Source organism: Microvirga sp. GN3 (assembly GCF_055792825.1).
The window spans coordinates 1-56,276 of sequence record NZ_JBVVAK010000028.1 but is presented as its reverse complement, the minus strand read 5'-3'; the positions used below and the strand labels follow the sequence as shown (position 1 = coordinate 56,276).

At 62.9% G+C, this 56,276-nt stretch carries 54 protein-coding genes and 3 tRNA genes; 28 read left to right on the top strand and 29 right to left on the bottom strand.

All coding sequences use genetic code 11. The features are described 5' to 3' along the window. Positions 1 to 233 precede the first annotated feature (233 nt). The 6 genes from ACS5Q1_RS15525 (at position 234) to ACS5Q1_RS15500 (ending at position 2,163) form a co-directional block, all read left to right on the top strand. Entirely contained in the window at positions 234 to 473 is a 240-nt protein-coding gene (locus ACS5Q1_RS15525; protein WP_473099053.1) for a hypothetical protein, read from the top strand. A 42-nt stretch (positions 474 to 515) separates the two neighbouring features. Then, positions 516 to 716 (top strand): hypothetical protein, encoded by a 201-nt coding sequence (locus ACS5Q1_RS15520; protein ID WP_473099052.1) that lies wholly within the window; start codon positions 516 to 518, stop codon positions 714 to 716. A gap of 90 nt (positions 717 to 806) precedes the next feature. Next, positions 807 to 1,034 (top strand): hypothetical protein, encoded by a 228-nt coding sequence (locus ACS5Q1_RS15515; protein ID WP_473099051.1) that lies wholly within the window; start codon positions 807 to 809, stop codon positions 1,032 to 1,034. 25 nt (positions 1,035 to 1,059) lie between these two features. Continuing rightward, a complete protein-coding gene (locus ACS5Q1_RS15510; protein WP_473099050.1) occupies positions 1,060 to 1,497 on the top strand; it encodes a hypothetical protein in 438 nt (145 codons plus the stop codon). 69 nt (positions 1,498 to 1,566) lie between these two features. Further along, entirely contained in the window at positions 1,567 to 1,863 is a 297-nt protein-coding gene (locus tag ACS5Q1_RS15505) for a hypothetical protein (RefSeq protein WP_473099049.1), read from the top strand. 60 nt (positions 1,864 to 1,923) lie between these two features. Beyond that, entirely contained in the window at positions 1,924 to 2,163 is a 240-nt protein-coding gene (locus ACS5Q1_RS15500) for a hypothetical protein (RefSeq protein WP_473099048.1), read from the top strand. 825 nt (positions 2,164 to 2,988) lie between these two features. Here the strand turns inward: ACS5Q1_RS15500 and ACS5Q1_RS15495 are convergent. Beyond that, complete coding sequence (locus tag ACS5Q1_RS15495) at positions 2,989 to 3,861, bottom strand: MurR/RpiR family transcriptional regulator (protein WP_473099047.1); 873 nt, start codon at positions 3,859 to 3,861, stop codon at positions 2,989 to 2,991. Positions 3,862 to 3,963: 102 nt separating this feature from the next. Here ACS5Q1_RS15495 and ACS5Q1_RS15490 point away from each other — a divergent pair, with 102 nt between their 5' ends. The 8 genes from ACS5Q1_RS15490 to ACS5Q1_RS15455 are packed head-to-tail and all read left to right on the top strand — an operon-like array spanning position 3,964 to position 11,823. Continuing rightward, positions 3,964 to 4,446 carry an ABC transporter substrate-binding protein gene (locus ACS5Q1_RS15490; protein WP_473099046.1) on the top strand — a complete coding sequence of 161 codons (483 nt, stop codon included), beginning with the start codon at positions 3,964 to 3,966 and terminating at the stop codon, positions 4,444 to 4,446. Then, positions 4,386 to 5,576, top strand: a complete 1,191-nt coding sequence (locus ACS5Q1_RS15485; RefSeq protein WP_473099092.1) for an ABC transporter substrate-binding protein — start codon at positions 4,386 to 4,388, stop codon at positions 5,574 to 5,576. The genes ACS5Q1_RS15490 and ACS5Q1_RS15485 overlap by 61 nt, the downstream gene beginning before the upstream one ends. A gap of 42 nt (positions 5,577 to 5,618) precedes the next feature. Further along, positions 5,619 to 6,596, top strand: a complete 978-nt coding sequence (locus ACS5Q1_RS15480) for an ABC transporter permease (protein ID WP_473099044.1) — start codon at positions 5,619 to 5,621, stop codon at positions 6,594 to 6,596. Next, positions 6,593 to 7,507 (top strand): ABC transporter permease, encoded by a 915-nt coding sequence (locus tag ACS5Q1_RS15475; RefSeq protein ID WP_473099043.1) that lies wholly within the window; start codon positions 6,593 to 6,595, stop codon positions 7,505 to 7,507. The genes ACS5Q1_RS15480 and ACS5Q1_RS15475 overlap by 4 nt, the downstream gene beginning before the upstream one ends. Continuing rightward, entirely contained in the window at positions 7,504 to 8,487 is a 984-nt protein-coding gene (locus ACS5Q1_RS15470) for an ABC transporter ATP-binding protein (protein WP_473099042.1), read from the top strand. The genes ACS5Q1_RS15475 and ACS5Q1_RS15470 overlap by 4 nt, the downstream gene beginning before the upstream one ends. Next, positions 8,484 to 9,488, top strand: coding sequence for an ABC transporter ATP-binding protein (locus ACS5Q1_RS15465; protein WP_473099041.1), 1,005 nt, complete (start codon positions 8,484 to 8,486; stop codon positions 9,486 to 9,488). Before ACS5Q1_RS15470 ends, ACS5Q1_RS15465 begins: the two co-directional genes overlap by 4 nt. After that, the gene (locus ACS5Q1_RS15460) at positions 9,485 to 10,357 is read left to right on the top strand and encodes an alpha/beta hydrolase (protein WP_473099040.1); all 873 of its coding nucleotides are present in this window, start codon (positions 9,485 to 9,487) and stop codon (positions 10,355 to 10,357) included. Before ACS5Q1_RS15465 ends, ACS5Q1_RS15460 begins: the two co-directional genes overlap by 4 nt. A 47-nt stretch (positions 10,358 to 10,404) precedes the next feature. Continuing rightward, entirely contained in the window at positions 10,405 to 11,823 is a 1,419-nt protein-coding gene (locus ACS5Q1_RS15455; protein WP_473099039.1) for a M20 family metallopeptidase, read from the top strand. Between the two features lie 91 nt (positions 11,824 to 11,914). On the opposite strand, the gene ACS5Q1_RS15450 is transcribed toward ACS5Q1_RS15455, so the two are convergent. Beyond that, positions 11,915 to 12,223, bottom strand: coding sequence for a hypothetical protein (locus tag ACS5Q1_RS15450; protein ID WP_473099038.1), 309 nt, complete (start codon positions 12,221 to 12,223; stop codon positions 11,915 to 11,917). 330 nt (positions 12,224 to 12,553) lie between these two features. On the opposite strand from ACS5Q1_RS15450, the gene ACS5Q1_RS15445 reads away from it, so the two are divergent. Together ACS5Q1_RS15445 and ACS5Q1_RS15440 are read left to right on the top strand one after the other, a co-directional pair. Next, positions 12,554 to 13,285: a hypothetical protein gene (locus tag ACS5Q1_RS15445; RefSeq protein WP_473099037.1), complete on the top strand. Its 732-nt coding sequence runs from the start codon at positions 12,554 to 12,556 to the stop codon at positions 13,283 to 13,285. 70 nt (positions 13,286 to 13,355) lie between these two features. Beyond that, a complete protein-coding gene (locus ACS5Q1_RS15440) occupies positions 13,356 to 14,759 on the top strand; it encodes an NAD-dependent succinate-semialdehyde dehydrogenase (protein ID WP_473099036.1) in 1,404 nt (467 codons plus the stop codon). A 68-nt stretch (positions 14,760 to 14,827) separates the two neighbouring features. Here ACS5Q1_RS15440 and ACS5Q1_RS15435 read toward each other — a convergent pair whose 3' ends face one another. The 3 genes from ACS5Q1_RS15435 to ACS5Q1_RS15425 form a co-directional block, all read right to left on the bottom strand. Then, a complete protein-coding gene (locus tag ACS5Q1_RS15435; protein ID WP_473099035.1) occupies positions 14,828 to 15,112 on the bottom strand; it encodes a hypothetical protein in 285 nt (94 codons plus the stop codon). 208 nt (positions 15,113 to 15,320) lie between these two features. Then, complete coding sequence (locus tag ACS5Q1_RS15430; protein ID WP_473099034.1) at positions 15,321 to 15,518, bottom strand: hypothetical protein; 198 nt, start codon at positions 15,516 to 15,518, stop codon at positions 15,321 to 15,323. Positions 15,519 to 15,646: 128 nt separating this feature from the next. Beyond that, a complete protein-coding gene (locus ACS5Q1_RS15425; protein WP_473099033.1) occupies positions 15,647 to 16,219 on the bottom strand; it encodes a PRC-barrel domain-containing protein in 573 nt (190 codons plus the stop codon). A 269-nt stretch (positions 16,220 to 16,488) separates the two neighbouring features. Between ACS5Q1_RS15425 and ACS5Q1_RS15420 the strand changes: the two genes are divergently transcribed. Then, on the top strand, positions 16,489 to 16,743 hold the full coding sequence (locus tag ACS5Q1_RS15420) for a hypothetical protein (RefSeq protein WP_473099032.1): 255 nt from the start codon (positions 16,489 to 16,491) through the stop codon (positions 16,741 to 16,743). 38 nt (positions 16,744 to 16,781) lie between these two features. On the opposite strand, the gene ACS5Q1_RS15415 is transcribed toward ACS5Q1_RS15420, so the two are convergent. The 14 genes from ACS5Q1_RS15415 to aceA form a co-directional block, all read right to left on the bottom strand. After that, a complete protein-coding gene (locus tag ACS5Q1_RS15415) occupies positions 16,782 to 17,108 on the bottom strand; it encodes a hypothetical protein (RefSeq protein ID WP_473099031.1) in 327 nt (108 codons plus the stop codon). A gap of 412 nt (positions 17,109 to 17,520) precedes the next feature. Then, positions 17,521 to 17,895, bottom strand: coding sequence for a YbaN family protein (locus ACS5Q1_RS15410; protein WP_473099030.1), 375 nt, complete (start codon positions 17,893 to 17,895; stop codon positions 17,521 to 17,523). Between the two features lie 61 nt (positions 17,896 to 17,956). Then, positions 17,957 to 19,255: an amidase gene (locus ACS5Q1_RS15405; RefSeq protein ID WP_473099029.1), complete on the bottom strand. Its 1,299-nt coding sequence runs from the start codon at positions 19,253 to 19,255 to the stop codon at positions 17,957 to 17,959. Between the two features lie 335 nt (positions 19,256 to 19,590). Further along, on the bottom strand, positions 19,591 to 21,729 hold the full coding sequence (locus tag ACS5Q1_RS15400) for a sensor histidine kinase (RefSeq protein ID WP_473099028.1): 2,139 nt from the start codon (positions 21,727 to 21,729) through the stop codon (positions 19,591 to 19,593). After that, positions 21,730 to 22,779: a sensor histidine kinase gene (locus ACS5Q1_RS15395; RefSeq protein WP_473099027.1), complete on the bottom strand. Its 1,050-nt coding sequence runs from the start codon at positions 22,777 to 22,779 to the stop codon at positions 21,730 to 21,732. An 8-nt stretch (positions 22,780 to 22,787) separates the two neighbouring features. Continuing rightward, entirely contained in the window at positions 22,788 to 23,237 is a 450-nt protein-coding gene (locus tag ACS5Q1_RS15390; RefSeq protein ID WP_473099026.1) for a response regulator, read from the bottom strand. Further along, on the bottom strand, positions 23,238 to 25,481 hold the full coding sequence (locus ACS5Q1_RS15385) for an ATP-binding protein (RefSeq protein WP_473099025.1): 2,244 nt from the start codon (positions 25,479 to 25,481) through the stop codon (positions 23,238 to 23,240). Further along, complete coding sequence (locus ACS5Q1_RS15380) at positions 25,478 to 26,044, bottom strand: biliverdin-producing heme oxygenase (RefSeq protein ID WP_473099024.1); 567 nt, start codon at positions 26,042 to 26,044, stop codon at positions 25,478 to 25,480. Before ACS5Q1_RS15380 ends, ACS5Q1_RS15385 begins: the two co-directional genes overlap by 4 nt. Further along, positions 26,041 to 26,796, bottom strand: coding sequence for an ABC transporter permease (locus tag ACS5Q1_RS15375; RefSeq protein WP_473099022.1), 756 nt, complete (start codon positions 26,794 to 26,796; stop codon positions 26,041 to 26,043). Before ACS5Q1_RS15375 ends, ACS5Q1_RS15380 begins: the two co-directional genes overlap by 4 nt. Beyond that, entirely contained in the window at positions 26,793 to 27,731 is a 939-nt protein-coding gene (locus ACS5Q1_RS15370) for an ABC transporter ATP-binding protein (protein ID WP_473099021.1), read from the bottom strand. Before ACS5Q1_RS15370 ends, ACS5Q1_RS15375 begins: the two co-directional genes overlap by 4 nt. After that, positions 27,728 to 28,894: an ABC transporter permease gene (locus tag ACS5Q1_RS15365; RefSeq protein WP_473099091.1), complete on the bottom strand. Its 1,167-nt coding sequence runs from the start codon at positions 28,892 to 28,894 to the stop codon at positions 27,728 to 27,730. Before ACS5Q1_RS15365 ends, ACS5Q1_RS15370 begins: the two co-directional genes overlap by 4 nt. 89 nt (positions 28,895 to 28,983) lie before the next feature. After that, on the bottom strand, positions 28,984 to 29,898 hold the full coding sequence (osmF, locus tag ACS5Q1_RS15360; protein WP_473099020.1) for a glycine betaine ABC transporter substrate-binding protein OsmF: 915 nt from the start codon (positions 29,896 to 29,898) through the stop codon (positions 28,984 to 28,986). A 180-nt stretch (positions 29,899 to 30,078) separates the two neighbouring features. Beyond that, on the bottom strand, positions 30,079 to 30,288 hold the full coding sequence (locus ACS5Q1_RS15355) for a DUF4170 domain-containing protein (RefSeq protein WP_203442027.1): 210 nt from the start codon (positions 30,286 to 30,288) through the stop codon (positions 30,079 to 30,081). Between the two features lie 42 nt (positions 30,289 to 30,330). Beyond that, on the bottom strand, positions 30,331 to 31,650 hold the full coding sequence (aceA, locus tag ACS5Q1_RS15350) for an isocitrate lyase (RefSeq protein ID WP_473099019.1): 1,320 nt from the start codon (positions 31,648 to 31,650) through the stop codon (positions 30,331 to 30,333). 188 nt (positions 31,651 to 31,838) lie between these two features. On the opposite strand from aceA, the gene ACS5Q1_RS15345 reads away from it, so the two are divergent. Continuing rightward, positions 31,839 to 33,272, top strand: a complete 1,434-nt coding sequence (locus ACS5Q1_RS15345) for a helix-turn-helix domain-containing protein (RefSeq protein WP_473099018.1) — start codon at positions 31,839 to 31,841, stop codon at positions 33,270 to 33,272. 28 nt (positions 33,273 to 33,300) lie between these two features. Here the strand turns inward: ACS5Q1_RS15345 and ACS5Q1_RS15340 are convergent, their stop codons facing one another. Next, positions 33,301 to 33,816 (bottom strand): GNAT family N-acetyltransferase, encoded by a 516-nt coding sequence (locus ACS5Q1_RS15340; RefSeq protein WP_473099017.1) that lies wholly within the window; start codon positions 33,814 to 33,816, stop codon positions 33,301 to 33,303. Positions 33,817 to 33,825: 9 nt separating this feature from the next. Beyond that, positions 33,826 to 34,548: a glutamine amidotransferase gene (locus ACS5Q1_RS15335; protein WP_473099016.1), complete on the bottom strand. Its 723-nt coding sequence runs from the start codon at positions 34,546 to 34,548 to the stop codon at positions 33,826 to 33,828. Between the two features lie 359 nt (positions 34,549 to 34,907). Between ACS5Q1_RS15335 and ACS5Q1_RS15330 the strand changes: the two genes are divergently transcribed. The 5 genes from ACS5Q1_RS15330 (at position 34,908) to ACS5Q1_RS15310 (ending at position 44,108) form a co-directional block, all read left to right on the top strand. Continuing rightward, a complete protein-coding gene (locus tag ACS5Q1_RS15330) occupies positions 34,908 to 35,297 on the top strand; it encodes a response regulator (RefSeq protein ID WP_203442022.1) in 390 nt (129 codons plus the stop codon). A gap of 170 nt (positions 35,298 to 35,467) precedes the next feature. Further along, positions 35,468 to 39,106 carry a FecR domain-containing protein gene (locus ACS5Q1_RS15325; protein WP_473099015.1) on the top strand — a complete coding sequence of 1,213 codons (3,639 nt, stop codon included), beginning with the start codon at positions 35,468 to 35,470 and terminating at the stop codon, positions 39,104 to 39,106. A 1-nt stretch (position 39,107) separates the two neighbouring features. Further along, the gene (locus tag ACS5Q1_RS15320) at positions 39,108 to 41,087 is read left to right on the top strand and encodes a CHASE2 domain-containing protein (protein ID WP_473099014.1); all 1,980 of its coding nucleotides are present in this window, start codon (positions 39,108 to 39,110) and stop codon (positions 41,085 to 41,087) included. Positions 41,088 to 41,289: 202 nt separating this feature from the next. Then, the gene (locus tag ACS5Q1_RS15315; protein WP_473099013.1) at positions 41,290 to 42,177 is read left to right on the top strand and encodes a cation diffusion facilitator family transporter; all 888 of its coding nucleotides are present in this window, start codon (positions 41,290 to 41,292) and stop codon (positions 42,175 to 42,177) included. 239 nt (positions 42,178 to 42,416) lie between these two features. After that, positions 42,417 to 44,108 carry a methyl-accepting chemotaxis protein gene (locus ACS5Q1_RS15310; RefSeq protein ID WP_473099012.1) on the top strand — a complete coding sequence of 564 codons (1,692 nt, stop codon included), beginning with the start codon at positions 42,417 to 42,419 and terminating at the stop codon, positions 44,106 to 44,108. An 802-nt stretch (positions 44,109 to 44,910) separates the two neighbouring features. Here the strand turns inward: ACS5Q1_RS15310 and ACS5Q1_RS15305 are convergent. The 7 genes from ACS5Q1_RS15305 to hemC all read right to left on the bottom strand — a co-directional run bounded on the left by ACS5Q1_RS15305 (position 44,911) and on the right by hemC (position 50,472). Beyond that, positions 44,911 to 44,985, bottom strand: a tRNA-Gly gene (locus ACS5Q1_RS15305). 136 nt (positions 44,986 to 45,121) lie between these two features. Further along, positions 45,122 to 45,197, bottom strand: a tRNA-Ala gene (locus ACS5Q1_RS15300). A gap of 41 nt (positions 45,198 to 45,238) precedes the next feature. Continuing rightward, positions 45,239 to 45,314, bottom strand: a tRNA-Thr gene (locus tag ACS5Q1_RS15295). Between the two features lie 80 nt (positions 45,315 to 45,394). Continuing rightward, complete coding sequence (locus tag ACS5Q1_RS15290) at positions 45,395 to 46,987, bottom strand: heme biosynthesis HemY N-terminal domain-containing protein (RefSeq protein ID WP_473099011.1); 1,593 nt, start codon at positions 46,985 to 46,987, stop codon at positions 45,395 to 45,397. A 15-nt stretch (positions 46,988 to 47,002) separates the two neighbouring features. After that, on the bottom strand, positions 47,003 to 48,637 hold the full coding sequence (locus ACS5Q1_RS15285; protein WP_473099010.1) for a COG4223 family protein: 1,635 nt from the start codon (positions 48,635 to 48,637) through the stop codon (positions 47,003 to 47,005). Positions 48,638 to 48,850: 213 nt separating this feature from the next. Continuing rightward, positions 48,851 to 49,546 carry a uroporphyrinogen-III synthase gene (locus ACS5Q1_RS15280; protein ID WP_473099009.1) on the bottom strand — a complete coding sequence of 232 codons (696 nt, stop codon included), beginning with the start codon at positions 49,544 to 49,546 and terminating at the stop codon, positions 48,851 to 48,853. Then, entirely contained in the window at positions 49,546 to 50,472 is a 927-nt protein-coding gene (gene hemC, locus ACS5Q1_RS15275; RefSeq protein ID WP_473099008.1) for a hydroxymethylbilane synthase, read from the bottom strand. The genes ACS5Q1_RS15280 and hemC overlap by 1 nt, the downstream gene beginning before the upstream one ends. 120 nt (positions 50,473 to 50,592) lie before the next feature. Between hemC and tsaD the strand changes: the two genes are divergently transcribed. From tsaD to ACS5Q1_RS15260, 3 genes are read left to right on the top strand one after another with little or no spacing between them, the layout of a single operon-like run. Further along, complete coding sequence (gene tsaD, locus ACS5Q1_RS15270; RefSeq protein ID WP_473099007.1) at positions 50,593 to 51,648, top strand: tRNA (adenosine(37)-N6)-threonylcarbamoyltransferase complex transferase subunit TsaD; 1,056 nt, start codon at positions 50,593 to 50,595, stop codon at positions 51,646 to 51,648. After that, positions 51,648 to 52,640, top strand: coding sequence for an NAD(P)H-dependent glycerol-3-phosphate dehydrogenase (locus tag ACS5Q1_RS15265; protein WP_473099006.1), 993 nt, complete (start codon positions 51,648 to 51,650; stop codon positions 52,638 to 52,640). Before tsaD ends, ACS5Q1_RS15265 begins: the two co-directional genes overlap by 1 nt. Positions 52,641 to 52,690: 50 nt before the next feature. Further along, the gene (locus tag ACS5Q1_RS15260; protein ID WP_473099005.1) at positions 52,691 to 53,104 is read left to right on the top strand and encodes an EVE domain-containing protein; all 414 of its coding nucleotides are present in this window, start codon (positions 52,691 to 52,693) and stop codon (positions 53,102 to 53,104) included. Positions 53,105 to 53,120: 16 nt separating this feature from the next. On the opposite strand, the gene fabF is transcribed toward ACS5Q1_RS15260, so the two are convergent. Next, on the bottom strand, positions 53,121 to 54,389 hold the full coding sequence (fabF, locus tag ACS5Q1_RS15255; RefSeq protein ID WP_473099004.1) for a beta-ketoacyl-ACP synthase II: 1,269 nt from the start codon (positions 54,387 to 54,389) through the stop codon (positions 53,121 to 53,123). A gap of 138 nt (positions 54,390 to 54,527) precedes the next feature. Between fabF and ACS5Q1_RS15250 the strand changes: the two genes are divergently transcribed. Both ACS5Q1_RS15250 and ACS5Q1_RS15245 read left to right on the top strand, forming a co-directional pair. Beyond that, positions 54,528 to 54,995, top strand: coding sequence for a MarR family winged helix-turn-helix transcriptional regulator (locus ACS5Q1_RS15250; RefSeq protein WP_473099003.1), 468 nt, complete (start codon positions 54,528 to 54,530; stop codon positions 54,993 to 54,995). Positions 54,996 to 55,092: 97 nt separating this feature from the next. After that, a partial coding sequence (locus tag ACS5Q1_RS15245) for an AMP-binding protein (RefSeq protein WP_473099002.1) occupies positions 55,093 to 56,276 on the top strand: 1,184 nt, incomplete at its 3' end.

The window sequence follows — 56,276 nt, the reverse complement described above, 5'->3', positions numbered from 1 at the left end:
AAAATCTAACGCTCCTGATAAGTTAATAGTCTTAATTCTTATAGAACCTGATGAACTACACCATAATCCCTCGTGTAAATTTTAGATACTTAAATCGGATTTATTTGAATTTTATTTACGGGATCCGATGTAAACGAGCCCATCTCCCCCATATAGAATTGAGATAGACTTTCGGCTTTGCACCTTTGCAATTGGCCAAGGCTGATATCGGAGAGCGATTGCGGAGGTTCCCAATGTGTTTGAACAGCCGCTTCATGTTTGATCTTCAGCATTATCAAGCCCGCGACGGTCCGGGACTGACTCTTCACGCACTGCCGATGATGCAGGCCAGATGGGATCGGTTCACGATGGTCGAGATGATCGGGGTCCGAACCACGTCGGAACTCATCGAAAAGGTTGAAGAGAGCTACGGCCTCTCCCACGAGCAGGCAGCCAGAGATGTCGAGTTCTGGGCCCTGGATAAGCAGTGTTGAGCCGGTCGCTGCACGTCGAGACCAGCCTGACCGGTGGAGGCGATGCTGGTTGGCTATAGCGACGGCAATAGCAATGAGACTGTAACCCGCAAGATCGGGTATCGCGGCGATGCCATGCGTCTGTGGGGCGGCCTGACGACCCTGGACCTGTCGCAGGTCAAGAACGAGGAACACCCGATCTTTCTTGTGAAGGTCCGCAATAGCCTGCCCTACACGCCTGCCAAGGCTGACCTTGAAGGCTGAATGGCAGGCAAGCAGTTCTACCCCCTTGTTGGATCTGGATGAGATGTCAGCGCCTTCCAGTCCGGACTGACAATCAGTGGAGAGAAGTTGATGGCAACCGAGTTTTACGTTGTCCGACATCACGGTGCCTGGCGCATCCGGGTCAATGGCAAACACCATGGGGACTATGAATCTCGCCTTTTGGCCATCAACGCCGCAGTGACGGAAGCCCAGGCCGCCGGGCCAGGGGCCAAGGTCTTCAGCACAGGAATTGTCAGTCAGTTCAGCCAGGAGTGGCAGTCGAGAGATGGTCCCAACTCACTCCTGCCCGATCATTAAGGACATGATCTTACAGGAGACGCGCATGAGTGAGCGGATGGGCCGTCTATGCGACGAGCTACGGATCAAACTTCACGGGATGGATCGCCGCCTTGAGGCGCTGAAATCGAACGGCACAGCGACCTTCGACCAATCTCAGGAAGTCCTTGAAAGCCAACTCGACCGGGTCGAGCAGCGCATCTACGACAACCGCGTGACCGTTGAAGCCGCCAACGTCAGGGTCAAGACGTGGCTCGCAGAGAAAAAGGCTGGCTCTGGTGCAGGCAAGGATCTTTGGACAGAACGCCAGAAGGCGCATTTGATGGAAGTCCGCGCCCATGATGCGGAGGAGTATGCCATTGCGGTCTTTGAGCTTGCGGCCGCAGCCGCGGATGAAGCCACTCTGGCGGTCTTGCAGGCGCTCCTCGCGCGAAACGATGCCGATGCGGCGGCTCTGCCGGATGCGGAGGCACGCAGCCCATGAGTTCCCAGCTCCAGGAATGCTCCGGCTATCTGGTGGCATTCCAAGTGGCTGCGCCGCTGGGAGAGTCGAGTGGAATATGAAATCGTCGCCAAGGGACAGGCGGCATGGATGGCCTATCGACTCCTCTGGCAAGGTGGTGCATCTGCAATGTTTATCATTGAGTTCTTTCGGGTCCGGGACACGGACCAGGCCCATGCCACTCTCGGCCGGGTTGAACATGACACCCTCGATCTGGAGGACGCGAAAGTAAGAGCGCGGTCGCTCTTCGAGACCTTGGACATGCCGCAAAAGCCGGATGCCCTGCGAGTGGTCGATGAGCGTGGTGAAGAGGTGTTTGTCTGGAGTCCAGAGGGCCACAGGACCTGAGAGTGCAACAGCCTCTCCTCGCCTATTGTCCGCGTCAACGGGGCTCAATGGAGAATGGTTATGGCCAATGTTCACTACAGGATTGTCGAACACGAGGGCGGATGGGCGTACAAAGTCGGAGACGTGTTCTCGGAACGCTACCCCGCCCATGACGAAGCACGCCAGGCTGCCGAGCGGGCGGCTGCTGGACAGAGGCTGCCGGGCGCGACTGAAGACATCGAGTACCAGGACGAAGCCGGAGACTGGCACGAAGAGATCTCTCTGGGAAAGGACCGGCCGGAGACCGACGTGACCGGATGAGCGGCTGGCCGCCGGTCTCGGCATGTCTGCTTGAGACAAGGTGCACTTGGCTTTTTATAGGTTAACAAGGCTGGGTCGGAAGGCCCCGATCAGAACTCACTTTTCCCCGCCAAGTAATGGGCCAGCTCCCGAACCAAGCTCCATAAGCACAGGATCAGGGAATGCGGGAGTCACGTTGCCGGCTCTCGGAGCCGCAGGCGCCTTCCGCTGCCGCGATTGTTCTGTACACCAGCCTTTTAACTCAGATCGGCCAAGGTCAGCTCCCGGTCAATTTGGTAAGTTCAGACATGCCAGATAAAGGTCTGCTCACGGCGCGATACCAGTCCTTCCTACGCTCACCATGGGCTATTCTACGATGGCAATTCCAGCGAGCTGGGAGTTCGCGGAGAGCAGTCCTTGAACGACTCAGTCTGTTGCTCGGCTCTCCAATTCGACTTGGCTCGGACCCGCGATCCGCTTCCGTCCTGACGTCTGGCTACCTATTGGCTACCTGGGAGGAAATGGCTCAAAGGGCAGATGCCGGTAACCCTTTGAAATGATTGGTGAGCGCGCTGGGGCTCGAACCCAGGACCCTCTGATTAAAGTCAGATGCCCCGCTCTACTCGCAATGGCTCCCTGTTGGGGCAGAAATGTTCCCTGTTAATGTGTAAGGGATTCGCCAACCTAAACCATTGAGATGCCCCTGCAAATTTACCTCTTAGACCGCACCAGATGTCCGAATTAGGCGAATTTCCCAGCACTTTCACCAAAAACAGGGAATGTAGCTTGGAGACAAGTTCGCAGCTGACTACGCTCACCACCAAGTCCCCCACCCTCATCCGTTCGTCACTGATAAAAAGTCCAGAGAAGGCTTTCGCTGAGTTCCTTCAGGGCCTCGACGGCTTCGGGCCGCTCGCGAGCGATGGCGGCAACGATGGCATCGGCGAGCGCGAAGGTCGCCGTCGGCGAATTCGGCAGCAGCCGGTTCCTTGCCGGGGCGAAGAAGGTCATGTCGGCGATGGGCACAAGCGGCGAACTTGGCGCATCCGTCAATGCCAGCACCGTTGCCCCGCGATTTTTGGCAAGTTTCGCCAGATCGACGGTGCCGCGCGAATAGCGCGGGAGAGAAATGGCCAGGACAAGATCGTCGGCCCCGACCGTCATCAGGTGCCGGATCGCTTTCTCGGGCCCGCCGCGTGACGACGCGAAAATCACGTTCGCATCGAGATAGAGCGTCAATCCCTCCTCGAGATGAGCCGCCACATGGTGGCTCGCTCCGGACCCGACGATGAAGATCCGGCGGGCGCGCAACAGGGCGTCCATGGCCCGGGAACAGGTCTCCTCGTCGATCGCCGCGAGGGTCTCGTCCAAATTGGCCGCCTGATCCTTGATGGCCGTGACGAAGGTCGAGAATGCGGAGCTTTTCGTGCTGTGGGCATCGGCCAGGCTGTCGACGGGAGCCATGGCGAGCCGGAGCGCCGCGGAGAGTGCCGCCCGGAACTCGCCGTAACCGCCGTAACCGAGAGCGCGAACGAACCGGGTCACCGTCGCGGTGGAAGCGCCGCAACGCTCGGCGAATCCCTCGATCGTCATCGTCGCCGTCTCAAGCGGGTTTTGCAGTACGAAATCCGCCGCACGCCTGTGGGCACCGCTGAGCGAGGGATAAACGTGCGCAATCCGGTTGGCCAGATCCGTCGTCGGCTTCAGGACTTGCGACATGTGCGCTCCCTGCTGATTGACGTCAGAAAATTTTCATGATTTCTAATTCGCGAAAATAAATCTGTCAAAAAGGCAGTAACAAGGGAACCGGAGAGAAATCCAATGCGCAATCCTGTCATATTCGCCTTAGTCGCCGGCACGTGCCTGCTCAACGCTCCTGCCTGGGCTCAGTCCCTCAAGATCGCCCTCAGCTCGGAGCCGACCGCAATCGACCCACACTATCACGATCTGTCGCCGAACAATGCCTTGGCTGCGCATATCTTCGACAGTCTGACCAAGCAGGACGAGAAGCAGAAGGTCCTGCCCAGCCTTGCGACGTCCTGGGAGAACGACGGCAAGAATCGTTGGACTTTCAAGCTCCGCCAAGGAGTGACGTTCTCCAACGGCAAGCCTTTCACCGCCGACGACGTGATCTTCAGTTTCTGCCGGACCCTGAAGAACGAGACGGCGATTGCAGGCTCCTTCGCCGACATCACGGGCAACACTTCACGGCTGTCGAGGCGCCTGATCCGCATACCCTCGTCATCACCACGAAGGCGCCGGATCCGCTTTTGCCGAGTTTCCTGTCCAGCATCGCCATCCTGAGCTCATCCATCATCCCGCATGACAAGCTGAGCTTCGATCCCGCCAAGAACTGCGGCGTCACCGGACCATGGCCGGTCGTCGGTGACTTCAACGACGGCAAACTCGCCATCGGCACCGGACCCTACAAGTTCAAGAGCTACACCAAGGGGACGAGCGTCGAGCTCGAGCGCAACGACAAGTACTGGGGCCCGGCGGAGCCTTGGGCCAACGTGACCTTCGTGCCGGTGCCCAATGCCGGTCCGCGCCTGGCGGGCCTGCTCGCCGGCGATTACGACGTGATCGAGAACCCGGCCGCGCGCGACGTGGCCCGCATCAAGGACGACAAGCGCTTCGGCCACGTGGTCACGCCGTCGACCCGCGTGATCTACTTTCAGCTCGATGTGGAGCGTGAGCCGAGCCCGTTCGTGAAGGCCGAGAACGGCAAGAACCCGCTGAAGGATCCGCGCGTGCGCAAGGCGATGTCGCTCGCCATCGATCGTGACGCCATCATCAAGCGCATCATGGACGGCGCCGCCGAGCCGGCCTACCAGTTCCTGCCCAACGGCATGTTCGGCGCGCTGGAGAATCCGCCGAAGCTCGCCTACGATCCGGCCGCGGCGAAGAAGCTCCTGGCGGAAGCGGGCTATCCCAACGGCTTCCAGCTCACGCTCTCGACGACCAACGACCGCTACATCAACGACAGCCAGATCACGCAGGCCGTCGCACAATACCTGACCCAGGTCGGCATCCGCTCCGACGTGGACGCGATGGCCCGCGCCATCTACTTCCCGCGCCGCTCCAAGAAGGAGTTCAGCGTGGCGATCGGCGGCTGGGGCTCCACGAGCGGCGAGGCTTCGTCCTTCCTGCGCCAGTGGCCCGCGACGCCGGACGAGGCGAAGACCATCGGCGGCTCGAACTATGGTGGCTACAACGATCCGGAATTCGACAAGCTGATCCGCACGGCCATCGTCACCCTCGACGACGGCGAGCGGGCGGAGCTTCTCAAGCAGGCGGGAACGAAGGCCATCGAAGGCGGCGCGTTCATCCCGCTGCATTTCGAGAGCACGATCTGGGCCTACAAGGCGAACCTGAAATATGTCGGCCGCGCGGATCAGTTCACGATGGCCATGCAGGTCAAGCCCGCGAAGTAAGCAAGCAATCAGCGAAACCGCGAGCAGATCGGAACGTTTGACATGACGGCCTACATCTTGCAGCGCCTGATCCAGAGCATCCTGGTTCTGCTCGCGGTCTCGGTCGTGGTTTTCCTTGCCGTCTACGGCATTGGAGACCCGATTGAACTCCTGGTTCCTCCGCAGGTCAGCGCCGCCGAACGCGCGGCGATGATCCGACGCCTCGGACTCGATCTGCCCGTCTGGCAACAATATTTTGGATTCCTGGGCAATGCCCTGAAGGGTAATCTCGGGCGCTCCTTCGTCCACGGCGTTCCGGCTGTCGATCTGATCCTGGCGCGATTGCCGGCCACCTTCGAACTCGTCCTTCTGGCCATGAGCCTTGCGGCCGTCGTCGGCATTCCGCTCGGTCTCCTCGCCGGCCTCAACCCCGAGAGCCGCCCGAGCCGCGCGATCATGGCCGGGACGATCCTCGGCTTTTCCCTTCCGAGCTTCTGGAAGGGCATGATGCTCATCCTGCTCTTCAGCGTTTTCCTCGGCTGGCTGCCGACGGCGGGGCGGGGCGAAACGGTTTCCATTCTCGGCATTCAGACGAGCCTGCTGACGCTTAACGGCCTGAAGCATCTCGCCCTGCCCGCGCTCAACCTCGCCATTCCGAACATGGCCCTGATGATCCGCCTCGTCGCGGCGGGAACGACGGAAGCGATGATGCAGGACTACGTCAAATATGCCCGCGCCAAGGGCGTGCGCGGCAAGCGCATCGTCGGGCGGCACGTTCTGCGCAACATCCTGATCCCTGTCGTGACGGTGGCCGGCATGGAATTCGGCAGCCTCGTCGCCTTCTCGACGATCACCGAGACCGTGTTCGCCTGGCCGGGCATGGGCAAGCTTCTCATCGATAGCATCTATCACCTCGACCGCCCTGTCGTCGTCGCCTACGTCATGCTCGCAACCTTGCTTTTCGTCGCCGTGAACTTCCTCGTCGACATTCTCTACGCGGCACTCGATCCGCGCGTGAAGCTGACGGGAGAAATGGCATGAACCTGTCGAACCCGATGGCGGCAACCGTGGCGGCCGATGCCGATACCACATTGCGCAAGAAGGTCCTGCGCCGGATCAGGAGCCGCCCCACGACACGCGGTGCTGTCGTCCTCTTGGGGTTTCTTCTGCTTCTCGCAGTTCTTGCCCCGTTCATCGCTCCCCAGAATCCGCATGACCTCGCATCGCTGAGCGTGATGGACAATCGCCTTGAACCCGGCTCTCAGGGAATGACCGGCATCACTTACTGGCTCGGCACCGACGCGCAGGGCCGCGACATGCTCAGCGCCATCCTGTACGGACTTCGGACCAGCCTGCTGGTCGGCCTGACATCCACAGCCGGCGCGCTCGCCATCGGCATCTTCGCGGGGCTCGTCGCGGCACAATTCGGCGGCGCCATCGATGCCACGATCATGCGCGTCGTCGATTTCATGCTCGGCTTCCCCTCGATCCTGATCGCCCTCGTGCTGCTCGCCTCCATCGGGCGCGGTGTCGACAAGGTGATCATTGCGATCATTCTGGTGCAATGGGCTCAGTATGCACGGTTGATGCGCGCGGCGGCGCTCGTCGAGCGGCGCAAGGAATACATCGAGGCCGCCGTCAATTTCGGCCTGCCGATGCGCCATATCATGCTGGCGCATCTGCTCCCGAACTCCATCGGCTCCGTGCTCGTCGTGTCGACGATCAGCATCGCGGGCGCGATCACCCTGGAGGCGACCCTCTCTTTCCTCGGTGTCGGCGTTCCGGTGACGCAGCCCTCGTTGGGCCTGCTGATCGCCAATGGGTTTGAGTTCCTGCTCTCGGGAGAATATTGGATCGCCGCCTTCCCGGGCATCGCTCTTGTGCTGCTGATCATGTCGCTCAATCTCGTTGGCGAACGCCTGCGCCGCAGCTTCAACGTGAGGGGCTCATGACGTCGCCGCTGCTCGAAGTTCGCGGGCTGAAGACCGTGTTTCACGATCTCGCGGGCGCTTGGCCCGCCGTCAATGGCGTCGATCTCGTCGTGCAGCCTGGCGAAATCGTGGGTCTCGTCGGCGAGTCCGGTTCCGGCAAATCGGTGACCGGATTCTCGCTTGTCCAGCTGATCGATCCTCCGGGCGAGATCGTTTCCGGCGACGTGCTGTTCAAGGGAGAGGATTTGCGCCAGGCTTCCGAGGAGCGTCTGCGCCATCTGCGGGGCGACCGCATCGCGATGATCTTTCAGGATCCGCTGATGACCCTCAATCCGGTCCTCACCATCGGCGAGCAGATGTGCGAGGCCATCCTGGAGCATCGCCCCTGCAGCAGACAGGAGGCCCTGAAGGAAGCGTCGCGCGCCTTGTCGCGGGTCGGCATTTCCTCTCCGGATGCGCGCCTGAAGCAATATCCGCACGAGTTCTCGGGCGGCATGCGCCAGCGCGTGGCGATTGCAACCGCGCTCCTGAACGCGCCCGATCTGATCATCGCCGACGAGCCGACGACGGCACTCGACGTGACGATCCAGAGCCAGATCCTGTTCGAAGTTCAAAAGCTCAGCCGCGAGACCGGCACGGCGGTTCTCTGGATCACCCATGATCTCGCCGTCGTCGCCAAACTCGCCGACCGGGTCGCCGTCATGTATGCCGGGCGGATCGTCGAGACGGGAACCGTCGACGACGTTCTCGATCGTCCCCGCCATCCTTACACGATCGGCCTTCTCGGCTCCTCCGCCACGACGGTCGCTCCCGGCGAGCGGCTGAAGCAGATCAATGGAGCTGCGCCCAGCATCGACGCCCGCCCGAGCGGATGCCCGTTCCGGCCGCGGTGCGAGCGCGCTCTGCTCCTCTGCGGGGAGATCGCCCCATCGTCAGAGGTCATGGGCAACGGGCACAGCTATCGTTGCCACAACCCCGTGCCCGAGGGCCGCGCCCCATGACCGAACCCTTCTTCGAGCTGCGTGGCGTCAAGAAGCACTTCCACGGCAAGTCGACATTTGCGCAGCGCATCCTCGCCGCAACCGGAAGCGCTCCGCCGCCACCCGTTTTGAAAGCGGTCGATGGTGTCGATCTCAGTGTGAAAAAGGGAGAGGTCCTGGGCCTTGTCGGCGAATCCGGCTGCGGCAAGTCCACGCTTGCCCGAGTCGCGACAGGCATCACCAGGCCCAGCGCCGGAGACATCGTTTACGAGGGACGGCGCGTTGCCGAACTTCGCGGCAAGGAACGGCTCGATTATCTGCTCAAGATCCAGATGGTCTTTCAGGACCCCTACGCTTCGCTCAATCCACGCATGCAGGTCCGCAGCATCATCGGAGAGGCCCTGCGGGTTCATGGCCTGCTGCCGAAGAACGAGATCGACGCGGCGGTCGACAGGTCTCTGACCGAAGTCGGCCTCGACCTCGCCTACAAGAATCGTTACCCGCACCAGTTCTCCGGGGGACAGCGCCAGCGCATCGGCATTGCCCGCGCGCTTGCGGTGAAACCCGACTTTCTGGTTTGCGACGAGCCAGTCTCCGCACTCGACGTCTCAATCCAGGCACAGGTCATCAACCTGTTCATGGATATTCGCGAGAAGCACGGGCTGACCTATCTGTTCGTCAGCCACGACCTTGGAGTCGTCCGGCATATCAGCGACCGCGTCGCGATCATGTATCTCGGGCGCATCGTCGAGAGCGGGCCGGCCTCCGCCGTCTTCGCCGAGCCGGCTCATCCCTACAGCGCGGCACTCATTGCAGCGAGCCCCTCGACGGAACGGCGCAAGCGCGCGTTCCAGCCGCTCAAAGGCGAGCTGCCCTCCCCTCTGGCGCCGCCCAGCGGCTGCCCGTTCCACCCCCGCTGCGAGCACGCCATGGCGAAATGCCGTGAAGTCCGCCCGGTCCTGAAAGAGATCGCTCCCGGGCGCAGCGCAGCCTGTCATTTACACTATTCGGACAACGCATGACGACGACTACGCTTAACCCTGAAATCGGACGCAGCACGCTTCCCTTCACCGATCCGCATCACCCCGACAGGCCGCTTGAGATCAACTTTTTTCGCCCGGCCGATCATGGTCCTGACGATCCGGTCGTCATCGTACAGCACGGCATGCTCCGCAACGGCGACGAATATCGGGACTTCTGGATTCCCGCCGCGGAAAAGCACCGTATCCTGATCGCAGCACCGACCTTTTCCGACACGCGCTTTCCCGGCCCGGAATCGTACAATAACGGCCTGGTCGTCGAGAACGGCGGAAGCCTGCGTCCTTTCGAGAAATGGCTCTATGCCATCCCGGCCCGCGTCTTTGCTGCCCTGCGGAAGAGCGGCGTGACGCGTCGCTCGAGGGCACGGCTCTTCGGTCATTCGGCCGGCGGACAATTCGCACACCGGATGCTCGCGACCCAGGATCATGGATCCTTCGAGGCCGTCATCGCAGGAAATCCAGGCTGGTACACCCTGCCGACGCTGGAACGCGACTTCCCGGAAGGACTCGGCAGCCTCAGCCTCGACAAGGCCAGTCTCGCGCGCTGGTTCGCTTATCCGATGCACATCTTCGCAGGCGATCAGGATATCAGTACCGACGATCCCAACCTGCCGGCCCAGGACGAAGCCCTGAGACAGGGACCGCATCGTTATGCGCGAGCGCAGTTCGTCTACAATTTTGCTCGTCGCGAAGCCGAACGTCTCGGACTTCCCTTCCATTGGAGGCTCATCCGCGTCGAAGGCGTGGGCCATGACGGTGCCGCCATGTCGCGTGCCGCTGCCGCCTATTGGTTCGAGGGACGCATTCCACCGGCTGAAGAACTGGTCACCGCAGAAGCGGGCGCTTTGTAAATCGACCTCGATTCAATAACCATCCACGATTGACGTCGGAGCAAGACATGAACGTTCGAAATGAGATCTGGCAGCATGTGGATGCTGCAAAGAGCCGCCTCATTGCCTTGAGCGACCGGATCTGGGGAATGCCGGAGGTCTGCTACACCGAAGTCCGCTCGGCGGCCGAGCATGCCGCAGAACTGCGCCACCAGGGCTTTCGCGTCAGCGAGGGTGTTGCCGGTATCCCGACCGCCGTCATCGGCGAAGCGGGTGAAGGCGGCCCGGTCATCGCTTTCCTGGGCGAGTACGATGCCCTTCCAGGGCTTAGCCAGGAATCCGGCGTTGCGGAGCATCGGCCCATCGAGCCCGGCGGCCACGGCCATGGATGCGGGCACAATCTCCTCGGATCGGGCGCCATGCTCGCCGCCGTCGCCTTGAAGAACTGGCTTGCGGAGAAGGGCATTCCAGGTCGCGTCCGGTATTACGGCTGCCCGGCCGAGGAGGGTGGCGCGGCCAAGGCTTTCATGGTGCGCGCCGGTGCCTTCGACGACGCCGATATCGCGATCTCATGGCATCCCTACAGTTTCTGGGAAGTCGCGCCGGCACTGTCGCTGGCCAACACGCGCGCCGACTTCTCCTTTAGGGGGCGCGCGTCCCATGCCGCCGCAGCTCCTCATCTGGGACGCAGCGCACTCGATGCCGTCGAGCTGATGAATGTGGGCGTGAACTATATGCGCGAGCATATGCCGTCCGATGCACGTGTGCATTATGCCCTGCTCGATACGGGCGGCATCGCGCCGAACGTGGTGCAGGCCTATGCCCGCGTGCGCTATTCGATCCGCGCCACGGACCTGCCCGGCATGCTCGACCTGATCGGGCGCGTGCACAAGATCGCGCAGGGAGCTGCACTCATGACGGAAACCGGCGTCGAGATGCGCATCGTCAGCGCCGTCTCGAACACGCTTGGTAACACCCCGCTCGAACATGCCCTTCACAATGCCATGGAGGAGCTCGGGGCGCCTCCCTTCGACGACGCTGATCGTGACTTTGCGCGTAAGATCCGCGCAACGCTATCGGAACAGGAGATCGCATCCGTCTACCGAGCCATCGGCCAGCCGAAGACCGATGCGCCTCTCGCCGATTTCCTGACGCCCCTCGACTCGCCGCGCAAACCCATGATCGGCTCGACCGATATCGGTGACGTGAGCTGGGTCGTGCCCACCGTCCAGGCGCATGCGCCGACGGTGGCGATCGGCACGCCGTTCCACACATGGCAGATCGTCACCCAAGGCAAGATGCCGGCCGCGCACAAGGCGATGGTGCATGTTGCCAAGGCCATGGCGGCAACCGGCATGGCCGCGATCACCGATCCATCCCTGATTGCCGCCGCCAAGGCCGATCTTGCGGAGAGAACGCGGGAAACCCCGTATGTGAGCCCGCTGCGCGAGGGCGTCGAACCTCCGCTGGACATGTCGCGCAACTGACAGAAGCATCAGAACTCCGGTCGGTGGGCCTGCAAGCGGCCCACCCCAAGCGCATCGTGCGGACCCGAAGGGCCGCCGCCGCGGTACGAGATTACGCCCCGCGGCTCTCCAGGTAGACCCTCGCCGCTTTGATGGCGGCATTACACTCCGCCGATGTGCCGCCCAGGACCTCCTCGGGAGCGATGTTGCCGGTCCAGACGTTCAGGGCGGTTGTGACGACCCAAAGCGGCTCGGCCATGGCGCGATCGGCGAGCTTCGGGAGGGAGGTTTCAGCGCAGGTGCGCACGTCGGCAATGACAGCCTGAGGCGCTCGGATCTGGGCCAGGCGATCCCTCATCTCCGCCTGGAGCGGATCGACGATCAGCACGCTGACGACGAACGCCAATAGGTCTTGAAGCATTCTCACCTCTGCGCCGGCACCGGATCGGGAAAGATCCGACATCACGCGAGGGCCGGCACGGCTCGCGTCAGAGGGGCCCGGATCGGGGACTTTCAGGACTTAAGCATCACAGGCCAAGGTTCAAGGGCACCCCAACGCGTGCGCATCGTGAAGCCATAAACATAAGATCATCAACCTATTTCCTGCCCATAAACCCATGTCGCGGAGGAAAATACGCCTAAGCTGAAATGAACCGATCCGATGGGCTGCGAGAGCCTCAAAGTTGCCTGGATTGCCCCTGTATGAGCTGAGCCGTGTTGGAAGCGATTTGCGGATCGGATCATCAGCCTCATGAGCAGCCCGCCTCAGCCTCGAAGTGACTTCACCTTCCCCTGGTCGATCGATCATGAACCGCAAAACGGACTTATCGAGAAACTCGAGCAGTTCTACAGGCTGTGCCATCTGCGATGGCAGTTCATCGAGACATGCAGACTGGCGGCGCGTCCCGCGCTTGAGCGCGCCGGTGTCGTGCTCGACCAGACCGTTCTCGCCACTGCCCTGATCGTTCTTCCAAGGGTATTCGCCAGCTGGGATGCGCTGCGCCCCACCCTGCTCTCACACACACGAGCGCTATTGCCGTTCATTCCACTCGCCAGTGCTGAAGAGGAAGCGCTCAATGCTGATCCGATTTGGAACCTCCTGGCCGAATTTCGGGCGCTTGCACCGGAGCAGCAGGACAAATCCGCCAAGAATCTTGCTCTCCTGTGGGATCACTTCGAGACCACTTTCGGTGGCTTGAGCGGCTTCCTGGCAGAGTCACAGGCCGAGCAGTCCCTGTATCTCGAAAAACTCACGACGGCCTCGCGGCGGATGAAGCTCGCCCGAGGATCGGAGGTCGCGTTTCACTATGTCACCGTCGAACTGATGCGGCTCTACGTACATGGTCTGCAGCTCGGACGGTCGGATCGTGCCGCACTGACGCTCGCGTCTAACGTCGTCGCCCTGATCAACCGCGGACGCATGATGACGCCGGCGATTACGGCCGACGCTCCCTCCCGGCCGCTGCATGCGGCCGCAGCATAGGCGCCGGAACACGCCCCTTTTCGGACCGTTCCTTTGCTGAGTCGGAATTCGAATCGGGAAGGATCATGTCATGGACGAGAGCACCCGCGCGCCCGATACCAGGCCGCATTTCGAGACCGTCGATCCGGCGACCGGACAAATGGGCCGGACCTATGAGGGGCACACACAGGACGAGGCGCTCGCCATCGCGCAACAGACCCGTCAGGCTTTCGAGGAATGGCGCCGGACATCCTTCAGCCATCGCGCCGGCCTCATGAAGACGGCCGCCGCAGTGCTGCGGCGCCGGCAAACGGAATTGGCCGGGATCATGACCGACGAGATGGGCAAGACCCGCAAGGAGGGTCTGGCCGAGATCGAGAAATGCGCCTTCAACTGCGATCACTTCGCCCAGAATGCGGAGCGCTATCTGGCTCGCGACCCGGTCGATCTCGGCGGCCCCAGGGCTTTCGTGACGTTCAATCCCCTCGGCGTGGTGCTCGCCGTCATGCCGTGGAATTTCCCGTTCTGGCAGGTCTTTCGTTTCGCCGCACCGACGCTCATGGCCGGCAATGCGGGCGTGCTCAAACATGCCAGCAATGTGCCGGGATGTGCTCTCGCCATCGAGAACGTGTTTCAGGAGGCGGGCTTTCCGAAGCATCTTTTCCGCACGCTTCTCATCCCGAGCCGGGATGTGCGCGCCGTGATCGAAGCGCCATCCATCGCCGCCGTCACGCTGACAGGCAGTGTGGCGGCCGGACGCCAGGTGGCGAGCGCTGCCGGGGCCGTGCTGAAGAAAAGCGTGCTCGAGCTCGGCGGCTCCGATGCCTATCTCGTTCTGGACGACGCCGACATCGAGAAGGCGGCTCGAGTCTGCGCCGCCGCCCGCATGGTCAATGGCGGGCAGAGCTGCATCGCCGGCAAGCGCTTTATCGTGCAGAAAAGCGTGCGCGAGGCCTTCGAGCGCGCCTTCGTCGAGGCCATGAGAGCCTATCCGATGGGAGACCCGCGTGATGAGGCCACGAAACTCGGGCCCATGCAGAGCATCAAGGCCCGTGACGAGATCCACGATCAGGTTCGAAGGAGCCTCGAGAAGGGAGCACGCCTGCTTCTCGGCGGCGAGGCGCCGGACCGGCCGGGTGCGTGGTATCCGGCAACGGTACTCACGGATGTGCAGCCCGGCATGCCGGCCTATGACGAGGAGGTCTTCGGCCCTGTGGCGGCGATCATCGAGGCCGCCGACGAGGCAGAAGCAATCGGCATCGCCAATGCTTCGCCCTTCGGCTTGGGTTCCGGCGTCCTGACCGAGAATCTGGAGCGGGGCGAGCGCATTGCCGCCGAGGAATTGGAAGCCGGCATGAGCTTTGTGAACGCGAATGTACGCTCCGATCCGCGCATGCCGTTCGGTGGCGTAAAGGAATCAGGCTACGGCCGCGAATGCGCGCGTTTCGGCATCCGCGAGTTCACCAACATCAAGAGCGTGCTCGTCGAGAGCTGATTACGCGATCGCCTTGGCAAAAATCGGGAGGCGCTTTAGCGCCTCCCTGACGGATCCAATCCGATGCTCTAGCGGCAGCGGCGGATGCGGCGCGTGACGATGTCGCCATCGGGTTCTTCCTCACGGATCACCACGGTGCGGCACCGGTTGATGCTGCCGGTCGACAGGTCGTCGCGGTCGTAGACGCGACGGCGCTCGATATAGCGCCGCTCGTAACGATCCCGATCTGGCCCAACGCGGACGCTCGGGCCATCGGGACCGATTCCGAACTGAACTTGAGCAGATGAAGGCGTTGAAACGACAACGCTCGAACCAATTAAAGCGACTGCCAAGAGCCAAGCTGATTTCCTCATCGTTCCATCTCCACGTATTGGCATTGGATGACCAACGCATTACTTCGCTTTACGTTTCATGAAATGGAACGACAGAACGCATCGCACCCGGAGAGCGCGACTGTACGCTAATTCCCTAGGACAATAACTACAAACAACGACAAGAATGGGGACAAATACGCAACGCCGACGCTTGCCTGCAGCCAAGCCAAGATTCCCGCTCTCAATGCTAGCGCGGCGCGGCCTCGATCTCGGTCTGCTCAACCACACGCTCGATCAGCTCCGCTTGGCTTTTGATGCAATAGAGCGGCACGCCGCCGGCCGTGGAGGGCAGGAGGCGGAGAATTCTGAACAGATCCCGGGGGAGGTTTGGGGCGGCGGCGCTGGGTCGAACGACTTGGCCGATCTTGAACAAATGCTCCTTCATGGAACCCTCCAAAGGAACCAAGGGACGACTGCATCATACCAGCCTCATGCCCCGCCCGTGAGACTTTGTCGACAGATCGCATCACTCTTCAGAAGGAGCGGTAGACTCTTCGCTGGATCGGCACGAAATCAGATCGGGCCTCTCGGGATGTCATGCCAGTAATCCCGCATCTCCTGCTCACGCTTGCGGTCGGGCCAGACCTGATCGTCGCCGTAGAATGAGGGCGCGCCTTGGACCTGAGCCTCAGTCACATCCGTGCGGTAGCCCTCGAGCTCCGTGTCGTAGGACAGCTTCTCCCACGGGATCGTATGGTGATGAACACCGAGACCGAGGAAGCCGCCGAAGGTCACGTCCACATAAAGAACCCGTCCGCTCACCTTCTCGATCAGCAGGCGCTTGATAGTGCCGATCTGCGTGTCCAGAGGACCGTAGACAGCGGTGCCTTCCACGCGGTCGCTCTCGATCACCGGATGCCAAGAGTCCGACCGGTTGATCGGCCCCCAAAGGTAGAAGCCATTCTCGATGATCCCGGCGGCGACAACGGCCCGGCTGACATTGAGCGTCCACTCGTCATCGGGACCGACCTGCTGGACGAGAGCCCAAGGCCCTTGCTCGACCGGCAACATTTCGCCCGTCGCGCTCTCCGTGAAGCCGCGCAGCTCGGGAGTCGTCTTGGACTGGAACACATAATACGTTCTCATGGGCGCCTCCCATCCGACTGGATCGATCGCTCCCCATCCCCTCACCGGCGCCGGAAATCCGCAATCGCCGCTCAGCGAGGTGATCTGAATTTCAACCTCAAGCTCTTGAGCGCGGTTCCTCGCAAGTGCGAAAATGTGGGCAAGATTCTGACTCGCACGACCTGTTTTACGGCGTTGGACCGCGGGCCTTTCGGTGCTAGGCTGAGTATGCGGGTGGGGAGCTTCGCAGTGCAGGGAAGGAACCTGTGGTCGCAGACTTGGCAATATCCTTGCTCGTTGTTCTAGCCGGCGCCGTCGGGATGCTCCTGCTGCTTCTCACGTGGTTCGGCGGCAGAACCATCACGCCCGAGATCGAGGACGATCTCGATCCGATTCTGGGCGCGCGAGACCCCATGGCCATTTACGAATCCCATGGCCCGTTCATTCCGATGCCGGGCCATCTGAAGACCAACGATCAGATGGTGGAATGGATGACGAAGGAGCTTCCCAGGCTTACAGCGGAAAGCGCGAATCCCCGGGCGTAGCGGGCCTAACGCGTGACACCCGTGGATTCAAACCGACGTCAATCGCAGCGGCGGACCCGCCGCGTGACCGTGCGGCCCCACTCGTTCTCTTCATGAATGGTGATATTGCGGCAGCGGCTCTCATAAACGTCGTAACGGCGCTCTTCGCGCAGAGCATCCCGGCGACCGGCTTCATAGGCGCGGGCACGCTCCTCTCGCCGGCGTTCACGGCGTTCGTAGCGCTCCTGCTCGGGGTCGCGCACGCCGATCTGCGGACGGCCATCGGGTCCGATACCAAACTGGATCTGCGGCTGAGCCGAGGAGGACGAGGCAACGAAGAGACTTGAACCCATGGCTGCGACGGCAAGGAGAATAATTTTTCGCATTTGAAAAGTCCTGTTCGACAATTCGCAATCCAACGCCCGCTTACACACCCGGTTCCAGACCAGATTGCTGAATGTCGTCAATCAATAGCTTAATAAAAATGAGCTGAAGCGATAACGTTTCACGGAAACATCAGGGCTGAAATCAATACACTCACTGCATATGCCAAAGCAATCAGAAGCGGCACGAGCATAGCGGCTGACGCAAGCAGAAAAACCGACAAGCTGAGACCGCGCATAATGTGGCTCCTTCAATCGTGACGCTTGCAGCCTACCCGGAACCTGGGCCGCAACATGGCACAAACTTGGCCAAACATAAGAAGCTCTACAAAGACGGCGCTCTTATATAGCCTTGCGCGACAAGGAAATTGTGCTCAAATTGCAGCAAATTTCACCGATCGCAGCTGTTCGGGAATCAGCCGTTGGAACTGTCGCGCGGTCTCGGGCGTGTTGCGATGTAGAGGCCGACGCTGCCCATGATCGCCGCGAGAATGACGAGCAGGATGCGATTTTCCGTGAGCCACAGGATCAAGGCGTAGGACAGAACAAGCGCAGCAAGCGCATAGAGTTTGGCGTGCAGTGGAATGGCTCTTTGATCGCGCCAGGCGGTTAGCAATGGTCCGAAGCGAGGATGGTTGTACAAACGCCCGGCAAGGACCGGATTCGAGCGGGCAAAGCACCAGGCCGACACGAGCACGAAAGGCGTCGTCGGCAGAACCGGCAGGAAAATTCCGACGATGCCAAGTACGAGGCTGGCATAGCCAAGGCAGAGATACAGGCGACGCATCATCCGGTTTCTCGCAAGATCAATCCGGGATGGGCATAACGCGTCATCCTTCGATCCTGTGCCTTCACGATCCGCTCGCCAGCATCGTCTCGACGCCTGCGGCAATCTCGAGAAGCCGCCGGTCGTGACCGTGGCGCGCTATCAGCATGAGGCCGACCGGCCGCTCCGTGCCGGGGATCGGCAGCGAGATACCGGTCAGATCGAACTGGTTGCCGAACATGGTGTTGCGGAGGATCAGCCAGTCCATCTTGTTGTAGAGCTTGTCGTCGGCCTCCAGCGGTGCGATCAGGGGCGCCGAAACAGCGGTGGTCGGCAGCACCAGCACGTCGAGCGGGGACAAACGCTCGTCCATGGCGGCCGCGAGCGCGCGCCGGCGGCGCAGCATGCGGATGTAGATCGGCGCCGGCACAGTGCCGCTGCGCGCGATCCACCAGCGCACGCGCGGATCGATCTCCTTCGCTTTTGTCTCCAACCAATCCGCATGGACTTCCGATGCCTCGATGGATGCGATGGAGGCCGCGACGGTGATGTCCGCCATCTCCTGCAGCAGATCCTCGATGCCGTGATCGACGATTCTCGCGCCGGCGCGAGACAGGAGCGTCAACGATGTCTCGAAGGCCCGCTCCACAATCAGCTCGGTGTCCGAGAACAGGCGACCGCGTGGAACGCCGATCCGCAATCCGGCCAGGGGATGCGGCTTCAACACGCGTGTCTCCTCACCTGCCATGATGGCATCCGTGACGGCACAATCCTGTACGGTGCGAGCCAGCGGTCCGATGGAATCGAGACTAGGCGCGAGGGGGAAGGCGCCGTCGAGCGGCACCCGATGCGCCGTCGGCTTGAAGCCGACGACACCGTTGAGCGCTGCCGGAATGCGCACGGAGCCGCCGGTATCGCTGCCGATGGAAATCTCGCTCGTGCCCTCCGCCACGGAGACACCGGCGCCCGATGACGATCCGCCGGGGATCCGCAAAGGATCTGCCGCATTGCCGGGCGTGCCGTAATGCGGATTGAGGCCAAGACCCGAGAAGGCAAACTCCACCATGTTGGTTTTGCCGAGGATGACGGCACCAGCGCGACGCAGGCGGCGGACGATGATCGCATCCCTGTCAGCAGCAGGCGCATCGCGCAGGGCAATCGAGCCTGCGAGCGTCGTCTCGCCCTCCACATCGAAGAGATCCTTGATCGAGATGATCGTGCCATCAAGCGGCCCGAGCGAGAGACCGGCACGGCGCCGCGCATCGGCGGCATCGGCGGCAACGCGGGCCGCCTCTTCGTAAACGCGCAGAAACACACGTTCGTCGGCCGCACGCCCGGCAAGGCGCTCCAGAATGGTTTCGAGCTTGTCTCTGATCGTCGTCATAAAGGCACCGGATGAGGGGACAATGGCTTATAGCATCGGACCCAAAAGTGGATCCACTTTTGGGATCCAATCCGATGCTCAATTCCTTAAGCAGCGCATCGTGCGGAAAACCGGGTCCACTTTTCACTGACGTGGCCCTTCGGGTCGCTGGCGCGGCCCTCCGGGTCCGCACGATGCGCTAGCCCATCACCTGGGAATGGCACTTTAGCGCCTCGCTGTCATCCCCGGTGAGCGAAGCGAGGGAAGGGATCCACCCACGTGCTTGACGCTATGGATCCCCGTCCCGGTCCTGCGGATCGCCGGGGATGACAGAGGGGACTGTGTCCTATCCGTCATCAAGACGCATAGCGCTCGCAGGTCTCGTCCGCATCGCTCAGGTCGAGGGCCAGGGTCGAAATCGGGAAGGTGATGACGCAGCGGATTCCGGCCGGTGCGAAATCGAGCTTGATCTCGCCTCCAAGCTGCTGCGCGAGGCCGCGCTGAATAAGCTTGGATCCAAACCCCTGACGCTCGGGTTGCTTTACCGGAGGGCCACCGCTCTCGACCCATTCCACAAGAAGTGCAGGTTGTCCGCTTCCTGACGCGACGGCCCACATCACGTGAACTTTGCCGTCCGGAACGGAAAGCGAGCCGTACTTGACGGCGTTCGTCGCCAGTTCGTGGATGGCAAGCCCCAGAGCCAGAACAGCGCCCGGCTGCAGATTGATCCGCGGACCGCGCAGGCGGATGCGCTGCTGCATGCCATCCTGATAGGGCTCCAGCTCGTTCTTCAGCACGTCCTCCAGAAGCGCACCCTGCCATTGAGTGGCCGTGAGAAGGTCATGGGTCTTGGCCATCCCGTGCAACCGATCCATGAAGGCGTTCCACGCAGCCGGATCGTTGCTGTCGGCGGAGCGCCTGGTCAGCGAGGCGACCGATTGAACCGTCGCTAGCGTATTCTTGACCCGATGATTGAGTTCGTGAAGCAGAAGCGCCTGCCGCTCCTCGGCGAGCCGGCGCTCGGTGATGTCCTGTGAAACGCCGACCATGGACAGCTGTCCATCCGGTCCGATTCTCATGCGACCGCTCACCCGAATCCAGTGCTCGCTGCCGTCAGGCCAGACCGCCCGATACTCCACATGAAGGTCTGTACGGGTTGCGAGAGCCTGCGCAACAGCTTCCGCCTGCATCGCACGATCGTCAGGATGGATCGACGCAACCAGATCCGCATAGGAGAATGGCTCGTCGGGTCCACGCCCGAAATGAGCGCGGCAGATGGCCGATGTGGTGAAGGCCCCCGTGGAAGGGACGAACTCCCAGGAGCCGAGATGTCCCGCATTGAGCGCCAGGCGCAGGCGCGCTTCGCTCTCGGCCACATGGGCGAGAACCTCATCCCGCTCGCGCTCGTGCGTGCGGATGCCAGTGGCCGCCTCCACGAGAGCCTTCTTGATCGTGTCGAACTCCAGAACTCGCGTCGTCGTCGGATCGGCGACTTCATCTCCACGCCCGAGGGCTCGCGCTGCCGCCACAAGCTGGTCGACCCGCTTGGCGATGGAGCGGGAAAGCAGAACCGCCAGGAGAATGCCGCCCAGGATGACGGCTCCGAGAATCGTGAGCCAGAAGAGAGAGCGCTGCGCCGATTTGGCCAGTTCCGCTTCCGGGATGCTGATGACGAAAGACCAGCCATAGGTCGGAGACTGGCTGAAATAAGTGCGCACTGGAATGCCATCCAGCGTGACGCTCTGGAGCCGGCCTTCCTGCGCGGCCGCAAGGGCCTCCTGAATGTAAGGGCTGGCAAGCTGCCCGACGAACCGCTCCGGCGACCTGGAGCGGGCCACGATCCGCCTGCTGCGATCGAGCACCGCGGCATTCCAGCCTTCGGCAATCCTTTGATCGCGGATGATGTTCTGGAAGACATCCGGCGTAATCGCGAGCGACAGGATATAGGCGACCCTCTCATCGAGAATGACCGGGGCATCGATGATGATCAGGCGCTCTCCCGTCAATGAGCCCACATATAGATCGGACACATGCGGCTTACGGGATTCCTGAACGCGCTGCAGAACATTCGGACGGTTACTGTTCGGCAGGATGACGCCGTAAGGCACGCGGGTGTTGAAGATCACTCGCCCTTCGGGTTCGAAAAGAGCCATCCAGGAGGGCTCTGAGAGAGGAGTGTTTTTCGCCCGCTGATAAAACTCTTCGAAGTTCCCTCTGGCGAGACTGGACGATTGAGCTAGAACCTGCAGGGCCACTACCGATTTTTCGATTTCGCGATCGAGCGACAGGCTCAGCGCTCGGGCCGTTTCCTGCATGCGCAGATCGGTGGCCTGACGCTCGGCCTGATAGCTCGAATAAAGCCCCCCTGCGGCCACCAGAATCGTCGGCAGGGCGAGAACCAGCACCAGTCCCCACAACAGCTGCCGCAGCGAGGTACGGGCACCTTCTGAAAATGCCCCGGTCGATGATCCGGTATTGAATCTTCGGCCTTCCATCTAGCCAACATCCTGGATGGGCATGGTGACACACACCAGAACGGCGGGATTGTCGAGCGGCCATTCAACACCAGCGTCGAGCTGGCGCGCGAGAGCTTTCAGGATGGTCCCGGAGGCGCTGTCCTTCGCGGCCTGCTTTTCCTCGAGGCTGAAGGCATCGTCCGAGATCCGGAAGAGCAGCGTGCCATCGTGGATCCGGAGCGTGAGCTTCAACTTTCCTTGCCGTTCCCGGTAGGCGTGTGTGAGTGCATTGACGACGATCTCGTTGAACAGAAGCGCCATGGGGGCTGCCTTGGCGGCCTCGACCTCCACATTCCCGATTTCGAATTCCGGCGTGATCCTCACGCCAGGAACGGACGCGGCCAGCTCCTCGCACAAGCCCCTGGCAAAGCGCGAGGCATCGAACCGCGCCGATCCCTGCCCATCATAGAGGTCGCGATGGGCGGCGGCGAGAGCCTGCATGCGCTCCTTCATGCGCCCGAGCACTTGGCGCACCTGCTCGTCCTTAGCCTGACGGAACTCGATTCCGACCAGGGAGAGCAGCAGCTGGAGATTGTTCTTCACCCGATGATCGAGCTCGTGCAGAAGCGCCGTGCGCTCATCGAGCATCTGCTGCAGGGCACCCTGCGCCTGCCTTTTCTCATCGCGCTCGCGGGCTTCGGCCAAGGCCCGCAGGACGGTGGCAGGCAGGCGGTCGAGCTTGTCCTTGAGGACGTAATCCGTCGCGCCGCGCTTCAAGGCCTCGACGGCAACCTCTTCGCCCAGGGCGCCGGAAACGAACACGAAGGGCGTGGCGGGAGATATGTCCCGGGCGATCTCGAGCGCGTTCAGGCCGTTGAAAGCCGGCAGAAGATAATCGGCGAGAATGAGATCCCAGCTTTCGTCCCGAACGGCCTTCGTGAATTCATCGGCGGACACCACCCGCTCGATCGATACGGAAAGCCGGGCACCGGTCAGAGCTTCCGTCACCAGCTCGGCATCGAGCGCGCTGTCCTCCAGGAGGAGGATACGCAGCTCCCGATCGGACAGGATGACGGGCGGCCGATCCATCGATATCTCTATCCTCCGTTGCGCTGCGGCGGCGGCTCGTTGAGGATAGCCCAGAATACACCGAGATCCTGGATCGCATCGAAGAACTCGCGAAACCCCACGGGCTTTACCACGAATGCGTTCACGCCGAGCTCGTAGCTGCGCACGAGGTCGCTTTCCTCCCGCGACGAAGTGAGCAGGACGACGGGTGTCTGCCTCAAGTGCGGATCGGCCTTGACCGCCTCCAGCACCTCGAGCCCATCTATCTTCGGCAGCTTGAGATCGAGCAGGACGACGGCCGGGTCGGCGGTGTTGCGGTTTTCATGGGCGCCGCGGCGATAGAGAAAATCGAGCGCCTCCTCGCCGTCGCGCACCACGACGACCTCGTTGGCGAGCTGGCTCTGCTCCAGGGCCGCCATGGTCAGTTCGAGATCCTTCGGGTTGTCCTCGACCAGCAGAATCGGCTTCAGCTCCGCCATTCATGCGGCTCCTTCACTCTGATCCGGCAGGGCGATGGAGAAGGTCGCTCCCTTGTCGAGCACTCCCTCGGCCCAGGCCCGGCCTCCATGTCTTTCCACAATGCGGCGTACATTGGCCAGCCCGATCCCGGTTCCCTCGAAGTCTTCCATTCGGTGCAGACGCTGGAAAACGCCAAACAGCTTTTCGATATACTTCATATCGAACCCGACCCCGTTGTCGCGCACGAAATAGACCGTCTCCCGATTGTTCCGATAGGAGCCGATCTCGATACGCGCCTTCTCCCGGGTGCGGGTATATTTGACGGCATTGTCTAGCAGGTTTTCGAAGACAAGCCGAATCAGCACCGGATCGGCATTCACCGCCGGCAAGTCCCCAACGATCCACTGGATCCGGCGGTTCCCCGATTCCATGGCCAGTTTCTGTCGGATCTCCTCGACCAGACCGGCGACGTCGACCTGCCGGGGCTTCAGGGCCGTGCGGCCCATCTGCGAGAAGCGCAGCAGGTTGTCGACGAGGGTTCCGGCCGTGTAGGCGGCATCGATGATCGTGTCGATGTAGCGCTTGCCCTTTTCCGACAGATCGCTCCATTCCTGTTTCTTCAAAAGTTCGGAATAGCCGACGATGTGCCGGAACGGCGCCCGCAGGTCGTGCGAGACCGAATAGGAGAAGGACTCCAGCTCCTTGTTGCTGCGGCGCAATTCCTCCGAGAGCGCCGCCAGTTCCTCGGCCCGACGCAGCACGATGCCGACGATGGCGTTGCGAAGTTCCTTGACCGCCTCGACCTCGCTTCGATCCCAGGGCAGGGAGCGGTCGCGCACCATCTCCTTCCAGATCTCGAAGGAGCGCCGGGGATGGAGCCTTAAGCCTCCCGCCTCCTCCTCGACAGGTTTTTGCGGATTTCCGCCCCATTTGACATTCTGCACGACCTCGGGGCGGAACCAGAGCACGTAGCTCGAATGCACCTTCGAGATTGAAATCGAGAGGAGCCCGCTCGCCTTGTCGGCAAAGGCTTTCGCCGCTGGATACACCTCGGACAGATTGTCGGAGACAAAGACATCCTCCTGATGGTTCTCGGACAGCCAGTTGAACAGGGCCCGAACCTGTTCCTTATCGGGGGCTTGGCCCACGCACCAGCAATGATCATGCGTCAGCACGGCGGCTCCTTTCGCACCGGCGAGCATCATCAGGTCGTCCGGATGGTTCACCAGCCCCGCGATGAAGTGCTCCTCCGCGGCCATTTGGGCGAGAAGCCGTGTCTGCACGGCACCGAGGCGCACGCGGTTTTCGGCGAGAGTCGTGTTCTCCCGTGCCTCCAGCTGCAGGGAAAAGATCTGCGTGAGGAAATCGCAGCCGTTGCGCACCTGCAGCGAGACCCGCTTCGGCTCCTTGTTGTGGCAGGAGATCAGGCCCCACAGCTTGCCGTCGCGCAGGATCGAGATCGACATGGAGGCAAGCGTCCCCATGTTGCGCATATATTCGAGATGAACCGGCGAGACGCTGCGCAGCACCGAGTCGCTCAAGTCCAGCGGCGCGGGATCGCGCGACTGGATCGGAACGGGCGTGTAATTGGCGTCGGGAATGATGCGCAACCGGTTACGCCGATAGAGCTCCCGCGCCTGGGCGGGAATGTCGGAGGCGGGAAAGCGCAGGTCGAGATAGGACGGCAGCGCCTCGTTGCGGTCCTCGGCGATGACGGTGCCGTTCCACTGCTCGTCGAAGCGGTAGATCAGCACCCGGTCGAAGCCGGTCATGCGGCGGATATCCTGCGCCGCAAGGCTGCATAGGACCTCGACCGTGGAGGCTCCCTGCAGCTGCTCCACGAACCGGCGCAATGTGGGATAGAGCGCATCGATGCTGGAGATTGAACCGAAGGGCGGCTCCTCCAGTTCGAGAACGGCATGCTCGCCCGAGCGGGAGATTGCCGTCTCGTAGAATCGTTCCTCCTGCGCGGTCTGGATTTGGATGGCCTTGACGAAACGCGTGCTTCCCGCCGATGGCGGATTGTCCAGCTGCGCGCTGAATTCCGCACTCAGAGCCGGCAGCACCTGCTCGAAAGGCCGGCCGAGAACATCAGCCGGATCGAACCCGAAGGTCTCGGCGATGTTGGTGCTGGCATAGGCAATCGCCCTGTCGGACAGCCTGATTGCGAGAAGCATCCCGTGCGGCTGGATGCTGCCGGGAATGTGGATCGGCTCCCGCTCGCAGGCGGTCAGATCGATGTCTTGCGGCGTTTGCAGCGTCATGGAACCTCGCACAGCCAGTCATGCATCACATCGAAGGTTTGTTGCGCGGATGCGACGATCAGATCATCGGTTTCTGGTGACGAAGCCTCCAGAAGCACCGCGCCGAACGATTTCCACATGGCAGCGATATCGCGGCCGTAGCTGCGGAAATAGGCGCAACCTGTCTCCGCATTGAGCCCAAGCTTTCGCTCGACCTCGCGCGCGATGATGGCGCCGCCAAGCGTCGAGCCCTCGACTACATACATGCTGCCCAGCACCGCCTCGGGGGCCCGCAGCGGCATGAGTGGTCGACCTTGCGGTAATTGAATGATCCCGTCGGAGGTGAGTCCCAGAGCCTCGAGATCTCTGGCGAGAAGCTGCGTCTTGCAGCGGCTCTGAAAGAACGTCCGATCCGGAGCCGCTTCGAGGGCTTCGCTCTCCCAGGCCTTGTGGAAGCCGTAAAAGCAGATCAGCAGATCCCTATAGGCATCACGCGATGAGATTCGGCGGTCGAGATCGATGGCTGCCTCAATCCTGTCATGTGCTGCGCGGGTTTCGATTTTCAGGCGTTCGAGAAGTGTCATGGGGCCTCGTCCACGGGGCGGCCCAGCCTTCCAGCAACCATCCGCTCGACTATACCCAATCCGTCGTGGATCAGAACGGCGAGCAACGCAACCACCAATCCGCCCTGCAGCACGAAGGCGACGTTGTTGGATTGAAGGCCGGCGATGATGACCTCGCCCAATCCCTTGGCCGCCACCGTCGAGCCGATGGTGGCGGTACCGAGACTGATGATCACCGAGAGACGAATGCCGGCCAGGATCACCGGCAGCGCGAGCGGGAGTTCAACCTGCATGAGACGCTGACGCGGATTCATGCCCATGCCCTTGGCGGCTTCAAGCGTCTGCGGCGACACTTCCATCAGGCCGGTGAGCGTGTTCTCGAAGATCGGCAGAAGACCGTAGAGAAAGAGCGCGATGAAGGTCGGCTTCTCGCCGAAACCGACGAGCGGCACCGCAATCGCCAGGACTGCGATGGGCGGAAAGGTCTGGCCGATATTCACGAGGCTGCGCGAGAGCGGCAGGAACTCGCTTCCTGACGGCCGCGTGACGAAGATGCCGAGCCCCACGGCGAGAATCGTGCTGGCCAATGTCGCGAGAAACACGATGCGCAGATGCGACAGAGTCAGGGCGAGCAGGCTGCCCTGATTGTAGATCGCCGGCGCATCGTTCACGGTCAGGGGCTTGAACGCGAAGGCGAAGAGCTGCGGCGCAGTGATGAAGAGCACCAGCAGGAGCAGCGCTGCACCGCGCAGGACGAACGAACGAGCGCTCATGGGACGGGCCGCCCATGCGCCATGATGCCCCTCACGCTGACGCGTCCGACGATGGCACCGGAAACATCCGCGACTGGCAGTTCGTTCCTTCCCACCCAGATCAGCCGCGAGAGAGCATCCCGTAAGGAATCGGTGACGAGGATGGGCTCTCCCTCGGCGGCACCCTGCTCGAGAGCTTCCTGCACGCGCATCAGGGACAGGAGACGGAACGGCCGCTCCGCCGTTCCCACAAGCTGCTCGACGAAATCTTCCGCCGGATGTGTGAGCAGTTCCGCAGGCGTCGCATATTGCAGGAGCCCTGCCCGGTCCATCACGGCGATCTTGTCGCCCAGTTGGAAGGCCTCGTTCATGTCGTGCGTGACGAGAACGATGGTGGTACCGAGACGGCGCTGGATCGCGATGAGATCGTCCTGCGCCTTGCTGCGGATGACCGGATCGAGCGCACCGAAAGGTTCGTCCATCAGGAGCAGCGCGGGCTTTGCCGCGAGCGCCCGCGCGACGCCGACACGCTGCTGCTGACCGCCGGACAGCTCGTGCGGGAATTTTCTGGCGAATTCCGCCGGATCGAGCTGGAACAGATCGAGCAGTTCCTCGACGCGGGCCGCGATCCGCCTTTTGTCCCAACCGAGAAGACGCGGCACGGTGGCGATGTTTTCCGTGACTGTGCGATGAGGAAACAGCCCGTAGCCCTGGATCACGTAGCCGATCCGGTGCCGCAGTTCGTCCTCCGGGATCGTCATGGTGTCTTCACCGTCGATGAGCACGCGGCCCGCGCTTGGCTCGACGAGGCGGTTGATCATGCGCAGCAGGGTCGATTTGCCCGCGCCCGACGTACCGACGACGACCGCGATCGTTCCCTCATCGACCCGGAAGGACACGTCGTCGACGACGGTCGTCGCGCCATAGTGCTTGGTGAGATGCTCGATCTCGATCATGAGGAGCCCCGCTTGGTCAGGTCGATGATCGCATCGAGGGTGATGGCGGCAGCAAAGGACAGCGCCACCGTCGGAATGGCGCCCAGGAGCACGAGGTCGATGGCCGTCTGTCCGATGCCCTGGAACACGAAGGTGCCGAAGCCCCCTCCCCCGATCAATGCCGCCACCGTGGCCAATCCAAGGTTCTGAACCAGCACGATGCGGATGCCGGCGAGAATGACGGGAAGCGCCAGGGGCAACTCGACCTGCCACAGGCGCTGGCGCGGGGACAATCCCATGCCACGGGCCGCATCGATCACGTCGGCCGGCACCTGCTTCAATCCGGTGACCGTGTTGGCCACGACCGGCAGGAGGGAATAGAGAAAAAGCGCGATGAAGGCTGGCGCTACCCCGATGCCGCGAATGCCCAAAGCCGCGGCCAGAGGCACATGCGCGGCGAGATAGCCGAGCGGCGCGATCAGGATGCCGAAGAGCGCGATGCTCGGGATCGTTTGGACGATGCTGAGCACTTGAAGAATCGCCGTTCTGAGACGCCGGATGCGATGGCCGAGAATGCCGAGCGGCAGCCCGACGAGGCAGGCTGCCACCATCGAGCCGAAGGCGAGCCACAGATGCCGGCCTGCCTCGCGCCAGAAGGTGTCTGACCGATTCGCATATTCCTTGAGCAGGGAGAGATCGTTCCAGGCCCCGGAGACGAGCAGAAGTGCAATCGCACCTGCCGCCACAGCGAGAGCGGCGAGCCGCACCCAGGGTCCCAGGCGCAGGCGCGCCAGCGCATCGGCCGCAAGCAGCGCGAAGGAGAGAGCGAGCAGCCAGAAGCCGAGAGACGGTGAGACGCGTGCAAAGGTGTTGCCGGCCGGCGTGATGAATCCGGCAGACCATCCGACTGTGGGAAAGATCACGCACAGGCCAAGAGAAGCGGTGGCGAGGCGAATCAGTGGCGTGTGGACCAGCGCCGCGCACAGCGCAATGCCGAGCGACACGACCAGGACGCTGAGCGCGCCCGAAAGCGGCAACGCGTCGATCAGCATTCGCCCTTCGCCGGCCACGATGCGGTTGGCGCGATAGATCACGAAGGGCGATGCGAAGAGCGCGATACCGATCAGAACGGCGATCACGCTCCCGAGCCGATCGAGGGACAAGTTTGGGCGCAACGAAGGCATACCGGGCGCGGTCGTTCGGGTCGAGATCGTATTCACAAAACTTCCGGCCCTTGTCGCGCCGCCTGTCGTCCCTTGGACGGGACTTCAGATCATTTCAGAAAACCCTTGGACTTCAAATAATCCGTCGCCACGGCCTTCCCGGGTTCGCCGCCGACCTGAACGCGAGCATTCAGCTGCTGGAGTGTAGCAAGATCGAGGGATGCAAAGACAGGCTTCAGGATCTCGGCGATCTTTGGATTTTCCTTCAGAACGGATTCGCGAATGATCGGCGCCGGTGCATAGACGGGCTGCACATTCTTGTTGTCTTCCATCACCACCAGGCCCGACGGGGCGATGCCGCCATCGGTGCCGTAGACCATGGCCGCATTGGCGCCGTTGGTCTGCTCCGCCGCCGCCTTGATGGTCGCTGCCGTGTCGCCGCCGGAGAGTACGATGAGCTGCTCCGGCTTCATCTTGAAGTCATAGGTCTTCTGGAATGCCGGCAGGGCCGAGTCCGAATTCACGAATTCGGCGGAGGCCGCGAGCACAACCTTGCCGCCCTTCGAGATCCATTGGCCGAAATCGGCGAGGGTCTTCAGCTTGTTGCCGTCTGCCACGTCCTTCCGCAGCGCGATGGCCCAGGTGTTGTTGGCGGGCGAGGGGTCGAGCCAGACGATCTTATTGGCATCGTAATCGAGCTTCTTGGCCATCTCGAAGCCCTTGGCCGCATCCTTCCAGACCGGATCGTCCGCCTTGTTGAAGAAGAAGCCCGCATTGCCGGTATATTCCGGGTAGATGTCGATCTCGCCTGCCGTGATCGCCTTGCGCACCACTGGCGTCGCCCCGAGCTGGATGCGGTCCTGGGTCTTGATGCCGTTGGCATTGAGCATCAGCAGAATGATGTTGCCGAGCACTGAGCCTTCAGTATCGATCTTCGACGAGACGACCACATCGGCCTTGGCGGCACCCACCGCTGCCAATGCGAGGGCAGCAGCCAATGTCAGCGACTTGAGGACGGTCTTCATGGGAATCCCCTTATGGAACCTTGCCCTGCTGTTTCTAGGACAGTTCCGCCGTTTAGGCAGAGGGGGTCTCAAGAAGACTTCGGTTTGGGGATAAAAACTTTGTGTGGAAACGACAAAGACCCGCCGAAGAAAATTTCATTCTCCGGCGGGGACGGCCGTCAAGCGCTCTCGGGGGCCTCGTCAGGCGCTCAAGGTCGTCGGAGGCTCCTGGGCAATGGTGAAGCGGACCTGGGCCTGGGGCCGGTGATCCTCCGACAGGCTGCGCCAGGTGCGCTCGGCCTCGGTGCGGCTCTCGAAGGGGCCGACCACCCGCTCGGTGCCCTGGACGATGGTTTCGCAGTCGCAGGAGGTGTACTCGCCGCCAACCACCCAGAAACGTGACTTAAGCATTTTCAATCTCCATTGGTGCAAGGGTTTGGGGTTCGCCAAGGCTCATTCGGCCGCCTGAAGCTTGGCCGAGGTCTGGAACTGCGCGGTCTCGGTCGATTCCGCCATGGCCGTTGTGGAGGACTTGCCGCCGGTGATGACCACCGAGATCTGGTCGAAATAGCCGGTGCCGACCTCGCGCTGGTGGCGGGTCGCGGTATAGCCGTCCGTCTCGGCAGCGAATTCACGGACCTGCAGCTCGGAATAGGCGCCCATGCCGCGGTCGCGGTAGCCGCTCGCCAGATCGAACATGCCATAATTGAGCTGGTGGAAGCCGGCGAGGGTCACGAACTGGAACTTGTAGCCCATGGCGCCGAGTTCGCGCTGGAACTTGGCGATGGTGGCATCGTCCAGCTTCTTCTTCCAGTTGAAGGACGGCGAGCAGTTATAGGCGAGCAGCTTGCCCGGATAGCGCTTGTGAATCGCTTCCGCGAACTTGCGTGCATCGTCGAGATCCGGATGAGAGGTCTCCCACCACAGAAGGTCGGCGAGTTCGGCATAGGCCAGGCCGCGGGCGATGCAATGGTCGAGGCCGGTGCCGTCCTTCAGGCGATAGAAGCCTTCCGGGGTGCGGCTGTCGGGCTCGATGAAGGGCCGGTCGCGCTCGTCGACATCCGAGGTGATGAGCTTGGCCGATTCCGCATCCGTGCGGGCCATGATGAGGGTCGAGGTGCCCATCACGTCGGCGGCCAACCGCGCAGCGATAAGGTTGCGCTCATGGGCCGAAGTCGGAATCAGCACCTTGCCGCCGAGATGGCCGCATTTCTTCTCCGAGGCGAGCTGATCCTCGAAGTGCACGCCCGCGGCGCCGGCCTCGATATAGGCCTTCATGATCTCGAAGGTGTTGAGCGGTCCGCCGAAACCGGCCTCCGCATCGGCCACGATCGGCAGGAACCAGTCGCGCTTCGCGCCACCCTCCGCATGCTCGATCTGATCGGCGCGCTGGAAGGTGCGGTTGATGCGCCGGCACAGTTCGGGACCGGAATTGGCCGGATAGAGCGACTGGTCGGGATACATGGCGCCGGCCACGTTCGAATCCGCCGCCACCTGCCAGCCGGAGAGGTAGATCGCCTCAAGGCCGGCGCGGGCCATCTGCATGGCTTGGTTGCCGGTCATGGCGCCGAGCGAATGGACGTAAGGGCGCTCGTGCAGGAGCTGCCACAGGCGCTGTGCGCCGCGCTCGGCGAGCGTGTAGGCGATGGGGAAGGACCCGCGCAACCGGGCGACATCGTCGGCCGAATAGGGTCTGCGGATACCGTCGAAGCGTCCCTCAGGAGCGGCGGGGATCAGGTCCTGCAGGGAACCCGGATTCGGCTGGCTATTCATGATTACCCTTCATTTTACATTTCTTGACAAAACTCTCCTGCAGGCCAGAATTGTTGCAAAGCAGCAGGACGTCTTGACTTGATTAACTCTCGAAGAAGCTGTTGTTTCAACGGTGGATTTCAAAAGAAAAGTCGTTCTGTAAAGCTTTGACTCGACGGGCTGTGTAAACTTGTAAAAAGATTTACAATATGGATGAGAGCAGAAAGCTTTTCGTGGGACCCCGCCTCAAGCGGCTACGGCGCGAGCTCAACATGAGCCAGTCCCGCATGGCCGAGGAGCTCGGGCTGTCCCCGAGTTACCTGAACCTGATGGAGCGCAACCAGCGCCCGATCACCGCGCAGGTGCTGATCCGCCTCGCCCATGCCTATCAGCTCGACCCGCGCGAATTCGCCAATGACGATCACGAGCGCACCGTCTCGGAGCTGGAGGAGGTTTTCGCCGACCCGCTCTTCCGCTCCACGCCGGTGGCGCGGCTCGAGCTGCGCGAGACCGTGGAGAGCGCGCCCTCCCTGGTCGATGCCATCAACCGGCTCTACCGCGCCTATCAGGCCATGCGCGGCGCCCGCGAGGCGGTGATGCCGAGCCTCAGTGACCGCGACCGGGCGGAGGACTCAGCCCAGGTCAATCCGCTCGACCGGGTGCGGGAACTGATTCACGAGGCCAAGAACCATTTTGCCGAGCTGGACGAGGCGGCCGAGGCCCTGGCCTCCGACCTGGCCATGACGGGGCACGACCTGTTTTTTGCGATCAACGAGCGCCTGCACTCCAAGCACGGCATCCGGGTGCGCGTGATGCCCATCGACGTGATGCCGGATTCACTGCGCCGTTACGACCACCATCGGCGTCAGCTGCTGATCTCCGAACTGGTCGATCCATCTGGCAGAACCTTCCAGGCCGCCTACCAATTGGCCTTCGCCGAGATGCGCGAGACCATCGATGCACTCGCCGCGCGCCTCGAGTCCACGGACGGACCCGCACGGCGGCTGCTGCGCGTCTCTTTCGGCAACTACTTCGCCGGCGCCCTCATGATGCCCTACGGCAGGTTCCATGCGGCGGCCGAAGCGCTCGGCTACGACGTGGAGGTCCTGGGCGCCCGCTTCGGCGCGAGCTTCGAGCAGGTGGCGCACCGGCTCACGACGCTGGCCCGCCCCGCCGCACGCGGCATTCCCTTCTTCCTCGTGCGGGTGGACTCGGCCGGCAACGTCTCGAAACGCTTTTCCTCGGGCCGCTTTCCGTTCTCGCAATTCGGCGGCACCTGCCCGCTCTGGAACCTGCACTCGACCTTCCGGACGCCGGGTCAGGTAGCGACCCAGATCGTCGAGCTGCCGGATACGTCTCGCTGGTTCTCCATCGCCCGCACGGTCAAGCGCGCCTTCAACCCCTGGGGAGCGCCCGATCCGCAATTTGTGGTGGGCCTCGGCTGCGAGCTGAAATACGCCCATCGCCTCGTCTATGCGCGCGGCCTCGACCTCGCGTCTTCGGATGCGACACCCATCGGCATCAATTGCCGCCTGTGCGAACGTATCGCCTGCCCGCAGCGCGCCGCCCCTCCCCTGATGCATGCGCTGATCGTTGACGAAATGAAGCGCGGCGTCTCGCCCTTCGAGTTCGATGCCACTTAGGCACCACCTCCCTTTACCTTGAAGCGTCTCAGGCCGGGCGGTTGTGACGGTAGAAGGCGTTGGGGATGCCGTCGACATCCCGGATACCGGTGAACGCCATCCCGACCTTTTCCATAACCCGGCGGGAGGCTTTGTGCTCAGCCACCGCGAACCCGATGACGTGATCGACGGGCTCAACCCTGTAGATCCAGTTCAGCAGCGCCCCGGCAGCCTCCGTTGCATAGCCTTGGCCCCAGAGGGGTCGCATGAAGGTGTAGCCGAGTTCGAGTTCCCGGGTCGCGTCAAATCGCCCGAAACCAGCCCGGCCGATGAAAGCCCCTTGCCGGTCGGTGACCTTGAACTTGGTCCAGCCATGGGCCGCATAATCCGCCCGGAAACTCTCGAACTTCTTCTGGAGGAACGGTTCATCCCAGGGTGGATCACCCATCTGCAGAAAATGCTGCACCTGCGGATCACGATGAAGGGCTGCCAGCAGAGGAAAGTCCTCGGGCTCCCAAGCATGAAAGCAAAGACGCTCGCTCACCAGAACAGGGGTCTTCGTCATCCGGAATTTTTATCCCTTGCCATCGAGCCAGTGATCGAGGAACCGATCGAGCCAGCGCGAGACATGCGGGTCGTGCTGGAAGCGTCCGGCCAGTTGCCGCACGCGGTCCTGGGCACCCGGCATACGCAGTCGCTCCTCCGCGACCACCGTCCAGCGGCACATCATGGCGTGGGTGACCTCCGGGTGGAACTGGAGCCCGAAAGCCCTTTCCCCGGACCGGATCGCCTGGGTCGGAAAATCGTCGCCGGTCGCCAAGGTCTCGGCACCCGACGGGCAGTCGAAACCTTCCCGGTGCCAGTGATAGACATGGCTCGGCCAGGGAACGCCCCAATCCTCGCTGAGGGCTTCGCCGGCCGCTGTCAGCAGCAAGGGGTAATAGCCGATCTCGGCCCGGCCTTCGGGATGAGCCCACACCCGGGCGCCGAGATGCTTGGCCATCATCTGCGCCCCCAGGCAGAGGCCGAGATAGGGCTTGTTCTCCTTCAGAGGCACTTCGATCCAGTCGATCTCCGTCTTGACGAAATCGTCCGGATCGTTGGCGCTCATCGGCCCTCCGAAGATCACGGCTCCCGTATGCTCGGCAAGCGTTTCCGGCAGGGGATCGCCGAAGCGGGGGCGTCGGATGTCGAGGCGGTAGCCGCGCTCCATGAGCAGGCGCCCGACCCGGCCGGGGGTCGAGTGCTCCTGGTGCAGAACGATGAGAATGGGTGCTTTGGAACTCCGCCTAGGCATGGTTTCGATCCGATGCAGAGGCGTTCTTGACGAATGGAGAGCGATCACGCGAGGACAACATGGGCCGATTATTCGGGACAAGGAGCATGCTCCGCAAGAGGGCACCGGCAGCCGATCTGGCCCAGTCCTTTGCCGGATAAACTGAAGTGGTACGAGACCTAGGCAAGGGCAGGCTACCGCCCTAAGATCGGCATAACGATATCATGGATCAGGCCGGTTACGCCCGGTTTTTGCATGGATACGCAAAAATGATAGAAGCGCTTGATTCTCCAGGCTTGAAGTCCAGAACATCCAGCGCATCTTGTCTCGTGCTCTGCTGAGCCATCGGCCAGCGCTCCAGCGTGAAAGAAAGTGAACCCGTGACCGAAAGCGTAACGAGCGACGGCGATCTCAACGGCCTGCGTATTCTTGTCGTTGAGGACGAAGCCGCGATCTCCCTGCTTCTGGAAGACATGCTTCTCGATTTCGGCTGCGAGGTGATTGGCCCGGCGGCCCGGCTGTCGGCGGCCCTTGACGTCGTGTCACGCGAACAGGTCGACCTGGCCATCCTCGACGTGAACGTTGCCGGCGAGCCGATCTATCCGGTGGCCGAAGCCCTGGCCCAGCGCTCGATCCCCTTCGTGTTCTCGACGGGCTATGGCAGCGCCGGAATCCGCGACGCCTTCCGCGACCGTCCCGTCCTGCAAAAGCCCTTCGCCCAGCACGATCTGAAGCAGAAGCTGCTGATCGCGCGCGGCAAGATGGCTTGAAGCGGGCCCTCCCCCTGTTGAGCACCTCATCTGTGGCTTTCATGCCGCAATCGTTCACCCTGTGCTGCAAAACACACCGTCCATGATGTGAATCGGCTTTGATCCGAGCCCCTTCCTGCTAAGCTAAGGTAACGTTAGAGCAGGTACCTGCCGGTCGAGTTGGTTCTTTCATGTCCGTAGGATTCTTCAGACTTCTGGCCGCAACGAGCGCCCTGGCGCTTTGCCTTGCCGAAGCACAGGCCCAAGCACCCGTGCCGCGCCAGACCCCGGCCGCAGGCTCCATCGTGGCTGCCAAGGGCGGCGAGGAGATGCGCTTCGTGCGCGAGGATCTCTGGCGTGCGGCCCAGCTCCAGCAGAGTCTCGTCGGCGGCGATATCCTGCGCACGAATGCCATCGGCAATCTCGCAATCCTGTTCAAGGACCAGACGCAGATCCGCGTCGGCCGCAATTCGACCCTGACCGTGAACGAGGTGGCTGACGGCGCGACAGACGCGACCCAGCTCAGTCTTCAGGGCGGCAATATCTGGGCGCGCGCGGCCCGCGGTGGCTCGGGCGTCGACGTCAAGACGCCGGCGGCGGTCGCGGCGATCCGCGGCACTGACTGGTCATTGGCGGTGGACGGCTCGGGCAAAACCTCGCTCGTCGTGCTTGAAGGTGTCGTCGAGCTCAAGAATCCGCAAGGCGCCGTGACGGTGCGCCAGGGCGAGGGAGCAGTGGCCGCAATCGGCCAAGCCCCGACGAAATTCGTACTCGTCAGCCCCAACGACCGCGAGCAGATGCTCTTCTACATGTCGATGCGGGAGGTCTTCATCAACCTGCCGACATCGACCCTGGAGCCAAAACAGTTCGAGGCCGAGAATACGAGGATCCAGGCTCTCGCGCCGGAAGCGCGCATGACGGAAGACTGGCTCACGCTCGCCGAGAGCCTCATGAATTCCAAAGGCAGGCAAGCCGCGGCAGCTCCCCTTGCCGAGGCTCGTGGCCGTCCGATGACCAGGGCCCAGCGTGCCCGTGCCGATTATCTGGAGGCACTCATCGCCGGTGCAGACCGCCGCTGGCAGGACGCCATCAAGCTGTTCGAGCGCGCGAAGCCGGGCCTGGATTCGCGGCGTCGGGGCTGGGCCGAGTATGGTCGCTATGCAGCGGCGTCTTTGGCCGATCCGAAGCGTGTCCAGCCTGCGCCAAAGGTCGCTATCAACGATCCCAGCACGGCGGCGGTCAGCGCCTATCTCACAGGTTTCCGTCAGGATCTCAAGGCGGCTGCAGCAGAAGCCGCTGCAGCCGAGAAGCGATTTCCGAAAGATGTCGGGCTTGCCATTCTCTCGGCATCTCTCGCCCAAGATCTCGACCATCGCAAGGAGATGTACGCGGCTTATGAGCGGGCCAAGGCCATCGATCCGAACGATCCGGACGTGATCGCGTTCGGGGCGACGATCAAAGCTGATTATGCGCGTGACATCGATGGGGCTCTTGCCGATCTCTACAAGGTCGCAAAGACCGATCCGGGTTTCTCAATTCTGAACCAGATCGGGCTGCTCGAAGAGAGCAGGGGCGCCTTCGTGGAAGCGGAAGCCACCTTCCGGCGTGCTATTGAGATGGAACCGCAGAACCCGATTCCATACACCAACCTAGCCATTCTCCTCCTCGATCAGAGTCGGGTGGATGAGGCAGGCGCTCTCATCGACAAGGCGCTGGCGCTCGATCCGACCACCGCCTACACGACCCGCGGGCGGTACTTGTTGCAGAAAGGCAGAATGGCTGAGGCGATCGAAGCCATGCTGGCCGGATCTGCCGTCAATCCGGCTCGGTCCAACGATCAGTTGACACTGGCCGACGCTTATTTTCAGAACGGCGATTACGAGCTCGCATGGCAGACTCTCGACAATGCGGATCGGCTCGATCCCAGGGCGCCAATCGTCCCCATCCTGCGCACGGCCTTCGCGCTCGATCTTTATCTGGCCGACGAGGCGATCCTTGCGGCGCGCGAAGCCCTGCGGCGCTACCGGGCTCGTGGTGGTGACTATGCCGGGATCTCGGTCACCAAACAGACCGGGTCCTATCCGGTCGAGGCCTACCGCTTCATCAACCTGCAAGATTGGGCACGCTTCTATGCCGACCGCACGTTCGATCCTTTCGAGGCGCAAGGATATTTCGACCAGGCAATCCTCAGCCGGCCAGGTCTGTTTCCCACGGAACCGACGCTCGATGCCGCGGAAGGGACAGAGCTCAACAGCGCTGCTCTGAATCTCTCGATCCAGGGTCTCCTTCTCGACCCTCTGGCCGTTTCCGGCCGCATCGGACGCTTCGATCCTATCCGCCGGCCATTTCTCGACACCGAGATCAGCGGCGGCGCGATTGTGCGTGGTGGCAAGGTCGGCTGGGAGTCGGGCGTGCTGGTCAACGGCTTCTCGAACGAGCCGTTGCCGACGAGCTTCAGCCTGTCTGCGAGTGCCAACGAGGCCCGTGGCAATCTGACCGCCGATAACGAAAGGGGGCGGGGGATTACGCTCAGCGCCGGCACTGCCCCCAATGCAGCCGATCGGTTCATGTTCATGGGTTGGGCGATTGAGGCCCAGCCTGGCCTGACGGATATCGACCGGTTTGACCGCACCGAGCAGATCGAGAGGGACGAGACCACTCTCTTCGGCGTGGCGGGCTGGAGCCACACTTTCGCCTATCGGAATGTCCTCTCGGCCGCCGTGTTCGCGACCCGGAACGATACGCTCGATCGCGGAGAGCTCTGGGACTTCAGTGCGTTTCCCACCATCAATACCCTGTGGCAAGAGAAGCAGCGCGTGGATGGCGTCGTCGGAGCAGTGAGCCACGCCATCGGGATCGGTGACTTCAACCTGCGCTATGGCCTGGAGGCCCAGGCAGGTCAGCTGCGGTACAAAGGGTTCAGCAATTCTCGCGACATCTATTTTGGAGGATACGAGGAATACCGGCAGGACTCAGCGGCCTTCGACAGCCCCTTTCGCGGTGGCCGCGCCTACGCCGATCTTTCATGGCGCCCGAACGATTGGTTCGAGGCTCAGGCAGGCATCCATCGCACCTTCCTCGACGTGAAGAATGCCAGACCCGATGTTTGGGTGGCGCCCCGCTTCGGCATCGGCGTCTCGCCGCTGGAAGGCCAATGGCTCCGCGCCGCCTATATCGAGAATGCCGATACTTATCTGAGCTACTCGCTCGGACCGGCGACGACGGTCGGACTGATTCCGAACGATACCCCTGCAAGCGGACCGACGAAGAGTCTTATCCTGCGCTGGGACGCGGAATGGACTCCGCATGTCTTCACGGCCCTGGAATATCAGCGACAGACGCTGAACGATCTCAACATTCCCAGAATCAACACGTTGAGCAGCATCGAAGGTATCGAGGAAGCCCGCGCGGAATGGATCGCCGCAACGGTCAACGTCTGGCTGGGTCATGGCATCGGCGTCTTCGGCACCGTCGGTGGAGCGACCTCGAAAATCCTCGCGACATCGGAAGATCTGGAAGGACGAGGTGTGGGAGAGCCGGTGCCCTACATTCCGGAGCGCTTTGCCCGCCTCGGGTTCACCTTCGTTCACCCGAGCCGGCTGCGGTTCACCGTGACTCAGAACTTCATCGGCGAGCGATCCGGGAACTACGACAACGATCGATTGGAATCCTTCTGGACGACCGATGCTGCGATCACCTGGGAAACGCCGGACCGGCGCTTTCAAGTCGGCCTGACGGCCCTCAACCTGTTCGACCAGAGTTATGATTTCGGGTTCGACATCCCGGCCCCAGGCCGCACCGTCGCAGCCACCGTCAAGGCACGGTTCTAGAGTGAGCAGGAAGCCTTCAGCCTCGAGCGACCATGGCGGCGGAGAGCCCCTCTGGCGCCACTTCGCCATGGCCGCGCTCATCGCAGCCCTGCTGATCCCGGTTCTCTACGTTCCGCCTTTTCGCCTCATCGAAGCGCGGCTCTACGATATTCTCTCCGTGATCGCGCCGCCGCTCCCGGCACGGCCGGGCGCCGTGGTGGTGGCAATCGACGAGCCGTCCATCGGAGAAATCGGCCAGCGCTGGCCGTGGTCGCGGGAGCTTCACGCGAAACTGGTCGAGAGCCTGCGCATGGCGGGCGCGAAGGTGATCGCCTTCGATATCATCTTCGCCGACCCGACCACCGAGGAAGCCGATACGGCCTTGGCAAAGGCGCTCGGCCCGGATGCGGTGCTGGCAGCCGACGATGTCACCACCCCGCTGGCTCAGGGCATCCAGGTGACTCGGGTCAGCCCTCTTGATCCGTTCCTTGATGCCGGCGCGGCGGCCGGCGTGGCCTCGATGCATCTCGATGGAGATGCCTATCTGCGCCGCATGCCGCCGATGCCGGACAGCTTTGCCGCGGAAGTGCTTCGGCTGAAGGGGGAGCCGCAGGCCACCGCTCCCGATGGCGCGCTGATCCAATATTTCGGGCCAGCCCGCTCCTATCCGACCGTTTCCTATTATCAGGCTCTGGACCCGGAGAACTTCCTGCCACCAGAGTATTTCAAGGATCAGATCGTACTGGTGGGCCTAAGCCTGAAGCAGGCGACCACGGCCGATATCGGCGCCCCCGATACTTTCGCGACTCCCTATACGCTGACCGAAGGCACCCTCACGGCCGGCGTCGAGGTCCAGGCCACGATCCTCGACAATCTTCGTCACAATCTCTACGTGCTGTCCGTGCCGCAGCTTGTCATGGTGCTTCTGGTGATCGCCGGAGCATTCCTGGCCGCAGCCTTTTCCACCCATGGCGTTTCCTGGAGGACTGGACTGGCGGCAGCCTTCCTGCTCGCCTTCTTCATCGTCGGATCCTGGGTCGTATTGCGCTTCGGCCGCGTCTGGGCACCGCCGGCCTTGCCGGCGGCGGCGGCGCTTGCCGTCTTCGGGACGAGGTTTGGCCTGGATTATGCCCGTGAGCGCCAGCTGCGCCGTACCGTGTCAGAAGCGTTCTCGCGCTATCTCTCGCCCGATCTCGTGGCGCAGCTCGCGCGCGATCCGAGTGCCCTCAAGCTCGGGGGCGAGCGCCGCAATCTCTCGATCCTGTTCTGCGACGTGCGCGGCTTCACGACCCTGTCGGAGAAATTGAAGGACGAGCCGGAGCGGCTGACCACGCTCATCAACCGCCTGCTCGATCCGCTCTCCGAGGCGGTGCTGGCGGAAGGCGGTACCATCGACAAATATATCGGCGATTGCGTGATGGCGTTCTGGAACGCGCCGCTGCCGAGCCCGGACCACCCCTTGCGCGCCGCGCGCGCCGCCATGCGCATGCTGGAAGCGGTCGATATTCTGAATGCGCAGCTACGGCAGGAAATGGGCGAGGATGCACCGCGCTTCGCCATCGGTGTAGGCATCAACACCGGCGATTGCGTGGTCGGCAATGTAGGCTCGCGCTGGCGCTACGATTATTCCGTGCTCGGCGATACGGTGAACCTCGCCTCGCGCCTGGAGAGTCTGTCGAAGGAATACGGTGTCGCCATCGTCCTCGGTCCCGCGACGGCGGAAGCGCTGCGGGAGCATTTCGTGCTGATCGAGCTCGACCGCATCGCTGTCAAAGGACGCGCCGAGAAAACCGCCATCTTCACCATCGTGGCACCGGCTGGACAGAGCCAGGATCCGGCGCTTGCGGAGCTGACGGAGTTGCATCCGACGCTTCTCGACAGCATCGGCGCCGGACGGCGGGTCGAGGCTCTCGAACTCGTCCAGCAGTGCCAAGCGCTCGCTCCATCCCTGTCGAACTACTACAAGAAGATCCTGCTCAAGGCGACGGCCATCCCTGAATAACCGGTTTCCCTCTCAAAGCCCGGCCGCCACACGACTTTGCCGTTCATCACCCATGATCAGACTTGACCTGCACATGAAATGTTTTTCCACCAACGTGATTTTGCGAACGAATTGCAAATAAAAACAAAGTCTTGCGCTTGAGACAGCACGGTCTATAAGGGCGCCTCGTTTCCCGCAGAACCCTCTCGTTACGCATCGCGCCATGGACAAGATTCAAAAACTTGCCCTCGGCAGCATATTCGTCGGAACCATAGTTTTCGTCCTGAAATATGCCGCCTATTACATCACGGGCAGCATTGCGCTTTATTCGGATGCGCTGGAGAGCGTCATCAATGTGGTGACGGCGGTGGCGGCCTTCATGGCCGTGCGCCTGAGCGCCACGCCGGCCGATGCGAACCACCCTTACGGCCACCACAAGGTGGAATACTTCTCCGCGGTTCTCGAAGGCGTGCTGATCATCGTGGCGGCACTCGCCATCCTGCGGGAAGCGTATTTCGGGTTCCTGGCTCCCAGGGTCATCGATGCCCCCGTGCAGGGCCTTGCCATCAATGCCCTGGCCAGTGTGATCAACGCTTTCTGGTCCTGGATGCTGATCAGCCGGGGCCGACGCCTGCGTTCGCCCGCACTCGTGGCCGACGGACGTCATCTCCTGACCGACGTGATGACCTCTGCCGGCGTCATCGTGGGCCTCCTGCTCGTTCCGCTCACCGGCTGGCACTGGCTCGACTCTGCCCTCGCCGCATTGGTGGCCCTCAACATCCTCTGGTCCGGCTGGGGACTGATGAAGGAAAGCATCGGCGGCCTCATGGACGAGGCCCTGCCCGAGGCGACCTTGAGCCGCGTCCGCGAGATCATTGCCGTGAATGCGGAAGGCGCCATCGAAGCGCACGACCTGCGCACGCGCCATGCCGGCCGGATGATCTTCATCGATTTCCATCTGGTGGTGCCGGGCCACATGAGCGTCACAGACGCCCATGACATCTGCGACCGGCTGGAACGCGCCCTCAAGGCAGATGTGAAGGATTCGCTCATCACGATCCACGTGGAGCCCGACAACAAGGCCAAGCACGCGGGCATCGTGGTGCTATAGAGCTTTTTTGCGCCGGGTTGGTTCGCCAGTCATCGTCTGCTGTCCGGATCATTAAAGCTTTAATTCATCGTTAAAATTTTTCAGCATTTACCAAGATTACAATCCCATTTTTCCGCAGGACTAAGTAGTTCTGCGTAATGACTTGCCCAAACCTGAAAATTTATAACGAGAATTCCTGGTTGAGCGCGTCGTGGGGGCGCGCGCCTCCCGCGGCGATGCGGGCGGGCCACCGAACAGCGATGCGTGCCTTGAACAATCTCAAGATTATTACGAAGCTGGCGATCCCGGTCATCTTGATGATGGCCGTCACCATCGGCCTCATCATCTTTGCGAGGAGCGGCCTCGATACGCTTGCGGAGAATACGCAGCAGATCATCGACACTCACGCAGCGCGACGTGACATCGCTCTCACCATCAAGGTGAACGTGAACGAAGCCTCCATCCAGGAAAAGAACCTGCTCATCGAAAAGCGCTTCCAGGAGATGGCCGTCTACGACGAGGCCTTCAGAGAGGCCAAGAAAGCAGCCCTGAAGAATCTGGATGCCCTGATCGCGCTCTCGGATACAGCGGAGCTTCGGGCAGCCAATGAACAGCTGAAACGGAATGTCGAAGACTATTTCGCAATCATGGGCCGAACCATTGCCCATGCGCAGCTGAACGAAAGCGACGAGGCCTTCGCGCTCTCGACCGGCGATGGACGGGCCCTGCGCAAGAAGACTCTGGACATTCTCGATAACCAGACCGCAGCCATTGCTCAGGCTCTCGATCGAGCCAAGGCGGACGCGACTTCTCTCGCGTCCTTCACGTCGACGCAACTGATTACGGCGTCCTTTGTAGGCTTGACGCTGGCGATCGGCCTGCTCTGCACGATCGCGATCTTCGGCGTTGTCCGCCCGATCTCCGTGACAACGGCAGCCATGAACAGTCTTGCAAACGGCGATCTCGGGGTGGCTGTGACAGGAGTCGAGCGCAAGGACGAGGTCGGTGCACTGGCCCGCTCGCTGCAGGTGTTCAAGGACAACGCCATCGAGGCCCGTCGTCTCGCAGCGGAGCAGGAAGCAGAGAACGAGGCCAAGATGCGCCGTGCCGAGCTGCTCGATCAATTGACCAAGCGCTTCGAGCTCAACGTCTCGACCCTGACGCAGGGCCTGTCCTCGGCGGCAACCGAGATGGAGGCCACGGCGCAGTCGATGACCACCATCGCCGGCCAGACCACCACGCAATCCGTCACCGTGGCCTCCGTGGCGCAGCAGACTTCGGCCAATGTGCAGACCGTGGCAGCCGCCACGGAAGAGCTCTCCATCTCGATCCGCGAGATCGCGTCTCAGGTGAGCCAGTCCTCACAGATTGCGGAACGGGCAGTCGAAGGGGCCCAGCGCACCAACGGCACAATACAGGATCTCGCCGCTATGGCCGACAGGATCGGCAATGTGGTCCAGCTGATCAACACCATCGCGGGCCAGACCAACCTCCTGGCGCTCAACGCCACCATCGAGGCGGCCCGCGCCGGCGAGGCCGGCAAGGGTTTTGCCGTTGTCGCCTCCGAGGTGAAGGATCTGGCCAATCAGACGGCCAAAGCGACGGAAGAAATCTCGATTCAGATCAATTCCGTTCAGCAGGCGACCCAGCAGACGGTTTCGGCGATCCAGGAGATCGCCCGCACGATCACCGAGATGAGCCAGATCTCGACCGCGATCGCGGCGGCGATGGAGGAGCAGGGGGCGGCCACGGCCGAGATTGCCCGCAACGTGCAGGAGGCGGCGCGCGGCACCGAACAGGTCACCGGGAGCATTGTGGATGTGCAGCACGGCGCCGGCGAGACCGGGGCGGCGGCCTCCCAGGTGCTCGGCGCCGCGCAGGAACTGTCGCGCCATTCCACCGACCTGGGACGGGAGGTCGCGGCCTTCCTCTCGGAGGTCAAGGCAGCCTGAGCATCTCCGTTCAACATCCACTGAAATCAAAAAGGTTCGGCTAACAGTTAGCCGAGCCCATTTTCTTTGCCGCCACGCTGAAACAAGCGCCCCTCGAGAATCTTTAAATTACGATGGGTTGAGGTCTCGCTCCTGGAGACATACCCATCGTAGAGAGCGGACCGGCATGATTGTTCGAGCGGGTTCCTGACCGACGCTGGTTCCGCAACATCGATGAACCGGGCACCCGCCCCGGCTTGAACGGATGGAGGCAGGCATCGCGATTTCGCCTGGGCTGAAGACCCCCTCCGCGTCGATACTTTGAGCGTTGGAGGCACCCTTCAGCTCGACATTTTGGAATTCACTAACCGGTTTACCCGGATGAACGTCAATGACGTGTGACCGAGAGTCACCGCGGGCCCTTCCATCCATGGAATGGGCCCGTTTGATTCATGGGCACAGCTTCTTGCTGGACGCATCGTCTGGAGCATTTTTCGGCGAAGTGGATTCGGTTCGCCGTCAAAAAATGCAGCAACCCCAAAAATGCGGCAACCCAAGGAGAAGAGATGATTCCACGTCAGTGGAATCATCTCTAGCGCATCGTGCGGAAAAGTGGTCCCGGTTTTCCGCAACCAACGATGCGCTCTCCAAAGAAACGATGCGCTCTCCAAAGAGTGGAGCATCGGATCAGATCCCAAAAGTGGGTCCACTTTTGGGTCCGATGCTCTAGTGCGAAGAACCAGAGCCACATCTCCGCACGATGGTCCAAAACACGAAAGGCGCCCGAAGGCGCCTTGTCGATGAGTTTCCCTTGGGAAGGAAATGGAGCGGGCGAAGGGATTCGAACCCTCGACCCCAACCTTGGCAAGGTTGTGCTCTACCCCTGAGCTACACCCGCACGCTCCCTCTCGTCTCTAGCATCGGACCCAAAAGTGGAATGCACTTTTGGGAGCACTCCGATGCTCCTCGTCATGTTGGCGCATCGTTCGGTGCGGAAAACCGTAAACACTTTTCCGCACGATGCGCTAGCAGGATGGTGGAGCCAGGCGGAATCGAACCGCCGACCTCTTGAATGCCATTCAAGCGCTCTCCCAACTGAGCTATGACCCCCTGCCATGCCTTCCAGCCTGACGTCGCCATCAGGAGTGGAATGGTGCCGCAAGAGGGATTCGAACCCCCGACCCCCTCATTACGAATGAGGTGCTCTACCAGCTGAGCTATTGCGGCATCGCAATTCTGCGATCCGAGAGGCCGCCCTCTTACCCGCTCCCCCGCCGCTTGGCAAGGGATGGAAAGGCCGGAATACCCTACCAGACCGAAAAAACGCTGCGACGTGCGGACGCCTGTTCCTTCGGCTTCGGCACGTCAGGCGGCGTGGTCGGAAAGACGACCGGCTCCGGCGTGACAGAGGCCTCCAGCTTCACCTCGTCCTTGACCGGCTCGACGATAACGGCCTCCGTCCTGACTTCTTTTTCCGTGGGTGCGGGTTCGGGCTCAAGGACGGGTTCGCTGGCAACGGGGGGCTCGGGCTCCTCGGCCGCCGCAATGGGCAGCGCCCTGACCTCGTCATCGAGATCGGCCGTCACGTCGTCGTGCAGGGTGAGCTCGGGGGCGATCAGCACATCGGGCGGTGCCTGCCAGACGAAAGCGTCGAGGCGGCCGGTGACGGGGGAGATTGGTGCCCAGTGATCCGACACGACGCCATCGGCAATCCAGGCCGGATCCCGCGGCGCGCGGGTGGCGCGGGCGAGCCATTCCCGGCCCCTGCCCGTGGAGCCGTGCTCCGCCTGCTCCAAATCGGACATGAGCAGGCACACCCGCATGCTCGGACGATCATGCAGGAGCGGTTCGAGCGCATCGCGGGCGCGGCCGAACTCGCGCGCTTCGAGAGCCGAGCGTGCCACGGCGAGCCGACCTTCCGGGGCTCCGTTGGAAAGGCGGGACAGGGTCTCGGCGCGCTTGAGGCGGTCGAGAGCGGAATCGCCTGGGCGAAGATTAAGGTAGACCTCCGCTAGATCCGGATGCGGCTGGGTGCTCCAGGCGGCTTCCACGACCTTGGCGGCCTTGCGCAGATCGCCTTTCCGCGACAGCAGGCGACCGGCAAGGGCCGCAGCGGGAACGAGATCCGGCGCGAGCTTCGTGGCATCCTGGGCGCTGCGGAGCGCTCCTTCCGGATCGTGTTCGACCCGCTCCAGGGCATCCGCCGTCAGCAGGACGGCCCGGTGACGCTTGGCCGTTTTCTTGTCGAGAAGACCGAGAGAGGTCCGCCGCTCGACGGTCTCCAGGGCTCCGCGCCAATCCCGTTCAGCGCAGCGTGCTTCGAGAACCGCATCGCTCGCCCAGGCGGCGGCCGGGGCCAGACGCACGGCCTCGGAGGCGTATTGATGGGCGGAAGCCCCATCGCCCCGGCGCCGCGCCTCGACGAAGAGACCGCGCAGACCGAGAACCAGGGTCTCATCCTCGTCCATCATCTGCGTGAAGGCCGCCTCGGCTGCCTCCCGATTACCCGAGACCTGGGCGGCCTGGGCCTTGAGGAGAAGCGTCAGCGGCTCCTTGCCCAGCAGGCGCTCGGCCTCGTTGGCATAGCGGCGGGCCGCGATGGTATCGCCCGCGCCCACGGCCACCATGCCGCGCGATACTGCCTGATAGCCGCGGGAACGCCGGCGAGCGCGCGAGGCGAAGCTGAGGCGAGAGGGAAGCTGGAGGAGACCCGTGACCACGGACCAGAGCAGGGCCAGGACGAGACCGAGGCCCGCCAGCGCGATGGCGGCCACCGCCACCGACATCTGGATCTCATAACCGCCGAAGGTGACCAGAACCGTCCCCGGCCGGTCGGCCAGCCAGACCGCGCCAAAGGCCGCGACGCAGAGAAGACCGATGAAAACAAGAGCGCGCCACATGCGGGGCAGATCCTTTTATTGCGTCGTACGGTTGAGGGTGGCGAGAGCATCGGTGCTGATCGCCTGCGCGGCCTGATGGGCCGCGGCGACCGCCTTGACCTGTCGGCCCCATTCCTCGGAAAGCCGCCGCGACGGCTCCGGCAAGGCATCCCATGCGGCGGCGGCCTCCACCACATCGCCGTGCTCCAGGGCCTGCCGGATGCGTGCGGTAAGAGCCGGGACGCCGGTGGAACCGGCTTCGTTCACCGGCTTGACCGTGACCACCCGGTCGGCCATGCGCAGCAGCCGGTCGGTCCAGCTGTTCGTCGGGCCGCGGCTCTCGCGCAGGATCGCCGTCTCGACCGGCTCGAAGCTGCGGGCCAGCGACTCCGCCGTCGGAGCGCCCTGCTGCGCGAAGGGCTCCAGAGGCGCCACGCGGCTCGCATCGGCTCCGGCCTTCTTCACGCCGTCGAGCACGTCCGCATAAGGCGTGCCGCTGCTCAGGGCATCGTTCAGGCGGCCGGCGAGAACGACCTTGGTTCCGGTCTGGCTCGCTGCCTCGGCGTTCCGGGTGTTTTCCACCGCCTGCTGAGAGAGCGCAGCAAGACGCTGCTCCTGCTCGGAGAAGCGGCGGTCGGTGTCCGTGAACCGGCGCTCCGTCTCCCCAAAACGTCTTTCCGCTTCACCGAATTGGCGGCCCTGATCGGCGAAGCGACGATCCAGATCCGCAATGCGGCGGTCGAGATCCTGCGTGACGTTCGCGGCACTCGTCGCGTTCTGGGCATTCGCCCGAACCTGCTCGTCCAGCGCCGAAAGACGGCTGGTCAGGTCCGTGAGCGCCGCCTCGTTCTGGGGAGCCGGCTGCGGAGCCTCAGGCATGGGACGGTTCAGGGCTGCCTCGGCCTGGCTCGCGGCCTGCTGGGCCGTGCCCTGGATGGCTTGGAGCCGTTGATCCAGCTCGCCCTTGGCGGTTTCGAGCGCCTGCACGCGCTCGGTCAGCGCCTGGACATTGCCCTGCGGCTGACCAGCCGGTCCGGGCTGCCGGAGGGCTCCCAGGCGCTGCTCGAGCTGAGCCAGACGCAACTCGACCGGCTGGTTCTGACCTGGCGATTCCTGCCAGGCCTGCAATCCATAGAGAAGCCCGGCGCCGATGACGCCTCCGAGTAGGCCGGCCCCGATCAGGGCACCGGCGGAACTGCGCTGCTCGGGAGCGGGGCGCGGAGGCACGGTTTCCTCGCGCGTCTGCGACGTGGAAGGTTCTCCGAAGGAGCTTTCCGGTAAAATGGTATCCTGCCTTCCAGACTCCTCGACGGAGGCCCCGGAGGGGAGCGTATCGGTGCCGATCCCCGAATCGAGAGTGGCTTCAGGTGAAACCACCACATCATCGGCCGGAGGCTCGCTGGAGCTGGCGATGGTCTCTTCCGGTTGCGCACCCGGCAGGGTATCCGCCGATGCAGCCTCCGGCGCGCGAACGTCCCTGCCAAGAGTGTCCGGTCCAAACGTGTCGTTCCCAAGTGTATCCTGCCCAAGCGTATCCTGGGCTTCGCCTTCGGGACTGGCTCGAACCGAACCGTCGTTGATCACGGTCGCCTTCAGGTCGAGGGTCGCCGGCTCACGCGAGGGCTTCTTGCGGGACGATTTCGGACGTCGAGGATCAGATGAATCGGTCACGGGTCACTCTTGCACGGGTCGCCAGGGAGGGATTCGCCTGGAGCGAGGTCTTCAAAAGGTCAGTGTGAAAGGCAATTGAGGCAAGCTTGGGCGCAGCGTTTCGTTCCCTCCCTGCGGTACGATCTCAAAATCGGACAGGCTCATCGGATCATGATCCTCCCCATATGGCAAAGATCCCTATCGCCAGGATCGTAACCAAAGCGGCGACAGGTTTCACGGGAGCGGATCGAGGAGCCCAAGAAGCGCCTCCTCGGAAGGCTCTCCCGCCACAAGGGTCTTAGCGCCGGCCGACATCAGGGGCGCAGCCACATCGGCCGACAGGCAGAGATGGGGAAAAGTTTTGAGACTGGACGCCAGTCCCGCCTCCTCCGCCAGCCGGACGACGAGATCCGCGCTCCGCCGTGAATAATGGAGCGCGGCGCCGATTTGGCCAGTGCGCAGGGCCTCGATGGCAGCATCGGGAAGATGTTCGATGGCTTTCGCCTCATAGGCCTCCCATTGCAGCACGTGAAATCCCGCCGCGCGCAGGGAAGCCGCCGGCTCCTCCTTGTGATGACGGGCCGTCACGTGGAAAAGGGTGAGGCCGGATTGCAGCTGCCCACGAATCAGCCGCGACAGCGAAACCGCGTCGCCTTCCGCCACGGTTACGTCGACGAATCCTTGCGAGCGCACCGCATCGGCCGTGCGCTCGCCGACGGCAAAGACCGGCTTTTGCCGCTCCAGATCACCAAGAGCATCGACGGCGTGAGCGCTAGTAACGATGAGCGCATCATAAGCTCCGTCGGGCTTGAGATCGCCCGTCGGCACGATGCGGGTGACGGGCGCAAGGCACGCCTCATGACCGCGCGCCGTCAGCCTCTCGGCCGTGCGCTCGGCGTCCTCGGGCGAGCGGGTGACGAGGATCCGCATCAGGCTTTCAGGAAATCCGGCGGCATGCGGGAGCGAAGTTCCGAGCCAGCCTCGCGCCCGAGCGCCACTGCTTCGTCGGGCGAGCCGCGGCGCACGACCTCCAGGCTCTCGGAGCCATCCGGACGCAGCACGAGGCCGCGGATTTCGAGTTCGCTGCCGATCAGCCACGCATGGCCCGCAATCGGCGTGCGGCAGGAGCCGTCGAGGATGGTGAGAAAGGCGCGCTCGGCGGCGAGCGCCTGACCGGTCGGCGCATCGAGGATGGGTTGAAGCGCCTGACGCACCCGCTCGTCTTCGGCCCGGATCGCGATGGCAATGGCGCCCTGTCCCACGGCGGGGAGGAAATCGTCCGTCTCGAGAACCGTCGTCACATGATCGGTGAGCCCGAGACGGCGCAGGCCCGCCATGGCAAGAAGCGTCGCATCGACCTCGCCGCGTTCGAGTTTTGCCAGACGCGTCTGCACGTTGCCGCGCAGAAGTGTCACCTGGAGGTCCGGCCGCAGGCGGCGGATCTGCGCCTGCCGCCGCAAGGAGGCGGAGCCGACGATGGCGCCTTGCGGCAAATCGTTCAAACTCTTGAAGCGATGGCTGATGAAGGCGTCGCGCACATCCTCGCGCGGCAGGAAGCCGGCGATGACGATTCCGCCCGGCAGGGTCGTCGGCAGGTCCTTGGCGGAATGGACCGCGAGATCGATGGAGCCGTCGAGCAGCGCAATGTCGAGTTCCTTGGTGAAGAGCCCCTTGCCGCCGGCCTCCGAGAGGGGCCGGTCCTGGATCGCATCGCCCGTGGTCTTGATGATCGACAGGGGCAGATGCTCCACGGTCCAGCCATGGGCGGCGACCAGCCTGTCTTGCGTCTCGTGAGCCTGTGCGAGAGCCAAGGGACTTCCTCGCGTACCGATGACCAGGGTGGGTGAAGCGGTCATTCTGGCTGGGTTCTCCTGTCTTGAACGATCTGCGTTTGATCTTGTGCGGCGCGGCGGACTATAGGGGGAGGAACGCCGGGCCGAAAGCCCGGACAACACCTTAACGAGCAGCCAACGATCATGCGCATTCTAGGCATCGAGACCACCTGCGACGAGACCGCGGCCGCCGTGGTCGGAATCGGCTTCGACGGACGCGGCGAGATCCTCTCCAACGAGGTGCTGAGCCAAATCGCCGAACATGCCCGCTATGGCGGCGTCGTGCCGGAGATCGCCGCCCGCGCCCATGTGGAGGTGATCGACCGGCTCGTGGCCCGCGCGCTCAAAGGCGCCAAATGCTCGGTGAAGGACATCGACGGCATCGCAGTGGCGGCCGGCCCCGGCCTGATCGGCGGCGTGCTGGTAGGGCTCACCACCGCCAAGGCCATCGCGCTCGTCACCCGCAAGCCCCTGATGGCGGTGAACCATCTCGAAGCCCATGCGCTGACCGCGCGCCTCACCGACGGTATCGGCTTTCCCTATCTCCTGCTGCTCGCCTCGGGCGGCCACACGCAGCTCGTGGCGGTGCGCGGCGTCGGCGATTACGTCCGCCTCGGCACCACCATCGACGACGCCATCGGCGAGGCCTTCGACAAGGTCGCCAAGATGCTGGGCCTCCCCTATCCCGGCGGGCCGCACGTGGAACAGGAGGCAGCGAAGGGCAATCCGGAGCGCTTCGCCCTACCACGGCCGATGCAGGGCCGCGCGGAGCCGAATTTCTCGCTCTCCGGCCTCAAAACCGCCGTGCGGATCGAGGCGGAAAAGATCGCACCGCTCACGGGAAGCGACATTGCCGACCTCTGCGCCAGCTTCCAGGCCGCCATTGTCGACGTGGTGGTCGACCGCACCCGCGTGGCCTTACGTACCTTCCGCGACATCGCGGGCCATCCGACCGCCCTCGTGGTGGCGGGCGGCGTCGCCGCCAACCAGGGCATGCGCCAGGGGCTGCAGCGCCTCGCTGTCGAGGCCGGCCTCAAGCTCGTGGCGCCGCCGCTGAATCTGTGCGGCGACAACGGCGCCATGATCGCCTGGGCGGGCCTGGAGCGCATGCGCCTCGGCCTCATCGACGACATCGCCGCCCCCGCCCGCGCCCGCTGGCCACTGGACACGAGTCGCGACGAGGCCGGAGCGAAGGCCTGATGACACGGGCGGATCCGATCGGGATTGCCGGAGCGGGTGCCTGGGGAACGGCGCTGGCCAATGCCGCGGCCATCGCCGGCAACGATGTGGCGCTCTGGATGCGCTCGCCCGAGCATGCCGCGGCGCTGGCAGCGACGCGCGGCAACGAGCGTTTTCTGCCCGGCGTGAAACTCCACGACCGCATCCGTCCGACTGCCACTCTCGCCGATCTAGCCTCCACTCGCGTCGTCCTTCTCGTCACGCCTGCGCAGACGACGCGGGAAATGGGTGCGGCGCTGGCTTCCGTGCTGCCGCCCGAGACGCCCCTGGTGCTCTGCGCCAAGGGCATCGAGCGGGAGAGCAAGGCCTTCCTCTGCGACGTGGTGGAGATCGTTCGTCCCGGCTCGTCCGTGGCCGTGCTCTCGGGTCCCAGCTTCGCCGACGACGTGGCCCGCGGCCTGCCCACCGCCGTGACGCTCGCCTGCCGGGATGCGGCTCTCGCCGAAGAGCTTGCAACGGCTCTCTCCGGCCCGACGCTGCGTGTCTATCACCGCCAGGACGTGCGCGGCGTTGAGATTGGCGGCGCGGCCAAGAACGTGCTGGCGATTGCCTGCGGGGCCGTGGCCGGAAAAGGCCTCGGCGAAAGCGCCAAGGCCGCCCTCATCGCCCGCGGCTTCGCGGAACTCCTGCGTTTTGCCCGCGCCTATGGCGGCGAGGCGGAGACTTTGATGGGGCTCTCAGGGCTTGGCGACCTGGTCCTCACCTGCTCCTCGGCCCATTCGCGCAATTTCGCCTTCGGCCAGCGTCTCGGCCAGGGCATGAGTGTCGTTGAGGCCGCCGGCGGCAAGCTGGTGGAGGGGGCTGCGACCGCAAGCGCCCTCGTGGCGCTGGCGCGCGCGAAAAACATCGACATGCCGATCGCGGAAGCCGTCGAGCAGATCCTGTCCGGCGCATGGACCCTCGATCAGGCGGTCGATGCGCTGATGAACCGTCCCATCAAGTCCGAGCATTGAAGCGAAACCCGAAGAAGATTTCGCAAAACGAATGAAGGGGTAAGCACACCATGGCCCACTGGCTCTACAAATCCGAACCTTCGGTCTGGTCCTGGGAGGCACAGGTCGCGGAAGGTGCGAAAGGCACCCACTGGAACGGCGTGCGCAACCACGTGGCCAAGCAGAACCTGATGGCGATGAAGAAGGGTGAGAAGGGCTTCTTCTATCATTCCAACGAGGGCAAGGCGGTGGTGGGCATCGTCGAGGTGATCAAGGAATACTACCCCGACCACACTGACGAGACCGGCAAGTTCGGCATGGTGGACATCAAGGCGGTGAAGCCGTTTCCGAAGCCTGTGACGCTCGACGACATCAAGAAGGAGCCGAAGCTGAAGGACATGATCCTGGTCAACAATTCCCGCCTCTCGGTACAGCCGGTGACTGACGAGGAATGGAAGATCGTCTGCAAGATGGGTGGGCTCTGAGAGCGAACGGATCCGTTCACGTCCAGCGCCGCAGCACAATCGACGCATTAACCCCGCCGAAGCCGAAGCCGTTGGACAGGGCGAATTCGATCGGCTGCCTGCGCCCCTCGGGCCCGACGAGATCCAATCCTTCTGCGAGGGGATCCGGCTGCGCGAGATTGAGGGTTGGAGGCAATGCGCCGTCCCGCAAGGCAAGCAGCGTGAAGATGGCTTCGAGACCGCCCGCCGCGCCGAGAAGATGGCCTGTTGCGGACTTGGTCGCGGAGATCGCCGGGCCACGCCCCGGAAAGAGGGAACGGATGGCCGCGAGCTCGCCCCGGTCGCCGACCGGCGTCGAGGTGGAATGAGCGTTGAGATGCTCGATGTCCTGCGGCTGAAGCCCGGCATCCTTAATAGCCAGCGCCATCGCGCGCCGTGCGCCTTCTCCATCCTCCGGACCTGCGGTCATGTGGTAGGCGTCCGCGCTCGTCCCATAGCCGAGAATCTCCGCGAGCGGAGTCGCGCCGCGGGCGCGGGCGTGATCCAGGTCTTCGATCACGAGAATTCCTGCCCCCTCTCCCATCACGAACCCATCCCGATCCGCATCGAAGGGGCGTGAGGCGCTCTCGGGGGTATCGTTGAAGCCTGTCGACAATGCGCGAGCTGCGGCGAAACCTGCGATGCTGACACGGTCGATGCAGGCCTCGGCCCCTCCGGCGACTGCCACATCCGCCTCACCGGCGCGGATCAAGCGCACCGCATCTCCCAGGGCCTGGACGCTCGCCGCGCAGGCGGTCGTCGGCGCGCCGAGCGGGCCCTTGAACCCATGCCGGATCGAGACCTGCCCGGCCGCGAGATTAACGAGGAAGGACGGCACGGTGAAGGGCGAAAGCCGCCGTGGGCCCTTGGCGCGAACCGTCTCGGCGGCCTCCATCATGGCGGGGAAGCCGCCGATGCCCGAGGCGATCACGGTGGCTGTACGCCCCCGGTCGGCTTCCGTCTCCGGTTTCCAGCCGGCTTGCGCCAACGCCTCCTCCGCCGCAAGAACGGCGAACTGGATGAAGCGGTCCATCTTCTTCTGGTCCTTGATCGGGATGACCCGATCCGGATCAAACCCGGCTTCGGGGTCCATCACCCGGTCGGGGACCATCCCGGCAATCTTCGCGCCGAGATCCGCGACCATGGCTTCAGGCAGGCGCCGGATGCCCGATTGCCCAGTGAGGAGGCGCGCCCAGACCGTCTCCACTCCGACGCCAAGCGGCGAGACCAGCCCCATTCCTGTAATGACGATTCTTCGTTTTGACATAGCCTGCTCGCATCAAATTGTGTATATACAGTATTTGATGCGGACCGGCTTTGCTAGGGCAAATTTTTCATTCGCCGACATGGCGGGTTCTCGTCGGAAAAGTGATATTCCCTTTCCAGACTATTCAGGACCCGCGCAATGAAGGACGAAAGAATCCGAACTGTCGCCCAGTCGTGCCTGAGCCGCCGCACCCGCGCGACGGCGGCGGTCCTGTCGCGCCATTACGGCGCGCAGCTCCGGTCGACGGGATTGTCCGGCGTGGAATTCTCGCTCCTCGTCGCGATCGCGGGGCAGGACGGCCCGAGCGTCAGCGCCGTTGCAGAGGCCTTGGGCTTCGATTCCACGACGGTCGTGCGGAACCTGAAGCATCTGGAGCGTCGCCGGTTCGTCGAAAGCGAAGGCGGCCGGGGCCGCGCGGGCAAGCGCCTGCGTCTCACGGATGAAGGCGAAGCCGCGATCTCGACGGCCCTCGACAGCTGGGAAGTGGTCAACCGTACGCTCGTCGAGAAACTCGGCGCCGAGCGTGTGAAGGAGGGCCTGCGATTCCTCGAAGCCCTGGAGGAAGTGGCCCTCTCGAGCGCAACCCCACGAACACCGAAAGTATGAACGACCAAAGTCCGATCCCGGTCCCGCTTGCCGGGCCCCTCTCTCTTTCCTTAAACCTAGCGCTAATTCTATTCGAGGATGCGTTGGGAGAAGCGCCATGGAAGAGAAGATTTACGACGTGCCGGGGGAGTGGAGCCACCGCGCCTATCTGGACGATGCGGGCTATCTCGCGAAGTACGAAGCTTCCATCACGAACCCGGAGGCCTTCTGGGCCGAGGAAGCCAAGCGCATCCACTGGTTCAAGCAGCCTACCCGGATCAAGAACACCCATTTCGGGCCCGGCACCGTGGCGATCCGCTGGTTCGAGGACGGCGTCACCAACGTGGCCTATAACTGCATCGACCGGCATCTTCACACCCGCGGCGACCAGGTCGCCATCATCTGGGAAGGCGACGACCCGTCGGAATCGAAGACGATCACCTATCGTGAGCTGCATGACGAAGTCTGCCGCATGGCCAACATCATGCGCAATCGCGGCGTCGCCAAGGGCGACCGGGTCACGATCTACATGCCGATGATCCCGGAGGCCGCCTATGCCATGCTCGCCTGCGCGCGGCTCGGGGCCATTCATTCGGTGGTGTTCGGCGGCTTCTCGCCGGATTCGCTCGCCAGCCGCATCCAGGACGCCAAATCCGCCTTCATCATCACGGCGGACGAGGGCCTGCGTGGTGGTCGCAAGGTGCCGCTGAAGGTGAACGTGGACGCCGCGATCGAGCGCGTCGGTCCTGGTGTCGTCGATCACGTGCTGGTGGTGCGCCGCACGGGATCTCCCGTCAACATGGTGCCGGGCCGTGACGTCTATTACCACGCGGCGGCCGAACTCGTGTCCGAGGAGTGCCCCTGCGAGGAGATGAACGCGGAGGATCCGCTCTTCATCCTCTACACCTCGGGCTCGACCGGAACACCCAAGGGCGTGCTGCACACCACCGGCGGCTATCTCGTCTATGCGGCGATGACGCATCAATACGTGTTCGACTACCACGACGGCGACGTCTACTGGTGCACCGCCGACGTGGGCTGGGTGACGGGCCATTCCTACATCCTCTACGGACCGCTGGCGAACGGCGCCACGACGCTGATGTTCGAGGGCGTGCCGACCTACCCGACGATCTCCCGCTTCTGGGAGGTGATCGACAAGCACCAGGTCAACATCTTCTACACCGCGCCGACCGCGATCCGCTCGCTGATGCAGGCGGGCGAAGAGCCGGTGAAGAAGACCTCGCGCAAGACCCTGCGCCTGCTCGGCTCCGTCGGCGAGCCGATCAATCCGGAAGCCTGGGA

Coding starts and splice junctions, on each gene's coding strand:
- ACS5Q1_RS15525 (WP_473099053.1), top strand. CDS start 234: ATGTGTTTGAACAGCCGCTTCATGTTTGATCTTCAGCATTATCAAGCC.
- ACS5Q1_RS15520 (WP_473099052.1), top strand. CDS start 516: ATGCTGGTTGGCTATAGCGACGGCAATAGCAATGAGACTGTAACCCGC.
- ACS5Q1_RS15515 (WP_473099051.1), top strand. CDS start 807: ATGGCAACCGAGTTTTACGTTGTCCGACATCACGGTGCCTGGCGCATC.
- ACS5Q1_RS15510 (WP_473099050.1), top strand. CDS start 1,060: ATGAGTGAGCGGATGGGCCGTCTATGCGACGAGCTACGGATCAAACTT.
- ACS5Q1_RS15500 (WP_473099048.1), top strand. CDS start 1,924: ATGGCCAATGTTCACTACAGGATTGTCGAACACGAGGGCGGATGGGCG.
- ACS5Q1_RS15495 (WP_473099047.1), bottom strand. CDS start 3,861: ATGTCGCAAGTCCTGAAGCCGACGACGGATCTGGCCAACCGGATTGCG.
- ACS5Q1_RS15490 (WP_473099046.1), top strand. CDS start 3,964: ATGCGCAATCCTGTCATATTCGCCTTAGTCGCCGGCACGTGCCTGCTC.
- ACS5Q1_RS15480 (WP_473099044.1), top strand. CDS start 5,619: ATGACGGCCTACATCTTGCAGCGCCTGATCCAGAGCATCCTGGTTCTG.
- ACS5Q1_RS15475 (WP_473099043.1), top strand. CDS start 6,593: ATGAACCTGTCGAACCCGATGGCGGCAACCGTGGCGGCCGATGCCGAT.
- ACS5Q1_RS15470 (WP_473099042.1), top strand. CDS start 7,504: ATGACGTCGCCGCTGCTCGAAGTTCGCGGGCTGAAGACCGTGTTTCAC.
- ACS5Q1_RS15465 (WP_473099041.1), top strand. CDS start 8,484: ATGACCGAACCCTTCTTCGAGCTGCGTGGCGTCAAGAAGCACTTCCAC.
- ACS5Q1_RS15460 (WP_473099040.1), top strand. CDS start 9,485: ATGACGACGACTACGCTTAACCCTGAAATCGGACGCAGCACGCTTCCC.
- ACS5Q1_RS15455 (WP_473099039.1), top strand. CDS start 10,405: ATGAACGTTCGAAATGAGATCTGGCAGCATGTGGATGCTGCAAAGAGC.
- ACS5Q1_RS15450 (WP_473099038.1), bottom strand. CDS start 12,223: ATGCTTCAAGACCTATTGGCGTTCGTCGTCAGCGTGCTGATCGTCGAT.
- ACS5Q1_RS15445 (WP_473099037.1), top strand. CDS start 12,554: ATGAGCAGCCCGCCTCAGCCTCGAAGTGACTTCACCTTCCCCTGGTCG.
- ACS5Q1_RS15440 (WP_473099036.1), top strand. CDS start 13,356: ATGGACGAGAGCACCCGCGCGCCCGATACCAGGCCGCATTTCGAGACC.
- ACS5Q1_RS15435 (WP_473099035.1), bottom strand. CDS start 15,112: ATGAGGAAATCAGCTTGGCTCTTGGCAGTCGCTTTAATTGGTTCGAGC.
- ACS5Q1_RS15430 (WP_473099034.1), bottom strand. CDS start 15,518: ATGAAGGAGCATTTGTTCAAGATCGGCCAAGTCGTTCGACCCAGCGCC.
- ACS5Q1_RS15425 (WP_473099033.1), bottom strand. CDS start 16,219: ATGAGAACGTATTATGTGTTCCAGTCCAAGACGACTCCCGAGCTGCGC.
- ACS5Q1_RS15415 (WP_473099031.1), bottom strand. CDS start 17,108: ATGCGAAAAATTATTCTCCTTGCCGTCGCAGCCATGGGTTCAAGTCTC.
- ACS5Q1_RS15410 (WP_473099030.1), bottom strand. CDS start 17,895: ATGATGCGTCGCCTGTATCTCTGCCTTGGCTATGCCAGCCTCGTACTT.
- ACS5Q1_RS15405 (WP_473099029.1), bottom strand. CDS start 19,255: ATGACGACGATCAGAGACAAGCTCGAAACCATTCTGGAGCGCCTTGCC.
- ACS5Q1_RS15400 (WP_473099028.1), bottom strand. CDS start 21,729: ATGGAAGGCCGAAGATTCAATACCGGATCATCGACCGGGGCATTTTCA.
- ACS5Q1_RS15395 (WP_473099027.1), bottom strand. CDS start 22,779: ATGGATCGGCCGCCCGTCATCCTGTCCGATCGGGAGCTGCGTATCCTC.
- ACS5Q1_RS15390 (WP_473099026.1), bottom strand. CDS start 23,237: ATGGCGGAGCTGAAGCCGATTCTGCTGGTCGAGGACAACCCGAAGGAT.
- ACS5Q1_RS15385 (WP_473099025.1), bottom strand. CDS start 25,481: ATGACGCTGCAAACGCCGCAAGACATCGATCTGACCGCCTGCGAGCGG.
- ACS5Q1_RS15380 (WP_473099024.1), bottom strand. CDS start 26,044: ATGACACTTCTCGAACGCCTGAAAATCGAAACCCGCGCAGCACATGAC.
- ACS5Q1_RS15375 (WP_473099022.1), bottom strand. CDS start 26,796: ATGAGCGCTCGTTCGTTCGTCCTGCGCGGTGCAGCGCTGCTCCTGCTG.
- ACS5Q1_RS15370 (WP_473099021.1), bottom strand. CDS start 27,731: ATGATCGAGATCGAGCATCTCACCAAGCACTATGGCGCGACGACCGTC.
- ACS5Q1_RS15365 (WP_473099091.1), bottom strand. CDS start 28,894: ATGCCTTCGTTGCGCCCAAACTTGTCCCTCGATCGGCTCGGGAGCGTG.
- osmF (WP_473099020.1), bottom strand. CDS start 29,898: ATGAAGACCGTCCTCAAGTCGCTGACATTGGCTGCTGCCCTCGCATTG.
- ACS5Q1_RS15355 (WP_203442027.1), bottom strand. CDS start 30,288: ATGCTTAAGTCACGTTTCTGGGTGGTTGGCGGCGAGTACACCTCCTGC.
- aceA (WP_473099019.1), bottom strand. CDS start 31,650: ATGAATAGCCAGCCGAATCCGGGTTCCCTGCAGGACCTGATCCCCGCC.
- ACS5Q1_RS15345 (WP_473099018.1), top strand. CDS start 31,839: ATGGATGAGAGCAGAAAGCTTTTCGTGGGACCCCGCCTCAAGCGGCTA.
- ACS5Q1_RS15340 (WP_473099017.1), bottom strand. CDS start 33,816: ATGACGAAGACCCCTGTTCTGGTGAGCGAGCGTCTTTGCTTTCATGCT.
- ACS5Q1_RS15335 (WP_473099016.1), bottom strand. CDS start 34,548: ATGCCTAGGCGGAGTTCCAAAGCACCCATTCTCATCGTTCTGCACCAG.
- ACS5Q1_RS15325 (WP_473099015.1), top strand. CDS start 35,468: ATGTCCGTAGGATTCTTCAGACTTCTGGCCGCAACGAGCGCCCTGGCG.
- ACS5Q1_RS15315 (WP_473099013.1), top strand. CDS start 41,290: ATGGACAAGATTCAAAAACTTGCCCTCGGCAGCATATTCGTCGGAACC.
- ACS5Q1_RS15310 (WP_473099012.1), top strand. CDS start 42,417: ATGCGTGCCTTGAACAATCTCAAGATTATTACGAAGCTGGCGATCCCG.
- ACS5Q1_RS15290 (WP_473099011.1), bottom strand. CDS start 46,987: ATGTGGCGCGCTCTTGTTTTCATCGGTCTTCTCTGCGTCGCGGCCTTT.
- ACS5Q1_RS15280 (WP_473099009.1), bottom strand. CDS start 49,546: ATGCGGATCCTCGTCACCCGCTCGCCCGAGGACGCCGAGCGCACGGCC.
- hemC (WP_473099008.1), bottom strand. CDS start 50,472: ATGACCGCTTCACCCACCCTGGTCATCGGTACGCGAGGAAGTCCCTTG.
- tsaD (WP_473099007.1), top strand. CDS start 50,593: ATGCGCATTCTAGGCATCGAGACCACCTGCGACGAGACCGCGGCCGCC.
- ACS5Q1_RS15265 (WP_473099006.1), top strand. CDS start 51,648: ATGACACGGGCGGATCCGATCGGGATTGCCGGAGCGGGTGCCTGGGGA.
- ACS5Q1_RS15260 (WP_473099005.1), top strand. CDS start 52,691: ATGGCCCACTGGCTCTACAAATCCGAACCTTCGGTCTGGTCCTGGGAG.
- fabF (WP_473099004.1), bottom strand. CDS start 54,389: ATGTCAAAACGAAGAATCGTCATTACAGGAATGGGGCTGGTCTCGCCG.
- ACS5Q1_RS15250 (WP_473099003.1), top strand. CDS start 54,528: ATGAAGGACGAAAGAATCCGAACTGTCGCCCAGTCGTGCCTGAGCCGC.